General features: G+C 72.0%; 42 protein-coding genes, 3 tRNA genes, 1 other RNA gene and 1 pseudogene (2 of these 47 running past the window's edge). 32 read left to right on the plus strand and 15 right to left on the minus strand.

Translation table 11 applies throughout. The features are described 5' to 3' along the window. Positions 1-92, plus strand: partial view of a helicase HerA-like domain-containing protein gene (locus tag ACQXVK_RS11830; protein ID WP_430853663.1) — the end only. The gene continues 1,924 nt to the left of window position 1, outside the view; 92 of the gene's 2,016 nt are visible here — the last part of the coding sequence; its start codon lies off the left edge, out of view; it ends in the stop codon at positions 90-92. A gap of 25 nt (positions 93-117) precedes the next feature. On the opposite strand, the gene ACQXVK_RS11835 is transcribed toward ACQXVK_RS11830, so the two are convergent. Next, the gene (locus ACQXVK_RS11835) at positions 118-759 is read right to left on the minus strand and encodes a hypothetical protein (RefSeq protein ID WP_430853664.1); all 642 of its coding nucleotides are present in this window, start codon (positions 757-759) and stop codon (positions 118-120) included. Positions 760-1,105: 346 nt separating this feature from the next. Then, positions 1,106-1,193 (minus strand) — tRNA-Ser (locus tag ACQXVK_RS11840). A gap of 122 nt (positions 1,194-1,315) precedes the next feature. On the opposite strand from ACQXVK_RS11840, the gene pta reads away from it, so the two are divergent. Together pta and ACQXVK_RS11850 are read left to right on the plus strand one after the other, a co-directional pair. After that, the gene (gene pta, locus ACQXVK_RS11845; RefSeq protein ID WP_022906305.1) at positions 1,316-3,424 is read left to right on the plus strand and encodes a phosphate acetyltransferase; all 2,109 of its coding nucleotides are present in this window, start codon (positions 1,316-1,318) and stop codon (positions 3,422-3,424) included. Positions 3,425-3,474: 50 nt separating this feature from the next. After that, positions 3,475-4,671, plus strand: a complete 1,197-nt coding sequence (locus tag ACQXVK_RS11850; protein WP_022906304.1) for an acetate/propionate family kinase — start codon at positions 3,475-3,477, stop codon at positions 4,669-4,671. An 896-nt stretch (positions 4,672-5,567) separates the two neighbouring features. On the opposite strand, the gene ACQXVK_RS11855 is transcribed toward ACQXVK_RS11850, so the two are convergent. Next, on the minus strand, positions 5,568-6,242 hold the full coding sequence (locus ACQXVK_RS11855) for an SDR family oxidoreductase (RefSeq protein ID WP_430853665.1): 675 nt from the start codon (positions 6,240-6,242) through the stop codon (positions 5,568-5,570). Between the two features lie 37 nt (positions 6,243-6,279). Here ACQXVK_RS11855 and ffs point away from each other — a divergent pair. The 14 genes from ffs (at position 6,280) to ACQXVK_RS11925 (ending at position 28,285) form a co-directional block, all read left to right on the plus strand. Beyond that, positions 6,280-6,376, plus strand: an RNA gene (gene ffs, locus ACQXVK_RS11860) — signal recognition particle sRNA small type. A gap of 418 nt (positions 6,377-6,794) precedes the next feature. Then, a complete protein-coding gene (locus tag ACQXVK_RS11865) occupies positions 6,795-13,718 on the plus strand; it encodes a choice-of-anchor G family protein (RefSeq protein WP_430853666.1) in 6,924 nt (2,307 codons plus the stop codon). After that, the gene (locus ACQXVK_RS11870) at positions 13,673-14,134 is read left to right on the plus strand and encodes an Ig-like domain-containing protein (RefSeq protein ID WP_430853667.1); all 462 of its coding nucleotides are present in this window, start codon (positions 13,673-13,675) and stop codon (positions 14,132-14,134) included. The genes ACQXVK_RS11865 and ACQXVK_RS11870 overlap by 46 nt, the downstream gene beginning before the upstream one ends. 153 nt (positions 14,135-14,287) lie before the next feature. Continuing rightward, on the plus strand, positions 14,288-17,134 hold the full coding sequence (locus tag ACQXVK_RS11875; RefSeq protein WP_430853668.1) for a DNA polymerase III subunit gamma and tau: 2,847 nt from the start codon (positions 14,288-14,290) through the stop codon (positions 17,132-17,134). Then, positions 17,134-17,733 carry a recombination mediator RecR gene (gene recR / locus ACQXVK_RS11880; RefSeq protein ID WP_022908014.1) on the plus strand — a complete coding sequence of 200 codons (600 nt, stop codon included), beginning with the start codon at positions 17,134-17,136 and terminating at the stop codon, positions 17,731-17,733. Before ACQXVK_RS11875 ends, recR begins: the two co-directional genes overlap by 1 nt. 131 nt (positions 17,734-17,864) lie before the next feature. Then, a complete protein-coding gene (locus tag ACQXVK_RS11885; protein WP_022908015.1) occupies positions 17,865-19,127 on the plus strand; it encodes an aspartate kinase in 1,263 nt (420 codons plus the stop codon). Between the two features lie 17 nt (positions 19,128-19,144). Beyond that, positions 19,145-20,197 carry an aspartate-semialdehyde dehydrogenase gene (locus tag ACQXVK_RS11890; protein WP_022908016.1) on the plus strand — a complete coding sequence of 351 codons (1,053 nt, stop codon included), beginning with the start codon at positions 19,145-19,147 and terminating at the stop codon, positions 20,195-20,197. A 94-nt stretch (positions 20,198-20,291) separates the two neighbouring features. Next, on the plus strand, positions 20,292-21,779 hold the full coding sequence (locus ACQXVK_RS11895) for a malate:quinone oxidoreductase (protein WP_031263020.1): 1,488 nt from the start codon (positions 20,292-20,294) through the stop codon (positions 21,777-21,779). A gap of 46 nt (positions 21,780-21,825) precedes the next feature. After that, the gene (locus ACQXVK_RS11900) at positions 21,826-23,133 is read left to right on the plus strand and encodes an Rv2578c family radical SAM protein (protein WP_430853669.1); all 1,308 of its coding nucleotides are present in this window, start codon (positions 21,826-21,828) and stop codon (positions 23,131-23,133) included. Positions 23,134-23,302: 169 nt separating this feature from the next. Beyond that, positions 23,303-24,529 (plus strand): sensor histidine kinase, encoded by a 1,227-nt coding sequence (locus ACQXVK_RS11905; RefSeq protein WP_430853670.1) that lies wholly within the window; start codon positions 23,303-23,305, stop codon positions 24,527-24,529. Next, positions 24,526-25,782, plus strand: a complete 1,257-nt coding sequence (locus ACQXVK_RS11910) for a hypothetical protein (protein ID WP_430853671.1) — start codon at positions 24,526-24,528, stop codon at positions 25,780-25,782. Before ACQXVK_RS11905 ends, ACQXVK_RS11910 begins: the two co-directional genes overlap by 4 nt. Continuing rightward, positions 25,769-26,470, plus strand: a complete 702-nt coding sequence (locus ACQXVK_RS11915; protein ID WP_022908021.1) for a response regulator transcription factor — start codon at positions 25,769-25,771, stop codon at positions 26,468-26,470. The genes ACQXVK_RS11910 and ACQXVK_RS11915 overlap by 14 nt, the downstream gene beginning before the upstream one ends. Further along, positions 26,470-27,096 carry a thymidine kinase gene (locus ACQXVK_RS11920; protein ID WP_430853672.1) on the plus strand — a complete coding sequence of 209 codons (627 nt, stop codon included), beginning with the start codon at positions 26,470-26,472 and terminating at the stop codon, positions 27,094-27,096. Before ACQXVK_RS11915 ends, ACQXVK_RS11920 begins: the two co-directional genes overlap by 1 nt. Before the next feature lie 139 nt (positions 27,097-27,235). Further along, a complete protein-coding gene (locus ACQXVK_RS11925) occupies positions 27,236-28,285 on the plus strand; it encodes an LLM class flavin-dependent oxidoreductase (protein WP_430853673.1) in 1,050 nt (349 codons plus the stop codon). A gap of 57 nt (positions 28,286-28,342) precedes the next feature. On the opposite strand, the gene ACQXVK_RS11930 is transcribed toward ACQXVK_RS11925, so the two are convergent. The 5 genes from ACQXVK_RS11930 to ACQXVK_RS11950 all read right to left on the minus strand — a co-directional run bounded on the left by ACQXVK_RS11930 (position 28,343) and on the right by ACQXVK_RS11950 (position 33,902). Then, positions 28,343-28,948 carry a response regulator gene (locus ACQXVK_RS11930; protein ID WP_430853674.1) on the minus strand — a complete coding sequence of 202 codons (606 nt, stop codon included), beginning with the start codon at positions 28,946-28,948 and terminating at the stop codon, positions 28,343-28,345. Continuing rightward, entirely contained in the window at positions 28,945-30,087 is a 1,143-nt protein-coding gene (locus tag ACQXVK_RS11935) for a sensor histidine kinase (RefSeq protein ID WP_430853675.1), read from the minus strand. Before ACQXVK_RS11935 ends, ACQXVK_RS11930 begins: the two co-directional genes overlap by 4 nt. A gap of 132 nt (positions 30,088-30,219) precedes the next feature. After that, positions 30,220-30,293: transfer RNA gene (locus ACQXVK_RS11940), tRNA-Pro, on the minus strand. A 94-nt stretch (positions 30,294-30,387) separates the two neighbouring features. Next, positions 30,388-31,344 carry a metallophosphoesterase gene (locus ACQXVK_RS11945; protein ID WP_430853676.1) on the minus strand — a complete coding sequence of 319 codons (957 nt, stop codon included), beginning with the start codon at positions 31,342-31,344 and terminating at the stop codon, positions 30,388-30,390. Next, on the minus strand, positions 31,341-33,902 hold the full coding sequence (locus tag ACQXVK_RS11950) for a transglycosylase domain-containing protein (protein WP_402268356.1): 2,562 nt from the start codon (positions 33,900-33,902) through the stop codon (positions 31,341-31,343). Before ACQXVK_RS11950 ends, ACQXVK_RS11945 begins: the two co-directional genes overlap by 4 nt. A 50-nt stretch (positions 33,903-33,952) precedes the next feature. On the opposite strand from ACQXVK_RS11950, the gene ACQXVK_RS11955 reads away from it, so the two are divergent. Continuing rightward, a complete protein-coding gene (locus tag ACQXVK_RS11955; RefSeq protein ID WP_022907077.1) occupies positions 33,953-34,111 on the plus strand; it encodes a hypothetical protein in 159 nt (52 codons plus the stop codon). Next, positions 34,108-34,569, plus strand: coding sequence for a RidA family protein (locus ACQXVK_RS11960; RefSeq protein WP_022907078.1), 462 nt, complete (start codon positions 34,108-34,110; stop codon positions 34,567-34,569). Before ACQXVK_RS11955 ends, ACQXVK_RS11960 begins: the two co-directional genes overlap by 4 nt. A 78-nt stretch (positions 34,570-34,647) precedes the next feature. Here ACQXVK_RS11960 and acs read toward each other — a convergent pair whose 3' ends face one another. Further along, complete coding sequence (gene acs, locus ACQXVK_RS11965) at positions 34,648-36,630, minus strand: acetate--CoA ligase (RefSeq protein WP_430853677.1); 1,983 nt, start codon at positions 36,628-36,630, stop codon at positions 34,648-34,650. Positions 36,631-37,302: 672 nt separating this feature from the next. Here acs and ACQXVK_RS11970 point away from each other — a divergent pair. The 10 genes from ACQXVK_RS11970 (at position 37,303) to ACQXVK_RS12015 (ending at position 46,717) form a co-directional block, all read left to right on the plus strand. Beyond that, positions 37,303-38,301 carry a TadA family conjugal transfer-associated ATPase gene (locus ACQXVK_RS11970; RefSeq protein WP_022907080.1) on the plus strand — a complete coding sequence of 333 codons (999 nt, stop codon included), beginning with the start codon at positions 37,303-37,305 and terminating at the stop codon, positions 38,299-38,301. Further along, positions 38,298-39,179 carry a type II secretion system F family protein gene (locus ACQXVK_RS11975; RefSeq protein WP_022907081.1) on the plus strand — a complete coding sequence of 294 codons (882 nt, stop codon included), beginning with the start codon at positions 38,298-38,300 and terminating at the stop codon, positions 39,177-39,179. Before ACQXVK_RS11970 ends, ACQXVK_RS11975 begins: the two co-directional genes overlap by 4 nt. A gap of 83 nt (positions 39,180-39,262) precedes the next feature. Continuing rightward, a complete protein-coding gene (locus ACQXVK_RS11980; RefSeq protein ID WP_430853678.1) occupies positions 39,263-39,487 on the plus strand; it encodes a DUF4244 domain-containing protein in 225 nt (74 codons plus the stop codon). 31 nt (positions 39,488-39,518) lie between these two features. Further along, positions 39,519-39,824 (plus strand): hypothetical protein, encoded by a 306-nt coding sequence (locus ACQXVK_RS11985; protein WP_049973497.1) that lies wholly within the window; start codon positions 39,519-39,521, stop codon positions 39,822-39,824. A 440-nt stretch (positions 39,825-40,264) separates the two neighbouring features. Beyond that, the gene (gene topA / locus ACQXVK_RS11990) at positions 40,265-43,060 is read left to right on the plus strand and encodes a type I DNA topoisomerase (RefSeq protein ID WP_430853779.1); all 2,796 of its coding nucleotides are present in this window, start codon (positions 40,265-40,267) and stop codon (positions 43,058-43,060) included. Further along, complete coding sequence (gene tmk, locus ACQXVK_RS11995; protein WP_430853679.1) at positions 43,057-43,692, plus strand: dTMP kinase; 636 nt, start codon at positions 43,057-43,059, stop codon at positions 43,690-43,692. Before topA ends, tmk begins: the two co-directional genes overlap by 4 nt. Positions 43,693-43,717: 25 nt before the next feature. Beyond that, on the plus strand, positions 43,718-44,860 hold the full coding sequence (locus ACQXVK_RS12000) for a DNA polymerase III subunit delta' (RefSeq protein ID WP_416394766.1): 1,143 nt from the start codon (positions 43,718-43,720) through the stop codon (positions 44,858-44,860). A 252-nt stretch (positions 44,861-45,112) separates the two neighbouring features. Then, complete coding sequence (locus ACQXVK_RS12005; RefSeq protein WP_430853680.1) at positions 45,113-45,769, plus strand: TetR/AcrR family transcriptional regulator; 657 nt, start codon at positions 45,113-45,115, stop codon at positions 45,767-45,769. Positions 45,770-45,813: 44 nt separating this feature from the next. Continuing rightward, a tRNA-Thr gene (locus ACQXVK_RS12010) sits at positions 45,814-45,886 on the plus strand. A gap of 315 nt (positions 45,887-46,201) precedes the next feature. After that, positions 46,202-46,717, plus strand: a complete 516-nt coding sequence (locus tag ACQXVK_RS12015) for a hypothetical protein (protein ID WP_430853681.1) — start codon at positions 46,202-46,204, stop codon at positions 46,715-46,717. 395 nt (positions 46,718-47,112) lie between these two features. Here the strand turns inward: ACQXVK_RS12015 and ACQXVK_RS12020 are convergent, their stop codons facing one another. Next, positions 47,113-48,792 (minus strand): HAD family acid phosphatase, encoded by a 1,680-nt coding sequence (locus ACQXVK_RS12020; protein WP_430853682.1) that lies wholly within the window; start codon positions 48,790-48,792, stop codon positions 47,113-47,115. A 169-nt stretch (positions 48,793-48,961) separates the two neighbouring features. On the opposite strand from ACQXVK_RS12020, the gene ACQXVK_RS12025 reads away from it, so the two are divergent. The 3 genes from ACQXVK_RS12025 to ACQXVK_RS12035 all read left to right on the plus strand — a co-directional run bounded on the left by ACQXVK_RS12025 (position 48,962) and on the right by ACQXVK_RS12035 (position 52,159). Then, a complete protein-coding gene (locus ACQXVK_RS12025; protein WP_416394772.1) occupies positions 48,962-49,960 on the plus strand; it encodes a Gfo/Idh/MocA family protein in 999 nt (332 codons plus the stop codon). 61 nt (positions 49,961-50,021) lie between these two features. Next, positions 50,022-51,515 (plus strand): D-alanyl-D-alanine carboxypeptidase/D-alanyl-D-alanine endopeptidase, encoded by a 1,494-nt coding sequence (gene dacB, locus ACQXVK_RS12030; protein ID WP_430853683.1) that lies wholly within the window; start codon positions 50,022-50,024, stop codon positions 51,513-51,515. Between the two features lie 23 nt (positions 51,516-51,538). Then, complete coding sequence (locus ACQXVK_RS12035; RefSeq protein WP_430853684.1) at positions 51,539-52,159, plus strand: isochorismatase family protein; 621 nt, start codon at positions 51,539-51,541, stop codon at positions 52,157-52,159. A 106-nt stretch (positions 52,160-52,265) separates the two neighbouring features. On the opposite strand, the gene ACQXVK_RS12040 is transcribed toward ACQXVK_RS12035, so the two are convergent. From ACQXVK_RS12040 to ribD, 5 genes and pseudogenes are all read right to left on the minus strand, one after another. Then, positions 52,266-54,110: an ABC transporter ATP-binding protein gene (locus tag ACQXVK_RS12040; protein WP_430853685.1), complete on the minus strand. Its 1,845-nt coding sequence runs from the start codon at positions 54,108-54,110 to the stop codon at positions 52,266-52,268. A 7-nt stretch (positions 54,111-54,117) separates the two neighbouring features. Continuing rightward, complete coding sequence (locus tag ACQXVK_RS12045) at positions 54,118-54,333, minus strand: hypothetical protein (protein ID WP_022907338.1); 216 nt, start codon at positions 54,331-54,333, stop codon at positions 54,118-54,120. Between the two features lie 290 nt (positions 54,334-54,623). Then, positions 54,624-56,036, minus strand: coding sequence for an MFS transporter (locus tag ACQXVK_RS12050; protein ID WP_416394780.1), 1,413 nt, complete (start codon positions 56,034-56,036; stop codon positions 54,624-54,626). A 214-nt stretch (positions 56,037-56,250) separates the two neighbouring features. Further along, positions 56,251-56,895 (minus strand): annotated as a pseudogene (ribA, locus tag ACQXVK_RS12055) (GTP cyclohydrolase II); the annotation flags it as partial. An 11-nt stretch (positions 56,896-56,906) separates the two neighbouring features. Further along, positions 56,907-57,671: the 3' portion of a bifunctional diaminohydroxyphosphoribosylaminopyrimidine deaminase/5-amino-6-(5-phosphoribosylamino)uracil reductase RibD gene (gene ribD, locus ACQXVK_RS12060; protein ID WP_022907342.1), read on the minus strand. It continues 288 nt past the right edge of the window; the window shows 765 of its 1,053 coding nt (coding positions 289-1,053); its start codon lies beyond the right edge, outside the window; the stop codon is at positions 56,907-56,909.

The following is a 57,671-nucleotide window of genomic DNA, read 5'->3' on the forward strand; positions in this document are numbered from 1 at the left end:
CGCTGTCGGACCTGCTCGGGTCCGGGCTGGGCAGGACGATCGCGAAGGAGGTCGTGCAGGGGATCTTCTCGACCCTGCGCCGTCGTCGCTGAGCGAGCGCGGCGTGCTCGTGCCGGGTCAGCCGACCAGGTTCGTCGTCTCGAGCACCAGCAGCGTCGCGACGGCGAGCACCGCGACGACGCCCACGACCACGTAGGCCCCGCGCCGCTCGTACCAGGAGCGGCTGGCCGGGTAGCGCCGGACGAACGCGCGGATCGACATCGGGCGGGTCTCGTCGGTGACCTGGACGCCCAGGGCTTCCACGACGCTGTCGATGCCGGCGTCGCCCCAGGTGTCGGCACGCAGGCGGAACAGGTGGGCGCCGTCGGCGTCGAGCGCGACGAGCTCACGGGTCGTCCGTTCCACCGCGCTGCCGTAGGTCGTGGCGAGGACCAGGCTGTGGACGCGCTCGCGGGGCACCCGACGGTTCGGGGTGAGGACGCCCCGCACCGTGACGGCCACCGGGTCGAGATCGATGAACGCGGTGCCGAGACGCACGAAGACGACGGCCACGACGGCCGCGAGCAGGATGATCGCGGTCGCGACGACGGGCCAGAGCGGCATCGGCAGGGAGACCCAGACGAGGGCGACGGCGAGGGGGACGGCGGAGAACACGACGCTCAGGATCGTCGAGCGCACGAGGGACCGTCGCGGCCGGAGGATCACGTCGTACACGGTCGCGCTCGGCCGAGCAGCTGCCGGTGCCGTCAGGTCCCCCACGTGGACTCCTCGTCCCTCGGGTGCCCGGGCAGCGTGCGACGCCCGCCCGGAGAGCGACACCCCTGCCGCTCCGTGCACCGTGGTCGACCCGTCCCGGGGTCGTCCGTCCGAGCAGTCTAGGCGACCGACGGGTACCGAGGACAGCCCGTTCCACCCCTCGGCATCGTTTCGGGGCCAGACCTTGGCGAACGGGGTGCAGGGTGGTCCGCCGGGTGGGGGACCGACCCGGCCGTGCAACGAACCGGGTGGGGGACCGACCCGGCCGTGCAACGAACCGGGTGGGGGACCGACCCGGCCCTGCAACGAACAGAGCGCGTGACCCGGGGGGCACGCGCTCTGTTCGCACTGGCGGAGAATGGGGGATTCGAACCCCCGAGGGCTTGCACCCAACACGCTTTCCAAGCGTGCGCCATAGGCCACTAGGCGAATTCTCCTGACGCTGTCTTCCGACGGCGACACCCAATGGTACAGGTTCCCGGGAGTGCTCACGACCGCGTGTCGAGCGGACCGGGATCCTCCCAGATGTCGTGCCGTGTGCGCCGACTACCCTGGACGCGTGTCGACCCGCATCTACATCACGTCAGCAGAAGGACACACGGGCAAGAGCACCGTCGCCCTCGGTGTCCTCGAGACCCTCGCACGCTCGGTGGGACGGGTCGGCGTGTTCCGGCCGGTCGCGCGCTCGGTCGACGTGCCCGACTACGTGCTCGAGCTCCTCCTGCAGCACACCGCGGTCGGCATCTCCTACGACGACGCGGTCGGCGTCACCTACGACGACGTGCACGCCGACCCGGAGGCCGCGCTCGCCACGATCGTCACCCGCTTCGCCCAGGTCGAGCGGCAGTGCGACGCGGTCGTGGTGCTCGGGTCGGACTACACCGACGTGGGGAGCCCCACCGAGCTGTCGTTCAACGCGAAGGTCGCCGCGAACCTCGGCGCCCCGGTGCTGCTCGTCCTCGGCGGCCGCGACGCCGCCGAGCGCGGTGCCCGCACCCCGGAGGACATGGCCCAGGTCGCCGACGTCACGACGAGCGAGCTCCGGGCCGCGCACGCGCAGCTGTTCGGCATCGTCGTCAACCGTGCCGACCCGGACGCGCTGGCCGCGGTCGTGTCGAGCGTCCAGCACGCGGTCGCGGACCACCACCCCGACCTGCCGGTGTGGGCGATCCCGGAGGACCGCGTCCTCGTCGCCCCGACCGTCCGTGCCCTGCTCGAGGCCACCGGCGCGACCCTGGTGCGCGGCGACGAGGCGCTGCTCGACCGCGAGGCGCTCGGCACCGTCGTCGCGGGCATGAGCATGGAGAACGTCCTGCCGCGCCTGATCGAGGGCGGCATCGTCGTCGTCCCCGGTGACCGCAACGACGTCCTCATCGCCACGCTCCTCGCGAACGAGTCCGAGACCTTCCCGAGCCTCGCCGGCGTGATCCTCAACGGCGGGTTCGAGACCGCGCCGCAGATCTCCCGCCTGCTCGAGGGCCTGTCGAGCTCGCTCCCGATCGCGCAGAACGACCTCGGCACCTACGACACCGCGCTCCGGATCACCCAGACCCGGGGCCGTCTCGCCGCCGACTCGCCGCGGAAGGCCGACCTGGCCCTCGCGCTGTTCGAGCAGCACGTCGACGCCGACGCCCTGCGAGACCGGCTGCAGCTCACCCCCTCCGGCGTCGTCACGCCGCTCATGTTCGAGCACGGACTGCTCGACCGAGCCCGCGCGTACGGCAAGCGCATCGTCCTGCCGGAGGGCGAGGACGACCGGATCCTCCGCGCGGCCTCGACGCTGCTGCAGCGCCAGGTGTGCGACCTCACGATCCTCGGCGACCCCGCCGCGATCCGCACCCGCGCGACCGAGCTCGGCCTCGACCTCGACGCCGCGCAGCTGGTGTCCCCGTTCGACCCCGAGCTCCGCGAACGCTTCGCCGAGGAGTACACCCGGCTCCGCGCGCACAAGGGCATGTCGATCGAGCTCGCCCGCGACACCGTGACCGACGTCTCGTACTTCGGCACGATGATGGTGCAGCTCGGCCTCGCCGACGGCATGGTCTCCGGCGCGAAGCACACCACGGCGCACACGATCCGGCCGTCCTTCGAGATCATCAAGACCCGCCCGGACACCTCGATCGTGTCGAGCGTCTTCCTGATGGCCCTCGCCGACCGGGTCCTCGTCTACGGCGACTGCGCGGTCATCCCGGACCCCACGAGTGAGCAGCTCGCGGACATCGCGATCTCGTCGGCCGAGACCGCGACGCAGTTCGGCATCGACCCGCGCGTGGCGATGCTCAGCTACTCGACGGGCGACAGCGGCTCGGGGGCGGACGTCGACAAGGTCCGCGCCGGCACCGCGTTCGTCCGTGAGCGCCGACCCGACCTGCTCGTCGAGGGGCCGATCCAGTACGACGCCGCAGCCGACCCGACGGTCGCGTCGACGAAGATGCCCGACTCGCCCGTCGCCGGCCGCGCGACCGTCTTCATCTTCCCCGACCTCAACACGGGCAACAACACGTACAAGGCCGTGCAGCGCTCGGCCGGCGCCGTGGCCATCGGCCCGGTGCTGCAGGGCCTGCGCAAGCCGATCAACGACCTCTCCCGCGGTGCGCTCGTCGGCGACATCGTGAACACCGTCGCGATCACCGCGATCCAGGCCGGCACCGCGTCCGACGCGGCCTGACCCGTGGTGGCCGCACCGCGCCTCCAGTCCGACAAGAAAGTGACCCACCAGTGACCGCAGCGCTCGTCGTGAACTCGGGTTCGAGTTCGTTCAAGTACCAGCTCATCGAGCTCGAGGGGGAGCGGACGCTCGCCTCCGGACTCGTGGAGCGCATCGGCGAGACGACGGGGGCGTGGAAGCACACGAACGCCCTCACCGGCGAGTCATCGTCCAGCGACTCGGCCGAGGTCCCCGACCACGCCGCCGGGTTCCAGGCCATGATCGACGCCTTCGCGAAGGTCGGGCCGTCGTTCGACGAGCACCCGCCGGCCGTCGTCGGCCACCGCGTCGTGCACGGCGGCACCACCTTCGACCGCGCCACCGTGGTCACCGACGACGTCGAACGACAGATCGAGGAGCTCTCGAGCCTCGCGCCGCTGCACAACCCGGCGAACCTCGAGGGGATCCGGGCCGCGAAGCAGGTCTTCGCCGACGTGCCCCAGGTCGCCGTGTTCGACACCGCGTTCCACCAGACGATGCCGCCGCACGCGTACACGTACGCGATCCCCGCGGACCTCGCGGCGAAGTACGGGATCCGGCGCTACGGCATGCACGGGACGAGCCACAAGTACGTGTCCGAGCAGGCCGCCGAGTTCCTCGGCCGTCCCCTCGCCGAGCTCAAGACGATCGTGCTGCACCTCGGCAACGGGGCGTCCGCCGCGGCGATCGACGGCGGCCGGTCGATCGAGACCTCCATGGGGCTCACCCCGCTCGAGGGCCTCGTGATGGGCACTCGGTCCGGTGACCTCGACCCGGCCGTGCTCATCCACCTCCACCGCGAGGCCGGGCTGTCCTTCGAGGACCTCGACACCATGCTCAACAAGCAGTCCGGACTGCTCGGGCTGACCGGCAACGGCGACATGCGCGACGTGCAGGACGCGGCGCTCCGGGGCGACGAGGAGGCCGAGGCGGCGCTCGCCGTGTACCGGCACCGGATCCGTCGCTACGTCGGGGCCTACACGGCGCAGCTCGGCGGGCTCGACGCGGTCGTGTTCACCGCGGGCGTGGGCGAGAACAACGCGTTGCTGCGTCGGCGCGTGCTGGCCGGGCTCGAGCACCTCGGCATCGAGATCGACGCGGACCGCAACGAGTTGGCCTCGCGCGAGGCGCGGCTCATCTCGACGGACGCGTCGCGGGTCGCGGTGCTCGTGGTGCCGACGAACGAGGAACTGGAGATCGCCCGGCAGTCGGCCGCGGTGGCGCTGTAGGGGGCCGGGCGGCGGCGGGGGCGCGGTCCGCTGGGCTTCGGTGCGGGTGCGTTGGCGCGGGTGCCGGCGTCCGTGGCTGGGTCCGCACGGTGCGGATTTCGTCGGCTGGTGCTGGGTTGGTGGCTGGGTGCGCGCTTGTAGCGCGGCACGGTGCGGTCAAAGTCGCGCGGGGTGATGAGGTGCGCACGGTGCGGCCGGGTAGGCCCGTCCACGTTCCTCGCACGGGGTGGCGAGGTGGGCACGGTGCGGACGGGAGGCGCGGGGCGGGCTGGTGCCGCGCCTCCCGTCCGCCGGGTGGTGCCGCGCACTGCACGGTGCGGTGTTCGTCGGCTGGTGCTGGGTTGGTGGCTGGGTGCGCGCTTGCAGCGCGGCACGGTGCGGTCAAGCTCGCACGGGGTGACGAGGTGCGCACGGTGCGGCCGGGTTGGTCAGTCCGCCTTCCTCGCACGGGGTGACGAGGTGCGCACGGTGCGGACGGGAGGCGCGGGGCGGCCTGGCGCCGCGCCTCCCGTCCGCCGGGTGGTGCCGCGCACTGCACGGTGCGGCTTCCGCCGGCTGGTGCTGGGTTGGTGGCTGGGTGCGCGCTCGTAGCGCGGCACGGTGCGGTCAAAGTCGCACGGGATGGCGAGGTGCGCACGGTGCGGACGGGAGGCGCGGGGCGGGCTGGCGCCGCGCCTCCCGTCCGGCGGGTGGTGCCGCGCACTGCACGGTGCGGTGTTCGTCGGCTGGTGCTGGGTTGGTGGCTGGGTGCGCGCTTGTAGCGCGGCACGGTGCGGTCAAAGTCGCACGGGGTGACGAGGTGCGCACGGTGCGGCCGGGTAGGCCCGTCCGCTTTCCTCGCACAGGATGGCGAGGTGGGCACGGTGCGGCCACGGGCCGGGACCCCGCTGCGGCGCTCAGCGGAGCGACGCGACCGCCGCGGGGATCGGTGTGTCGCCGCTCGTGACCTCGAACTGGACCCCGACCGCGGTGTCGTCGACAAGGGCGTGGAGCACGACCGCTGCGACGTCGGCACGGGGGATCGATCCACGGGGGACCGTGCGGCCGACGTCGACCGTGCCCTGCGGCGGCGTGTCGAGCAGGCCTCCCGGTCGGACGATCGTCCAGCGGAGGCTCCGGGCACGGATGTTCGCGTCGGCCTCGGCCTTGGCGCGCAGGTAGACCTGGAAGACGTCGTCCTCCGATGCGGCCGGGACCACCGCGCGCTGCGGGTCGTACGCGTCCGCACCCATCGCCGAGATCATGACGTAGCGCCGGATCCCAGCCCGCTCGGCGGCATCGGCAAGCAGGATCGCCCCGTCCCGGTCGACCGTCAGCTTCCGCTCCGCCCCGCTGCCCGGGCCGGCGCCGGCGGCGAACACCACCGCGTCGACGCCGCGGAGCCGGAGCCCGAGGTCGTCGTCGTCCATCTGCTCGAGGTCCGCGATGATCGCCCGCGCGCCCTGCTGCTCCACGTCCGTGACGTGGGCGGGGTTGCGGACGATGGCGACGGCGTCGTGGCCGGCGTCGGTGATCTGGCGGGCGAGGAGGAGGGCGATCTGGCCGTGGCCCCCGGCGATGGCGATCTTCATGTGTCCGATCATGCCCGTCGCGTCCGGTAGACTTCTCGGCGGCTCCTCACGTGACGCCATCCAGGCCAACTCCCCCAGGGCGGAAACGCAGCAAGGGTAACCGGGCTCTGGCGGGTGCGTGAGGAGTCTTTTCTGTTTCCTGCCCGGGTGCGTGCGGTGTCGCTTCCGTTCCCGGGTCGGTCGGCCGGACAACGTCCGCACGCCGGGTGTCCGTTTCGTAACGGGCTGCGGACAGCACCCTGATCGTGTGCAAAGATCACCCTCAGGAACTCCCAACCAGGGTTCCTGACCCTCCACCGCCTCACCAGCGGAGGAGTTTTCCGGATCAGGTGGCGAGCGTGCTCGCCAGGAAAAGAGACACGCATGCGCAGGCACGTGTCGCTGCGGGGTACCCGTGTACCCACGACGGCGGGCGACTGGACACGACGGATCTTCGGTGCTGGCGGCCGAGCTCGACGACGAGCATCGGACGATCGGCGTCTCCTCCTGCGCGGCGGCGTCGTCGCCACGGTGACGGCGCTCGTCGCCGCCACCGTGGCGATTCAACCCGCGGTGGCTGCACCGACCGACGTCTCCGAGGCCGAGGGGCTGCTCCTCAGCGGGTCCGGCATCGTGAACGTCGACGGCATCGCCCAGCTCGGCGGTGCCTACTCCGCTCGCGGTGCGACCACGGGCGGCGGCACCACGAACCAGCCGCTCAACGTCGAGGCCCTGAACACCGTCGGGGTCGACCTCGGGAACGACATCGACCTGCTCGGGTCGAACGGCATCCTCACCCTCGGGGTGAACGGCCAGTACGCGACGACCTCGGCGAACGGCGCCACGGCGTCCTCGGGCCTCCTCACCAACGACGGCGGCATCGGCGTCGGCACCGGGATCGGCACGGGTGCCTCGACGCTGAACCTCAACCCGCTGTTCAGCCGCGTCGGCGCTGACGCGACCGTGCTCTCGAACGCGCAGCTGCGTGTCGGAGCGCTCGCCTCGACCCTGACCGCGACGCGTGGCACGACGGTGAGCACCACGAGCGACTACCGGATCGCCGGGGCCGACCTCACGCTGACGAGTCCGGCCGTGCAGGGACTGACGATGTCGCTCCGTGACCAGCTGCGCACCGTCTCCGGTCAGGTGAACGGGGTCTTCGGTACCGGGGGAGCCCTGCAGGGCACCACCGGGACGGTGACCACCCAGATCCAGACGCTGCTGCGCCAGGCGCTGCTCGGCACGGTGACCGTCAGCGGGACGACGATCACGTCGAACGTGAACCTCAACCTCGACGACACCCTCACCCAGGTCCTCCAGCAACCGCTGACGGACGGCGCCGTGACGATCGTCCCGGCGACCGGGACCATCACGGTCGACCTCGACGAGCTCACGGCGCTCAACGGCCAGCCGGCGAACACCCCGGTGCTGACGACCGCCGCGGTGGACTCGATCAACCAGAGCATCACCACGATCCTCGGTACACAGCTGCCGACCACGCTGCAGACGGCGGTCGTGAACACGATCAACTCCACCGGCGTCCGGGTGGACATCGCGACGAACGCCACCGTGCTCGGACAGCCGTCCGCTGCGATCGGTCTCCGGATCGACACGACGCTCGGCGCGCTCGCCGGCACCGCGACCGCGACCCCCACGGTCACCACGTCGGGCAGTGTCGCCGGACTGCCGCTGCCCCTCGGCACCGTGCTCGCGCCGGTCGTGAGCGGAACCGTCGTCCCGGCGCTGCAGGGTGCGCTCCGGCCCGTCATCGGCGGGGCGGCCCTCGCACAGCTCGGCACCACGCTGGCGAACACGACCACCGCCGTGGCGACGGCGCTGTCCCCGGTCGTCCTCCTCCTCCGCCAGGTCATCGACCTGACCGTCAACGCGCAGGACACCACGACCGGGTTCCGCGACGGCCGCGGCTCCGACCCGGGCGCCCGGAGCGTGCACGCCCTGCGGCTGTCGATCCTCCCCGGGGCGAACGTCGCGACCGTCGACCTCGCCACGTCCACCGTCCGCGCCACGGCGTTCGTCGCGCCGACGATCACGACCCCGACCGCGAACCAGGTCTTCAGCGTGCCGACGGCGTCCTCCACCCGCACCGTCGCCGTGAGCGGCACCGGCGAGCCTGGCGCCACGATCGCGGTGGACCTCGGGAGCGGCCGGACCGCCACCGCGACCGTCGCGGCGAACGGGGCGTGGACCACCTCGGTGGCGAACGTGCCGACCGGCTCCTGGACGGCCACCGCGACGCAGACGGTCGGTGGTGCGGCTGCAGGCTCGGCGACGCAGTCGTTCTCGGTCGTGGCGCAGCAGGCGCTCACGATCACCGCGCCGACGGCGGGGCAGACCTTCACGACCACGGGCAGCACCGCGCCGGTGACCCTGACCGGCACCGCCACCGCCAACGCCCGCATCGACATCGACCTCGGCGGCGGCCTCAGCGCCACCGGGACCGCCGCCGTGAGTGGTGCCTGGAGCATCACGGTGCCGGACGTCCCGATCGGCGAGCCGACCGCGAGCGTCACGCAGACCGTCGGGGACAGCACCTCGGCACCGGTGACCCGTGCATTCCGCGTGGTCGCGGCTGCCGGACTGACCGTCGACACCCCGACCGCGGACCAGGACTTCCCGCTCGCCGGGGACGCCCGGGACGTGCCGTTCTCCGGTTCGGCGCAGCCCGGCGCCCGGGTCGACGTCGACCTCGGTGGCGGCCGCACGGCGACGACGACCGCGAACGCCGGTGGGACCTGGTCGACCGCGGTGGCGGACGTCCCGGCGGGGGAGTACTCCGCCCGGGTGACGCAGACCGTCGGTGCGTCCACGAGCACCCCGGTGACGCGTGACTTCACCGTCACGGCGGCGGCTCCGTTGCGCATCACCGCCCCCGAGGACGGCAGCACCATCACCGTCGCCGACCCGACGTCGACGACGCCCGTCACGGTGTCCGGCACCGCGGCGCCGAACGCGCAGGTCTCCGTCGGCATCGGCGGGTCCTTCACCGCGACGGTGACCGCGGACGGCGACGGCGACTGGGAGACGACGTTCCAGGGCGTCCCGGTCAGCGACCGCACGGCGACCGCGCGGCAGACCGTCGGCGGGACGACCTCGGGTCCGGTGGCGTCCGACTTCACCGTGGCCGCCGGCGCTCCGATCGCTATCACCGCGCCGGTACCCGGCGCCACCGTGACCGTGCTCGACGCCGACAGCACCACCGACCTCGTCGTCACCGGCACCGCCCAGCCCGGAGCCGACGTGGCGATCTCGCTCGGCGGGGGGCTGACCGCCACCGCGGCCGCGAACGGCGCCGGGGACTGGACCGCCACGGTCCGGGACGTCCCGGTCGGCCGGTGGACGATCCAGGCGACCCAGACCGTGAACGGCACCACCTCGCCGACGGTCCGTCGGGTCGTGACGGTCGTCGCGGGGGCCGCGCTCGCCGTCACCTCGCCCGCCCAGGGCAGCACGACCGCCGTCGCGACCGAGAGCTCGACGATCGACGTGGCCGTGTCCGGGACCGCGCAGCCGGGAGCCGACGTCGCCGTCGTCCTCGACGGGACGGGCGACCCGGTCACGACCACGGCGGGCACCGACGGGTCGTGGTCGGTGACCCTGCAGGCGGTCGGCACCGGCGACCACACCGCGAGCGTCACCCAGACGGTCGGCGGGAAGACCTCCACGGCCATCGACCGGGACTTCGCGATCGTGGTCGGCGACGACCTCGTGATCGCGTCCCCGACCGCCGCGCAGGAGATCCCCGCGGGGACGAGCGGCCAGATCGGCGTCGTCGTGCGCGGCACGGCCGAACCGGGAGCGAGCGTGCGTGTCACGGTCGACGGGGGCGACCCAGTCGACGTGGTCGCCGACGGCGCCGGCAACTGGTCGACCGACCCGACGGAGCTCGGCATCGGCGACCACACCGTCACCGCCGTGCAGACCGTGAACGAGACGACCGGCCCCACCGTCACCCGCGACTTCACGGTCGTGCCGGGGACGGCCGTCGCGATCGACTCGCCGGCGGTCGGCTCGCGCTTCGTCGTGGTCGACGGGGACGCCACGGCCACCGTGGCGATCTCCGGGACCTCGGAGCCGAACGCGGACATCACCGTCTCGCTCGGCCCGGACACCCGGTTCACCACCACGGCCGACGGCGCCGGGGCGTGGAGCGTCGACGCGACCGGTCTCGCACCCACCGGCACCTACACGGTGAACGCGAGCCAGAGCGTCGAGGGCGTGGTCACCGCTGCGATCCCGACCACCTTCCTGGTCGTCACGGCAGCGCCGCTCGCGATCACGGCGCCGACCACGACACCGATCACGGTCGCGGGCGACGCCGTCCGCCGTGACGTCACCGTGTCGGGTACCGGCCAGCTCGGAGCCACCGTGACCGCCGGTACCGACGGCGAGGACGACCAACAGACGACGGTCGCCCCGGACGGCACCTGGTCGGTGACCTTCGCCGACCTCGGCGTCGGCGAGCACCCGGTCTCGGTGACGCAGACCCTCGCCGGCACGGTCTCCTCCCCGGCGACCTCCGCACCGGTCACGCGCACGGTCACGATCGAGGCCGCCGACGCCGTGCGGGTGACGACGCCGGCCGACGGAGCCGTCCTGCTCGTGCCGGACGCCGGCGCGACGCGCGACGTCACCGTCACCGGGACGGCGGAGCCGAACGCTCTGGTCACCGTGCGACTCGGCGCCGACGTGGCCAGCACCACCGCGGACGGAGACGGCGCGTGGACCGTGACGTTCGGCGGTGTCGGTGTCGGTGACCCGACGCTCACCGCGAGCCAGACCGTGGGCGGGACCAGCGCCTCCAGTCCCGCGCAGACCGTCTCCGTGCGCGCCGGGACCGCGCTCACCCTGACGACGCCCACGGACGGCACCGTCCTGACGGTCGCCGACGCGGCCGGTACGGCCGACGTCCTGGCGGCCGGACGGGCACAGGGCGGCGCCACCGTCACGGTGACCCTGTCGAACGGTGACTCCGACGAGGTGACCGCCGCTGCCGACGGCGCCTGGGAGACGACGTTCGCGGACGTCCCGGTCGGCGACCACACGGTCCGCGCGACGCAGGTCGTCGGCGGGCAGACGTCGGCACCCGTCACCGCGGCGGTGTCGGTCCGCGCCGGTGCGCCGCTCACGGTGACGACTCCGGCCGGGGCCGCCTCCGTGACGGTCGCCGACGACGACGCGACGACCGACGTGCGGTTCGCCGGCACCGGCCAGCCCGGGGCGACCGTCACGGTCGACCTCGGTGCGGGCGGGACGGCGACCGCGCGGGTCGACGACGGCGGGAAGTGGTCGACGACGGTCGAGGACGTGCCCACCGGGTCGTACCGGGCCGACGTCACGCAGGCCGTGAACGGGACGACGAGCGCGGCGGTCACCCGCCCGGTGTCCGTCGTCGCCGCGGCCGCCCTGACCATCCGCCAGCCCGGTGACGACCCGATCACCGTCGCGGACGCCGACGCCACCACCACGGTGACGATCGCCGGCGACGCCCAGCCGGGCGCCACCGTCACGGTCACGGTCGACGACGGCGACCCGGTCGAGGTGACGGCGGGCGGGGACGGCTCGTGGAGCGTCGACGTGCCGGACCTCGGCGTCGGGACGCACGACGTGAGCGTCACGCAGACGGTCGACGGGTCCACGTCCACGACCCCCGTCGAGACGACGTTCGCGATCGTGGCCGGCGCTCCGGTCGTGATCGACGAGCCGACGGCCGGCCAGCAGTACGCCGTCGCCGGCGAGGGCGCGACCACCACGGTCGACGTCAGCGGCACGGCGGAGCCCGGTGCGACCGTCGTGGTCGACCTCGGCGGCGGACGCAGCGAGGCCACCACCGCGGACGCGGACGGGACGTGGAGTGTCTCGGTCCCGGACGTGCCCGCCGGGACCCCGGAGGTCAGCGTCACGCAGCGGATCGGCGACACCGTCTCCGCCCCGGTGACCGTCGGGATCCGGGTGCTCGTCGCGGACCCCATCACGATCGCCACCCCGGCGGACGGGTCGACCGTCCGTGTCGCGCAGCAGGACTCGGTCGCGACGGTGACGGCGAACGGTGCCGCCCAGCCGCGGTCCACCGTGCGGGTCACGATCGACGGCGGCGATCCGCAGACCGTGACGGCGACCGCCGCCGGCACGTGGTCGCTCGACCTCGAGGGACTCGCCACCGGGCAGCACACGGTCCGGGCGACCCAGACGGTCGACGGGTCGACCTCGGCGCCGGTCGTGACGACCTTCACGATCGCTGCCGGCGCCGCGCTGACTGTCGACACCCCGGCCGACGGCGACACCGTCACCGTGCCGGCCGGCACCACGAGCGCGACCGTCCCGGTCAGCGGTCAGGGGCAGCCGGGCGGGACCGTGCGGATCGTCACCGACGACGGTGACCCCGTCGAGGTCCCGGTGGGCACGGACGGCCGGTGGTCGACCGAGTTGACGGGGCTCGACGCCGGAGACCACACGATCGTCGTCACGCAGGTCGTGAACGGCACCACGTCGTCGCCGGTCCAGCGTGACCTGACGGTCGAGGTCGCCGCGGTCGACGCGATCGTCGTGACCTCGCCGGCGAACGGGACCGCGTTCCGCGTGCTCGGCGGCACCACGGACGTCCGTGTCACCGGCGTCTCGGCGCCGAACGCGGCGGTCTCGGTCCGGATCGACGGCGGCACCCCGGTCACGACGACGGCGAACGGCGACGGCGAGTGGGCCGTGACCGTGCCGTCGGTCGGCACCGGGCCGCACTCGATCGCCGCCTCGCAGACCGTCGGCGGGACGACGACGGACGCGCCCGAGGTCGGGTTCTCCGTCGCCGCAGCGGCTCCGATCAGGGTCACGAGCCCGCAGGACGGCCAGGTCGTCCCGATCACCGGGGCGACGACGTCCATCGTGGTGAGCGGCACCGCGGAGCCGAGGGCCACGGTGACCGTCGGCATCGACGGCCGGACGGCGACGACCACCGCCGGTGGCGACGGCTCCTGGACCGTCACCGTCACCCGGGTCCCGCCGGGCACCCACACCGTGTCGGCCACCGAGACCGTCGGCGGTCGCACCTCCGACCCGGTGACCAGCACCGTGCGGGTCGTGGTCGCGCAGCCGACCGACGTCACCATCACCAGCCCGACACCCGGCCAGCTCCTCCCGGCGACGGGCACCGGCGACACCGCCGCCTTCACGGTGACGGGGCACGCCACGCCGGGCGCGCTCGTCACGGTGCGCCTGTCGAACGGACAGATGCGCACGACGACCGCCGACGCAGACGGTGACTGGAGCGTCACCTTCGACCGCGTGCCCGAGGGCGCGTGGACCCTGGAGGCGTCGCAGACCGTGAACGGCACGACGACGGTCTCGCAGCCGGTGCCGATCGTGGTGGACGCCGTCGAGCCGCTCGCGGTCACGTCCCCACGCCGGGTGCGCACCAGACGGCCTCGGCCGTCGGCTCCGTGGACTGGCGCGTCACCGGGACCGCCGAACCGGGGGCCACGGTGACCGTCGTCGCCGACGACGGCACGCCGGTGACGACCACGGCGGACGAGGACGGCGCCTGGTCGGTCGTGCTGCGCCTCGCGGTGGGAGCGCACACCATCCGCGTGACCCAGACCGTCGCGGGTGCGACGTCGGCCGCGCAGTCGGTCGCGGTGGTGGTCGACGCGGCCGTGCCGGGCGATCCGGGGACGCCGGGGAACCCCGGCACGCCGGGGACGCCAGGTGCGCCCAGGACCCCTGGAGCCGGGGCGGTCGGGAACGGGAACGGGACCGCCGGTGGGTCCGGGTCCGGTGGGCTCGCGTTCACCGGTGCCGAGGTCGGGCCCCTCGCCGGGGCGGCCGGCGGCCTGGTGGTCCTCGGGTTCCTCCTGCTGGGGCTGTCACGCCTCGCCCGCGGCATCCGCCGCCGACGCGTCTGACACCACCCGCACCACCCGCACCATCCGCACCGCGCCTCGCGTTCCGTCGTCCTGACGGACGGGAGGCGCGGTGCGTCACGTGCGCCCTCCCCACTTCCCACAGGTGGTCCGGTCCGACCATCGGGTGTCGGCCGTCCCGGCTACCCTTGGGGCGTGGTCACCGCCCTGTATCGCCGTTACCGGCCCGAGAACTTCGCCGAGCTGATCGGACAGTCGCAGGTCACCGATCCCCTCCGGACGGCCCTGCGCACCAACCGGGTCAACCACGCCTACCTGTTCAGCGGGCCGCGCGGTTGCGGCAAGACGACGTCCGCTCGCATCCTCGCGCGCTGCCTGAACTGCGCGGAAGGTCCGACCGACACCCCGTGCGGCGTCTGCCCGAGCTGCGTCGAACTGGCGCGCGGCGGCGGGGGGTCGCTCGACGTGATCGAGATCGACGCCGCCAGCCACAACGGTGTCGACGACGCGCGGGACCTCCGTGACCGCGCCGTGTTCGCCCCGGCGCGCGACCGCTACAAGATCTTCATCCTCGACGAGGCGCACATGGTGACGCCGCAGGGCTTCAACGCGCTGCTCAAGCTGGTCGAGGAGCCGCCGGAGCACGTGAAGTTCATCTTCGCCACGACCGAGCCCGAGAAGGTCATCGGCACCATCCGGTCGCGCACCCACCACTACCCGTTCCGGCTCGTCCCGCCGGCCGCGATGCTCGAGTACGTCGAGCAGCTCTGCCAGCAGGAGTCGGTCTCGGTCGCACCGGGTGTCCTGCCGCTCGTCGTCCGCGCGGGCGGCGGATCCGTCCGCGACACCCTGTCGTTGCTCGACCAGCTCATGGCCGGCAGTGAGGACGGGGCGATCGCGTACGAGCGAGCCGTCGCGCTCCTCGGCTACACCGACGCCGCACTGCTCGACGACGTCGTCGACGCGCTCGCCGTGGCCGACCCGGCGTCCGCCTTCGCCGCGATCGACCGCGTGGTCCAGACCGGTCAGGACCCCCGTCGCTTCGTCGAGGACCTGCTCGAGCGCCTCCGCGACCTCATCGTGGTGGCCGCGACCAACGAGAGCGCGGCTGCCGTCCTGCGTGGCGTCTCGCCGGAAGAGCTCGACACGATGACCCGGCAGGCCGGCGTCTTCGGTGCGACCGGGCTGTCGCGCGCGGCGGACATCGCGAACCGGGCGCTGACCGAGATGACCGGTGCGACCTCGCCGCGACTCCACCTCGAGCTGATGACCGCCAGGATGCTCGTGCCCGAGGCCGACGACACCCAGCGCGGTGCACTCGCCCGGGTCGAGCGACTCGAACGACGCATCGGCGTCGGCGATGCCGGTGGGCACCAGGCCGGACCGGAGTCGCTCCCGGCGGCGGGTTCGACCTCCGCCCAGGCGCCCGGTGCTCCGGCCGCTGCACCCGCTCCGCGCGCGGCACAGGCTCCCGCGACACCCGCTGCGGCGCCCGTCCAGGCTCCGGCCGCGGCGACGCCTGCTCCGGTCGACGCCGGACCGGCCGCGGCCCCTGCCGCCGACCCCGGCGCCACCGCTCGGGACGCGACCGCCTCGTGGGCAGCCGCGGTGCCGAGTGCGCCCGAGGCGCCCGTGGACGAACCCGCACCCGCGCCGGCTGCCGGCGTGACCCCGACTCCTGCCGCAGGGACCGCGAACGCGTCCTCGACGGGTCAGGGCACCGTCGCCGGCGACGAACCGGCCGTGCGTCCCATCGGCGCCGTCGGGTTCCAGCAGCTCCGCGACTCCTGGCCGCAGATCGTCGAGCACGTCCAGCACCAGAAGCGTTCGGCGTGGTCCGTCGTCGTCACGGCGCAGGTCACGGCGCTGCGGGACGACGTCCTCACCCTCACGTTCCCGAGTCACCAGGACGTCGCCTCGTTCAAGGAGATGTCCGACCCGAGCACCAGCGTCAGCGAGCTCCTCCGCGCCGCGATCGTCGACGTGCTCGGCCTGCGCGTGAAGTTCGTCGCACGCGGTCCGGGGGGGCCCGGCCAGCAGCGTCCGCCGCAGCAGCCCGGCGCCCAGCCGCCGCAGGGCATCGGGCAGCGGACGACGCCGACCGCCGGTCCGGTGTCCGACGCCGGAGCCACCGCGACCCCGAGCCCCGCGCCGACATCGAGCCCTGCGCCGTCCAGCCCCGCGCCGGCGCCGCACGACGCTGCGGAGGCCCGACCCGACGCAGCGCCGTCCCGGCAGGGCGACCGGTCGACCAGCCCGGAACCGACCTCGGCTCGTCCGGACGCAGCCACCGCGCGACCGGCGCAGGCCCAGGGTCAGACCCCGGCGCCCGTTGCGGCCGAGGCGCCGCGAGACGCCGATCCGCGCCCGACGCAGTCCCGTCCCGCCGCGTCCCCGGAGCCGTCCGGCGCGCCGGTCACCGAGTGGGCCGTCGCGACCATCCCCGCTGCCGACCCGACCGCGGGTGGCGAGCCCTCGTGGTCGGCGCCGTTCGGCACGACCGACACCGGCGAGCCGGTCGCCCCCGTGCAGACCGTGTCCGACCCGCGCGCGGACGCTGCCCTCGCGGCACAGCTCCGCCCGGCGTCCGCGCTCGGTGCCGCCCCACAGCAGCGCGCCGCACAGCACGACGCCGCACAGCCGAACGCCGCGACTCAGGGCGCGGCACCCCAGGCGCCGGCGACGCCGGACGTGGCTGGGCAGGCTGCCGCGGCACCGGACACCGCGCCTCCCGCGGGCGGCCCGGTCGGCGCCCCGGACGTCCCGGTGGACGACTACCCGCTCGACGACGACCTGTACGGCGACGGCGAGCCCTACCCCGATGCGCCCCCGGCCCCGCAGAACGCTCCGCAGCAGAACGCTCCGCAGCAGAGCGCGCCGCAGCAGAGCGCGCCGCGCCAGTCGGCGCCGCAGCGCCCAGCCGCACCGGCACCCCAGGTCCGGCGGACGCCCGTCGCGGGTCGCTACGGCGAGGCCGTCGTCCGTGAGATCCTGAACGCTCAGTTCATCGAGGAGACCTCCCTCCACGAGGAAGGCGCCTGATGTACGACGGCATCGTGCAGGACCTCATCGACGAGTTCGGTCGCCTCCCCGGCATCGGACCGAAGTCGGCGCAGCGCATCGCGTTCCACATCCTCCAGACCGAGTCGTTCGACCCGAGCCGGCTCTCCGAGCTGCTGGCGGACGTCAAGGAGCGGGTCCGCTTCTGCGAGATCTGCGGCAACGTCACCGAGAACGTGCAGTGCAGCATCTGCCGCGACCCGCGTCGGTCCCCGGCCGTCATCTGCGTCGTGGAAGAGGCGAAGGACGTCGCCGCGATCGAGCGCACCCGCGAGTTCCGTGGGCTGTACCACGTGCTCGGCGGCGCCATCAGCCCGATCGACGGCATCGGCCCGGACGACCTGCGGATCCAGCAGCTCATGACGCGACTCGCGGACGGCACCGTCGACGAGGTCATCATCGCCACTGACCCCAACCTCGAGGGCGAGGCCACGGCGACGTACCTCAGCCGGTTGCTCGTGCCGATGGGCATCCGCACGACGCGGCTCGCGTCCGGTCTGCCGGTCGGCGGCGACCTCGAGTACGCCGACGAGGTCACCCTCGGCCGCGCGTTCGAGGGCCGTCGGGTCGTCGGCGGCTGACCGACCGGGCCGGACGGGCGCGCAGGATCGTTGCGTCTGCACCGGCTCCGACGCAACATCCTCGAAACACCGACTACCATCATGAGACCGCGTGACAGTCGCGGAACCGTCGTCCCCGGGAGTACCAACCAGTGGCCTTGATCGTGCAGAAGTTCGGTGGATCGTCCGTCGCGGACGCCGAGAGCATCAAGCGCGTGGCGAAGCGGATCGTCCAGACGAAGAAGGCCGGCAACGACGTCGTCGTGGCCGTCTCCGCGATGGGCGACACCACCGACGAGCTCGTCGACCTCGCGCACTCCGTGACGCCCATCCCCGCCGGCCGTGAGCTCGACATGCTCCTCACCGCGGGGGAGCGCATCTCGATGGCGCTCCTGGCGATGGCGATCAAGAGCCTCGGTGTCGAAGCGTCCTCGTACACGGGCAGCCAGGCGGGCATGCTCACGGACGCCCAGCACGGCAAGGCACGCATCGTCGACGTCACCCCGAAGCGCGTGCGCGAGGCGCTCGACGCCGGGCACGTCGCGATCGTCGCGGGGTTCCAGGGCTTCAACCGCACGACGGGTGAGATCACGACGCTGGGCCGCGGCGGCTCCGACACGACGGCGGTCGCCCTCGCCGCCGCGCTCGAGGCCGACATCTGCGAGATCTACACCGACGTCGACGGCATCTTCACCGCCGATCCCCGCGTGGTGTCCAAGGCCAAGAAGGTCGACCGCATCACCAGCGAGGAGATGCTCGAGCTCGCGGCCTCCGGTGCCAAGGTCCTCTACATCCGTGCCGTCGAGTACGCCCGTCGGCACGGCGTCACCCTGCACGTCCGCTCCTCCTTCAGCAACGCCGAGGGAACCATCGTCTACAACCCTGCAGAGGGGGAAACCGTGGAAGAACCGATTATCACCGGCATCGCCGGAGACCTCTCCGAGGGCAAGATCACCGTGGTCGGCGTGCCCGACACCCCGGGCAAGGCCGCCGAGATCTTCACGATCGTCGCCCGTGCCGGCGCGAACATCGACATGATCGTGCAGAACGTGTCGGCGTCGAACGGCCGCACCGACATCTCCTTCACGCTCCCGAAGGACCAGGGCCAGAGCGTCCTGACCGCCCTGGGCGTGGCGAAGTCCGACATCGGCTTCGAGGGCATCCAGTACGACGACCAGATCGGCAAGCTCGCCCTGGTCGGTGCGGGCATGCGCACGAACGCGGGCGTATCGGCCGCGCTGTTCCGTGCCCTGCACGAGGCGTCGATCAACATCGAGATGATCTCCACCTCGGAGATCCGCATCTCGGTCGTGACCCGAGCCGACACCCTCAACGAGGCGATGCGCGTGGTGCACAACGCGTTCGGTCTCGACGCCGACTCCGAGGCCGTCGTCTACGCCGGCACCGGCCGCTGACCCGTCAGGAGCACCGCATGAGCACCCTCACCGTCGCCGTCGTCGGCGCCACCGGCCAGGTCGGCGCCGTGATGCGCCGTCTGCTCGAGGAGCGCGCGTTCCCGGCCGACCAGGTCCGGTTCTTCGCGAGCGCTCGGTCCGCCGGCACCACCCTGCCCTTCCGCGGGGGCGAGATCGTCGTCGAGGACTCCGAGACCGCCGACCCGTCGGGCATCGACATCGCGCTGTTCTCGGCCGGTGCGACCGCCTCGCGTGCCCTCGCGCCGAAGTTCGCCGCCGCGGGTGCGCTCGTCGTCGACAACTCCAGCGCCTGGCGCATGGACCCGGACGTCCCGCTCGTCGTGAGCGAGGTGAACCCGCACGCCATCGACGACGCGCCGAAGGGCATCATCGCGAACCCGAACTGCACGACGATGGCGATCATGCCGGTCCTCAAGGTGCTCGACACCGAGGCCGGTCTGCGCCGCCTCGTGGCCACCACCTACCAGGCGGTCTCGGGCTCCGGGCTCGCCGGCGTCGAAGAGCTGCTCGGCCAGGCGCGTGCGGCCCTCGAACAGGACACCGCCGCACTCACGCACGACGGATCCGCCGTGACGTTCCCCGAGCCGGTCAAGTACGTCCGCCCGATCGCCTTCGACGTCGTCCCGCTCGCGGGCAGCATCGTCGACGACGGGCTGGGTGAGACCGACGAGGAGAAGAAGCTCCGCAACGAGAGCCGCAAGATCCTCGAGCTCCCGGACCTCCTCGTCGCGGGGACCTGCGTACGCGTGCCGGTCTTCACCGGGCACTCCATCTCGGTCAACGCCGAGTTCGACCGGCCGCTGTCGCCGGAGCGAGCGACGGAGCTCCTCGCCGCCGCACCGGGTGTCGAGCTCGCCGAGGTGCCGACGCCGTTGCAGGCCGCCGGACAGGACCCGTCCTTCGTCGGTCGCATCCGTGCGGACCAGTCCGCTCCCGAGGGCCACGGGCTCGCGCTCTTCGTCAGCAACGACAACCTGCGCAAGGGCGCCGCGCTGAACGCGGTGCAGATCGCCGAGACGATCGTCGCGCGCCGCACGGTCGCCGCGTAACCCGACGCGATCCAGGAGGCGCGGTGCCGGACCGGCACCGCGCCTCCCGGCGTTCTCGGCTCGGCTTGTCAGCCGACGCCGGTAGGATCGTCTGGTGGCAGTGAAGCAGGTGGACCCCATCGACGTCGTCCTGGTCGGGGGAGGGATCATGAGCGCCACCCTCGGCGCGATCATCCACCGGCTCGAACCCACCTGGCGGATCCGCGTCTACGAGCGCCTCGGCACCGTCGCGCAGGAGAGCTCGAACCCGTGGAACAACGCCGGGACGGGGCACTCCGCGCTCTGCGAGCTGAACTACACGCCTGAACTCGCCGACGGTCGCGTCGACATCAGCAAGGCCGTGACCGTCAACGAGCAGTTCCAGGTCTCGCGCCAGTTCTGGGCGCACCTCGTCGAGACCGGTGACCTGCCGGAACCGTCGAACTTCATCAACCCCACGCCGCACATCTCGTTCGTCTGGGGCGCCGACAACGTCGAGTACATGCGCAAGCGGTACGAGGCGATGAAGGACCACCCGCTCTTCGCCGGGCTCGAGTTCTCCGACGACCCGCAGCAGATCCGCCAGTGGGCACCGGCGCTCATCCCCGGTCGCAAGAAGGACCAGCCGATCGCGGCGACGTACTCGGCCGCCGGGTCCGACGTCGACTTCGGTTCACTCACCCGCCAGCTCTTCGACCAGCTCGAGATCGACGGCGTCGAGTTCGAGCCCTCGCACCAGGTCACGAAGTTGACCCGTTCGACGGTCAGCGAGGGCTGGGTGCTCGACGTCCGCAACGAGATCGGTCGGTCGACGCAGCGGATCGCGGCGAAGTTCGTCTTCGTCGGAGCCGGTGGCGGCGCCCTGCACCTGCTGCAGAAGTCCGGCATCCCCGAGATCCGCGGCTACGGCGGGTTCCCGGTGTCCGGCGAGTTCCTCCGCACGGACGACCCCGAGGTCGTGCAGAAGCACGCGGCGAAGGTCTACGGCAAGGCCAGCGTCGGTGCCCCGCCGATGTCGGTGCCGCACCTCGACACCCGGATCGTGGACGGCAACTCCTCGCTCATGTTCGGGCCGTACGCCGGGTTCAGCCCGAAGTTCCTCAAGCAGGGCTCGCTGTTCGACCTGGTGAAGTCGATCCGTCCGCACAACCTGCGGCCGATGCTGAGCGTGGCCTTCTCGAACTTCGACCTCGTCCGGTACCTCGTCGGGCAGCTGCTCGCCTCGAAGCAGACGAAGTTCGACGCCCTCCGCGACTTCATGCCGAGCGCCGAGCCGGAGAACTGGCACCGGATCACCGCCGGGCAGCGCGTGCAGGTCATCAAGCCGGACAAGGACAAGGGCGGGGTGCTGCAGTTCGGCACCGAGGTGATCACCTCGGCCGACGGCTCGATCGCGGGGCTGCTCGGCGCGAGCCCGGGCGCCTCCACGGCCGTGCCGATCATGCTCGGCATGCTCCGGAAGTGCTTCCCCGACCGCTGGGACCGCTGGGAAGCCGCGGTGCGCGTGATGGTGCCGACCTACGGGCAGGACCTCGGATCCGACCCGGAGCTCGCGGACGCGACGCTCGAGCGCACGGCGAGGGTGCTCGGACTCCACCACTGACGTCCACCGGCTTGCGGGTCGTTCGAACATGTGTTCGAATGGCGACATGCGGTGGAGTGGTCAGGCGATCGATGCCACGCGGAGCGATGCGCTCCCCGGGCTCGAGTCGAACAGTGGGCTCGTCCGGAGTGTGACCACGCCGGAGTTCGCCGGTGTCACCTTCCACGAAGTGCTCGCCAAGAGCGCACTCAACCGCGTCCCTGCGGCGGCCGGCAGCGGCACGTACGGCTGGACGATCAACCCCTACCGCGGGTGCAGCCACGCCTGCGTGTACTGCTTCGCCCGCCCGACGCACACCTACCTCGAGTTCGACGGGGGAGCGGACTTCGACCAGCAGATCGTCGTGAAGACGAACGTGGCCGACGTCCTCCGTCGTGAGCTGCGGAAGCCCAGCTGGGACCGCCACCCCGTCGCGCTCGGCACCAACACCGACCCGTACCAGCGCGCCGAGGGCAAGTACCGCCTGATGCCGGGCGTGATCCGCGCCCTCGCCGAGTCCGGCACACCCTTCAGCATCCTGACGAAGGGCACCCTGCTGCGGCGGGACGTCCCGCTGCTGGTCGAGGCCGCACGCTCGGTGCCGGTCGACCTCGCGATGTCGATCGCGGTGTACGACGACGAACTCCAGCAGCAGGTCGAGCCCGGCACGCCGACGACGGCCGCGCGTCTGGCGACGGTCCGGGCGATCCGCGACGCCGGCCTGACGTGCTCGGTGTTCCTCATGCCGGTGCTGCCGTACATCACCGACACCCGTGCGCACCTCGACGACGCGATCGGTCGAGCAGCGGCGGCCGGCGCGTCGAGCGTCATGTACTCGGCGCTCCACCTGCGCCCAGGGGTGAAGCCGTGGTGGTCCGCGTGGCTGCACCGCACCCGGCCGGACCTCGTGGAGCGCTATCGCTCCATGTACCTCGACAACACGTACGCGCCGAAGGACTACCGACGCTGGCTCGCCGAGCGGGTCCGGCCGATCCTGCGGGCGCACGGCATGGGGCTCGGCACGGTCGACCCGACGACCGGCTCGATGGGGTTCTCGAACCGGCTGGTCAACGCGGGCGCAGCGCCCACGACACCGGCGGGCGCAGTCCCGGGGGCAGGGCTCGCGACGCCGGCGGGCGCAGGCTCGGGGGCAGCGCCCACGACGCCGGCGGGCGCAGGCTCGGGGGCAGGGCTCGCGACCCCGGCGGGCGCACGTCCGGGAACAGCACCGGCGACGGCGGCGGGCGCGGTCTCCGGACCGTCGCCGTTCGAGGAGCAGTCCCGACCGACCACCTCACCGTTGAAGCGCGCGGACCCGGGCTTCGACCAGCGCCTCGCACCACGGGTGGAACCGGCGCTGCCGACGCTCTTCTGACCGGGTCGGGTGGCGGCGGCGCGCTTCCGCGTTCGGGGGACACCGGGAACCTCCGTGTGCCGGTATCATCGAGCGGGTCGCCGATCGCTCCGACAATCGGGGTACACGATCGCGCCAACGGTGGTTGGATCGTGGGCGGCGTTCCCCTCGTCCGGAAGGACCCCCACCCGTGCTCGGCATCCCCACGCACCTCGCTCCGCGAGTCAACGCGTGGTCGACCGTGCGCGCCTTCCACGCCGCCGCCGTCGGCTCGCTCGCCGCCGCGGCGATCGCCCTGGTGCTCTACCGTCTGGCCGAGCCGGACGTCCGGGTGGTCAGCGCCGTCCTGGCCCTGGTCCCGATGCTCGGCATGATCGCCGTCCACGTGCAGTTCGGCACCTGGCGCTCGGCGATCGCCTTCCTCGCGGTCGGCGGGGTGTGCGCGTGGTGGTTCGCCGTCGTCGTGCAGCGGGAGGTCCCAACGGGGTGGGTCGCCTCGTACCTGCTGTCCCTGGCGATCATCCCGCTCGTGCTCGTCGGCGGTGCCGGCGCGGTCGCGGGTCGGGTGGCCCTGTGGTCGATCGCCGGGTTCGTCGTCGGTCGGGTCGCGACGTCGATCGCGGTCGCGCAGGCGGGCGGTCCGGCACACCCCCTCGTGCTTGCTTGGGTGACCCTCGCGTTCGTCATCGCCCTCGTGCTCGTCACGAGCCGGAACACCGGCCGGTCCCGACGCGTGCAGCCCGAGCTCCTCCGCTCCGCGCGCGAGGAGCACGTCTCGGCGTACCGCGCCGGGGTCGAGGCCGAGGCGTCGGCCATCCTGCACGACACGGTCCTCAACCACCTCGGCGCCATCGCCCTGGCGCCGGACGGTCCGATGGACCCGAACCTCGCCCGCACGGTCGAGGCGGACGTCGAGATGCTCACCGGCAAGGAGTGGCTCGCCCCGAGCGCACGCCCGGCCCGTCCGGAACCGGGCGCCGCGGTCCGGGCGTTCGAGCAGATGATCGACGAGCACCGTTCACTCGGACTCGACGTGACGGTGACCGGCGATCCGGCAGCGCTCGTGCGCCTCGAGCAGGCCGCGATGACCGCGGTGCTCCGTGCGGTCGGACAGTGCCTGGCGAACGTCCGGAAGCACGCCGGCACCGACGCGGCCGAGGTGAGCGTGTTCGACGACGGCGTCGCGTGCACGCTGATGGTCGTCGACGACGGGCGTGGCTTCGACGAGTCCGCCACCAGCCCGGACCGGATGGGTCTGCGGGGCTCCGTCCGCGAGCGCATCGGTCGTGTCGGCGGCGACGTGCAGGTGTGGTCGTCGCCGGGCTCGGGCACGAGCGTGATGATGTCGGTGCCCTACGGGGTCGTCACGGGGACGACCCCGGTGACGCCGAACGCCGGCACCGAGGTGACCCGATGACGCGCCCGGCACCGGAGCGGGACACCGCCCGCACCGCGCAGCAGCGGGACACCGCCCGCACCGCGCAGCAGTACGACCCGCTCGGCGCCATGGGGTCTCGTCCGCTGGCGATCGTCCTCGGCGCCTCGGGTGTGCTCTGGGCGCTGCTCGCCTCCGTCTTCGACCGTGACGTCGTCGGCAGCCCCACGCTGAGCGCCCTCACCGTGCTGCTGCTCGCGGCCTCCGGCACCGTGGTGTTCGTCGCGTCGAGTCCGTTCCGCGCACCCTTCCCACGGTGGGCGTTCGCGGTGCACGTGCTGCTCCTCGCGGCGGCGACGGTCACGAGCATCGCCGCGCAGTGGGGTCCGGACCGGAACGCCCTGAACGACTTCATGTCCCTGCTCTGCGCGACCGGGATCGTGATGACGGCCCCGTACCGGCCGTGGTCGGACCTGGCCGTCGGCGGGCTCGTGCTCGCGGTCGTGACCGGTGCCTCGTGGGGCGTCGCCGCGTCCGTGTTTCCCGCCGACGTGCCGACCGGCGTCGCCGCGTTCCTGGCTGCGGCGCCGACGCTCGTGCTCACCGCCGCCTCGGTCGCGTTCGCGTGGACGTTCGCGGGGCTCGCCGAGCGGGTGCAGATCCGCGCCGGCTCGTACTCGGTCGAGCGGGCGGAGCGCGACGGCATCGACGCCGCCGTGCAGCAGGACCGCACGACGATCCTCACGCGGGACGTCGCCCCCTTCTTCGCCGAGCTCCGCACGAAGGCGGTCATCACCGACGCCGACCGCGCCCAAGCCCGGATGATCGCCGACGGCATCCGTCGTGCGATGGTCGCCGACGCGGACCGCACCTGGTTCGAGCAGGCCGTCCGGTCCGAGGGCGGCCCGGATGCCGTCGTCGACGACCCGGACGGACTCATCGCGACCCTCGACGCCGACCAGCGCACCGTCGTCCGGACGTTCCTGCGAGCCGCGCTGCGTGCGGCCACGGTCGACCCGGCGGGCTTCCGGGCGACGATCCGGCGCACGGGGTCGGACGACGCCGATCCGGACGCTGCCGGGACCCGCGGCGAGGGCCCACCGACGGGCACCACGCACCCGCCGACGGCGGGCACCGTGTCCGTCGCCATCGACCTCGCCGTCGACGATTCGGACGTCGGCATCCACCGCACCTTCGACCCCTACTTCGCGGTCCTCCGCGTGACGTTCCCCGATCTGGACGTCGCGGTCCGACCCTCCGCCCTCGCACTAAGGTTCTCGTATGACCAGCACTGACCCGAGCCGGATCACGGAGGGCACGCCCGCCCTGCCGAACCCGGGGACACGACGCGTGCGGCTGGCGATCCTCGACGACCACGAGGTGCTGTTGGACAGCCTGTCGAGCTGGATCGCGGTGAACGCGTTCGACTTCGACCTCGCGCTGACGGCCCACACGTGGCTCGAGATGGTGCACAGCGAGAACTTCCCGACGGACCTGGTGTTCCTGGACTTCCAGCTCAAGGAGCCCGTCTCGATCGAGGCCCGCGTGCGCACCTGCCGTGCTGCCGGCGCGAAGGTCATCGTCCTGTCCAGCGTCGACAGCCGTGAGTCCCGCGATCGTGCGCTCGCCGCGGGCGCCGCGGCCTTCCTGTCGAAGTCGCTGCCGATGCGCGAGGTCATGGACGTCGCACGCGAGATCATGGGCGTCGCCCGCGACACCCCGCCGCAGCGCGACTGGCGTCCACTGCCCACCGGTGCGAACGCGCACCAGCGGCCGAAGCTCAGCCACGGCGAAGAGGAAGCCCTGCGCCTGTACGTGTCGGGCTACTCGACGAACGAGGTCGCCGCGCAGATGAACGTGCAGTACGAGACCGCGAAGACCTACCTGCGTCGCGTGCGTGAGAAGTACAGCAAGGTCGGTCGGCCCGCGTCGAAGAAGTCCGACCTCATCCGTCGGGCGGCCGAGGACGGGTTCCTCGCGTAGTGGCGAAGCTCTACTTCCGGTACGGCGCCATGAACAGTGGCAAGAGCACGGGGCTCCTGCAGGCGGCGTACAACTACGAGGAACGCGGTCACCGGGTGATGCTCGCGAAGCCGTCCGTCGACACCAAGGGCGATCGTGAGATCGTGTCGCGCCTCGGGGTGACCCGGACGGTCGACATCGTGTTCTCACCGGAGGCGGACGTCCGACGGGCCGTCACCGAGGCCGGTGCGACCGATCCCGAGTCCGCCCGGCTCGACGGCATGGTCCGGCCGGTCAGCTGCGTGCTCGTCGACGAGGCGCAGTTCCTCACGCCCCGCCAGGTCGACGACCTGCTGCGCATCGCCGTCCTCGACGAGGTGCCCGTCATCACGTACGGCATCCGCACCGACTTCCGCACCGAGGCGTTCCCCGGCAGCGCTCGCCTGCTCGAGGTGGCGCACTCCCTCGAGGAGCTGAAGACCATCTGCCGCTGCGGCCGCAAGGCGGTCTTCAACGCGCGCAAGGTCGACGGACGCTTCGTCTTCGACGGGTCGCAGGTCGCGATCGACGGCGTCGACGTCACCTACGAGTCCCTGTGCGCCAACTGCTACCTGACCGAGTCCGGTGGGCGCCTGGACGGCGCCTGACGGGTCCGTCCGCGCGGGCGGGTCGCGTGCCGTGGACCGGGCCGTCCGGCGGTCTGGAGGCGCGGTGCGGGCCCGCACCGCGCCTCCAGACCCGCACGTGGTGCGGAATGCGCGTCGCGCCGCTGACGTTGGCGACTGCATGAGCGACGCATCCGTGCACCTGTCCGTCCTCGACCTGGCGACCCGCGAGTACGGCCAGTCCAACACCGAAGCCCTGCAGGGCTCCATCGACATGGCGGTGCGCGCCGAGCAGCTCGGCTACGAGCGCTTCTGGGTCGCCGAGCACCACGGCATGCCGGGCATCACGTCGTCCGCGCCGGCGGTGCTGCTGAGCGCCGTGGGGGCCGCGACCTCCACGATCCGGATCGGCTCCGGCGGCGTGATGCTGCCGAACCACGCGCCCCTCGTCGTCGCCGAGCAGTTCGGCACGCTCCGGGCGCTGTACGGCGACCGGGTCGACCTCGGCCTCGGGCGTGCCCCGGGGACCGACGGCGCGACGGCGATGGCCCTGCGCCGCACCGACCGGCTCGACGTGGACGACTTCCCGGAGCGTCTGGCCGACCTCATCGGCTTCTTCACCGGCATGGACGAGTCGAACCCGCTGTCCCGCATCCGTGCGGTGCCGGGCTACGGCGACGTGCCGGAGTTCTGGCTGCTCGGGTCCTCCGGGTACAGCGCGCAGGTCGCGGGGGCCCTGGGTGTCTCGTTCGCCTTCGCACACCACTTCGCGTCGGACAACACCGAGGCAGCGCTCGCGCTGTACCGGGATTCGTTCCGGCCGTCGCGCTTCCGCTCGGAGCCGAACGCCCTGATCGGCGTGCAGGTCGTCACCGACGAGGACCCGGCGGTGATCGAGGAGCAGAGTGCGCCGGGCATGATCTCGTTCATCCGCATGCGGCAGGGCGCGAAGCCCGAGCCGGTGTCGTTGGAGGAGGCACGCGCGTACGAGTTCTCCGACCTCGAGCGTCGGTTCATCCAGGCGCGGACCGAGCGACAGGCGTACGGCTCCGCCGACGCGGTCGCGGCGAAGATCAACGCCCTCGTCGCCTCGACCGGGGCGAACGGCGTGATCGTCGCGCCGGGTGCCGCGCAGGCGCGGTACCGGCACCAGGCACTCGAGGTCGTGGCCCGGCTGCACGCGGAGGGGCGACTCGTGGCGGCGGGGGAGCCGGCGGTCACGTCGGCTTAGCGCCGTCGGCACCGCCACGCGTCGTCCCGCGAGGGCTCTGCGCCGGTCGGACGCTGCTCAGTCGACCAGGCCGAGGCGTCGCGCGGCCGTGATCGCGGCGACCCGGGAACCGACCTCGAGCTTCCGGAAGACGTTGTAGATGTGACGCTTGACCGTGCCGACGGCGATGCCGAGGTCCGCCGCGATCTCGGCGTTCGTGTGCGCGCGCATGACGAGCCGGAGGACCTCGAGCTCACGGTCGCTCAGCAGCGGGTCGGTGGGAGGGGTCGGCCGTGCCGAGGACCGTCCGGCCGCCGCGCGGACGATCCGATCGACCAGTTCGCCGCTCGGGGTCGTCTTGGTCACGAAGTCGGCGGCCCCGGCCGTGAGGAGCGTGCGGCGGAGGACCGCGTCACGGTGCATCGTCAGCACCACGATCGCGATGTCCGGACGCGTCCGGCGCAGCGAGGCGATCGTGGTGCGTGCCGGTGGGCCGTCGAGTTCGACGTCGAGCAGGAGCACGTCGACCGCGGCGGCCTCCGCCGAGTCGAGGACGTCGGACGGTCGCGCGCCGTGCGTCACGACCCGGATCTGCGGGCGGGCGCCGAGGATCGCGGCGAGTCCCTCGCGGAAGAGGTGGTGGTCGTCGACGAGCGCGACGTGCACCACGTCGGTCGCCGTCACAGGGCACCGATCGGGACGGAGAGCTCGACGGTGGTCCCCGCGCCGGGGCGGCTCGTGACGGTGCACCGGGCGCCGATGACCGCGGCGCGCTCGAGCATCGTCCGACGCCCGAGCCGTCCCCTGCGCTCCTCGGTGTCGTCGAAGCCCGGTCCGTCGTCCGAGACGGTGACCGTGAGGGTACGCGGCGACCAGGCGAACGTGACGGTGGCGGTCGAGTCCGGGGCGTGCTTGCGCCAGTTCGTCAGTGCCTCGAGCAGGATCGTCAGGGCCTCCTCGGACTTCCAGCTCGGCATCGGGACCGGCGTCCCTGTGGAGGTGATCGAGACCGCCGCGTCCTCCGGGAACAGGTCGGTCAGGTGGCGGGCCAGTGCGTCGTCGAGCCGGTCGTCGCCCACGCGGGCCCGCAGCGCCACGGCGAGGTCCTGCAGCTCGCCGAGGGCCCCGCGGAGGAGCTTCGCCGCGTCCTCCAGCTGGGCGTGCCGATCGGCCGTGCCGGCGTCCGCGCCGCCGCCGCGGGCTGCCGTGCCATGTGCTGCGCTGGCGTCTGCTGCGGTGGTGTCTGCCGCGGAGCCGGTGGCTGCGCTGGCGTCTGCTGCGGTGTCGGGTGCCGTCTCCGCGAGCAGGGCGAGGTCGACGCGCTGCACGCCGGCGAGGATCGAGTGCGCGATCCGGTCGTGGAGGTCCCGGGCGATCTGCGCCCGTGAGTCCATGTGCGCGCTGCTGGCGCGCTGACGGAGCGCCTCGGTGTACGCGATGGCCCCGGCGGGGAACCGGTTCCAGATCCCGGCGTGGAGCGCGCGGGCAGCGCGGAGGGCATCGGGGGTCTCGACCGCCCCGACCTCGTCGACGAACACCGGCAGGTAGGCGTCGAAGAGCATCTCCGCCGCGAGCATCGCACCGGCGGGGTGCAGGGACTGCTCGGCGTGCAGGGCACCCGTGGCGAGGTGGTCGGGGTCGAGGAACGCGTCGCTCACGATGCCGGAACCAGCGCCGACGGCGTAGCGGGCGTGGGCCTCGCCGATCATCGACGTCACGTTGTCCGCGAGGCTCTCGGCCATCACCGGGTCTTCGGCCAGCTCCGGGAACTGTGCTCCGAGCTGGTCGACCACGGCGGCGAGCTGGTCCGTCGAGTACTGCATGGCACGACCACGCTACCCGAACGAGGACCGGACACGACGTCGACGGGCATGCCTGGGTGGGACTGCAGCAGCAAAGCAGAAGGCCCTGGTTCCGGAGAACCAGGGCCTTCTTCGTACTGTCTCAACACAGTGTCGGGGTGACAGGATTTGAACCTGCGACCTCCTCGTCCCGAACGAGGCGCGCTACCAAGCTGCGCCACACCCCGTGGTGTGGTCGCTCCGTACCGGAGCAACCCGAGAAGTCTATCCGATGATCGGGGGTGGTCGTGACCATCCGGCGAACTCCCGGGCGCGTCGTCCTCAGTCGGTGCGGGCGGTGAGGGTGACGACCACGGCTTCCGGACGGCACGCGAACCGGACGGGCGCGTAGATCGACGTCCCGATGCCGGCGGAGACCTCGAGCCACGACCAGTGCCCACGGTGCTGCCACTTGTGCAGTCCGCTGACGTACCGGCGGGGGAGGTCGGAGTTGGTGACGAGCGCGCCGACGCCCGGCACCTGCACCTGTCCGCCGTGGGTGTGGCCCGCGAAGATCACGTCGGCACCCTGGGTGACGAACGCGTCCAGCACCCGGCGGTACGGCGCGTGGGTGATGCCGATGGCCACGGGGGAGGGGCCGTCCTCGTCCTCGGACCAGGGCACGTCCCCGCGCATCTCGTCGACGTTCGTCGGCAGCAGGTCGAGCCGATCCCAGTCGCGGTGCGCGTCGGAGGTGCCGAACAGCTCGAACCGCGAACCACGCAGTTCGACGGCGTGCGCGTGGTCGTTCACGTCGAGCCACCCGAGCGACTCGAAGAACGCCGTCTGACGATCGATGTCGAGTTCGACCGGTCGGCTGCCGTGGTGGTGGGCGCTCGGACCGGTGAAGTACTTGAACGGGTTGCGCGGCGTCGGTGCGTAGAAGTCGTTCGAGCCGTACGCGAACGCCCCGGGGACACCGCGGAAGGGCTCGAGCGCGTACTCCACCGCGGCGTTGGCCGTGGCGTGCCCGAGGTTGTCGCCGGTGTTCACGACGAAGTCCGGCTCGACGAGGCTCAGGTCGCGGAGCCACTGCTGCTTGTCGGCCTGCCAGGGCGCCATGTGGATGTCCGACAGGTGCAGGACCGTGACGTCGCGCGAGCCGGCCGGCAGCACCGGGACGGTCTCCCAGCGGATGCCGAACCGCCGTCGCTCGACGAGCGTGCCCCATGCCGCCGAGGCGGCACCGATGGCCGCGCCGGCTGCGGCGATGCCGAGCGCGGCGCGACCGCGGCTCACTTGCAGTCCTTGGGCGCCTTGCCGTTCTTGTCGCCGTACAGGGTCAGCGTCACCGCGGAGTCTTTACTGGCCGCGGCGTGCACACCCGGGTCGACCGTCGCGACACGGCACTCCTTGTCACCGCCGCCCTTGACGTACTCCTTCGAGATCGTCACGTTGGTGAACCCGAGCTGGTTGAGCTTCGACCGGGCCGTGTCGAGCGGTGCACCGGCGATCGCCGGCATCACGATCTGCGAGCCGTCGGACGTGTACACGGTGACGCTCGAGCCGTTCGAGAGCAGCGAGTTGGCCGAGGGCGACGTGGAGGAGACGGTGCCGGCCTTCGCGGAGCCGGGCTGCGCGCCACCGTCCACGTAGGTGAACCCGGCGCCCGTGATCGCGGCCTTGGCCTCGGCAGCGGTCTTGCCGGTCACGTCCGGGACGGCCTTCGCGTTGCCGCGCAGGGCGGACGACGACGGGTCCGTGAAGGGGCCTGCCGGGTACAGGGCGTTCATCGGGGTCTGCGCCTGTCGCCAGACGCCCGCACGGGCACTGGCGTAGGTGCCGTTGACACCGTTGCTGTAGTGACGGAGGTTGTTCTTGCCACCGTCGGTGTTGCCCTGCCAGTAGGCCGTGGCGACCCGCGAGCTCGAACCGACGAGCCAGATCTGGTCGGCGTCGTCGGTGGTGCCCGTCTTGCCGAACAGCTGGGTGCCGTCGTAGGTCTGGGCGCCGACCGCGGTACCGCCGGAGATCGTGCCCTTCATCGCGTAGACGGCCGTCTGTGCGACGGAGGGCTCGAGCACCTGCTTGCAGGTCTTCGGCTGGCCGCCCAGGCTCTTGCCCTCGGCGTTGGTGACGTTGTCGATCGCGATGGGCTCGCAGAAGGTGCCGTTGTTGGCGACGCCGGCGTACGCGGCGGCCATCGTCAGCGGTGCGATGTTGTTCGTGCCGAGGATCGACGACGGGTACGAGTTGAGCTCGGTCTTGTCGTCGCCCGAGTGCACGCCGAGGTCCTCGGCGGTCTGCTTGATGTCGCAGAGGTCGAGCTTGGCGGCCATCGACGCGAACGCCGCGTTCACGGACAGGGCGGTGGCGCGGGCGACCGTGTAGTTGCCGTTCTCGCCCGCCGAGTCGTTCTTCGGGGCCCAGTTGCCGTAGGTGGGCTCACCACAGTGCTGCCACACGGAGGTGTTGTGCGGGGTGCCGTTCACGGTCTCGTTCAGGCCGTGGCCCGCCTTCAACCACTCGAGGAGCGTGAAGAGCTTGTACGTCGAGCCGACCTGGAAGCCGATGCCGCCGCCGTACTTCTTGTCGACGCTGTAGTTGATCGACGTCGACGTCGGCGGGGACTGCAGCGACTGGTCGTAGTCCTTGTTCTGGGCCATCGTCAGGATGCGGCCGGTGTTCACCTCGACCGAGTCGAGTGCGGCGCCGAGCTTGAAGTTCGTCTCGGCCTTGTTGTCGTAGGTGTTGAGCACCTGCTTCTGCTGCGCGTTGGCGTCGATGTCGAGCGTCGTCTGGATCTTGTAGCCGCCGTTGCGCCACGCGGTGTCGCGTTCCTTCTGGGTGGCCCCCAGCTGCGACATCTCCTTGACGACCTGGACCGCGTAGTCGCAGAAGAACTGCGAGCCGTCGCCGACCGAGGCCTTGCAGCCCTGGGACGGCTGCGTCAGGTGGACGTAGTCCTTCGGGTTCGACTTGACGGCCTCGTCGTACTCGGCCTTCGTCAGGTGCTTCTGCGCGTACATCGACTTGAGGATGACGTTGCGGCGCGCGACGTTGGCGTCGTAGTACTTCGGGTTCGACAGGTTGCGCGTGTTCGGGGACTGCACGATCGCGAGGATCGAGGCGGCCTCGGCCGGGGTGAGGTCGGTCGCGCTCTTGTTGTAGTAGTGCTGCGCCGCGGCCTGCACGCCGTAGGTCTGGTCGCCGAAGTACGCGATGTTGAGGTACCCGGTGAGGATCTCCTTGTGGGTGTACTTCTTCGCGAGGCCGATCGCGAGCTTCATCTCCTCGAGCTTGCGGGGGATGGTCTGCTCGACGGCGTCGTTGTAAGCCTTCAGACGCTCTTCCGGCGTGGTGAGCTCGAGCGCCTGGTTCATCTTGATGTTGCGGACGAGCTGCATGGTCAGCGTCGACCCACCGCCCGACTCGCCGAGGCCGCCGGCGAGGGATCCCACGCCCGCGCGGACGAGCGAGGTCATGTCGACGCCGCCGTGCTCGTAGAAGCGCTTGTCCTCGCCGTCGATGGCCGCGTTCTTCAGCTGGTCGCTGATCTGGTCGAACTGCAGCTCCTGACGGTTCTGGTCGTAGACCGTCGCGAAGTGCACGCTCTTGCCGCCCTGGTACGCGTACAGCTCGTTGCGCTGCGGGAGGTCACCGATCTCGATGTACTCCGGCAGGGACTCGAACACGCCGATCGTCGACGTCGTCGTGACACCGGCGACCGCGATGGCCGGGGTGACGCCGATCGTGACGAGCAGACCGGCGAGCACGCTGAAACCGACGAATCCGACGAAGGCGCCGACTGCTGAGACGGGCTTGGTCCGCGAGGCAGACGTCTTCTGGGCAGACATAGGATGCAGCCTAAACGACACCGCCGACTGAAAGGCTGGCAAGGATCTCCATGACTCGCTGGGAATACCTCACGACCCCGTTGATCATCCACAACACCACCGCCATCCTGAACAACTTCGGCGACGAGGGGTGGGAACTCGTCCAGGTCGTCACCGGCCCCGAAGGCGGCCTCGTCGCGTACCTGAAGCGCCCGAAGGCGGACGCGTGAGCGTCGCGGACCGGCTCGCCGAGCTCGGCCTGACGCTCCCCGCCGTCGCGGCGCCCGTGGCCGCCTACGTCCCCGCGGTCGTCAGCGGTGACCACGTCTACACCGCGGGGCAGCTGCCCTTCGTGGACGGCGCGCTGCCGGTGACCGGCAAGGTCGGTGCGACGGTGGACGCCGAGACCGCGACCGCCCAGGCGCGCGTCGCCGCGCTCAACGCCCTCGCGGCCGTCGAGTCGGTCGCCGGCTCGCTCGACCGGGTCGCCCGTGTCGTGAAGGTCACAGTGTTCGTCGCGTCCGATCCGTCCTTCACCGGACAGCCGGGCGTCGCGAACGGCGCGTCGACCCTCGTCGGCGACGTGTTCGGGGACGCCGGCGTGCACGCGCGGAGCGCGGTGGGCGTCGCGGTCCTCCCGCTGGACGCGCCGGTCGAGGTCGAACTGGTCGTGGAGCTGACGTCCTGACGGACCGTCGGCACCACGACGGACGCGAGCCGCGCCTCCTGGCAGACCAGCCTGGAGGCGCGGCTCGCGTCGTCCCCGCTACATGAGTTCCGCGATGGTCGCCATGATCGTCGGGTCGGCGAGCGTCGTCGTGTCGCCGATGCGGCGACCCTCGGCCGCGTCGCGCAGCAGGCGGCGCATGATCTTGCCGGACCGTGTCTTCGGCAGTTCGGGCACGATGACGACCTGACGCGGCTTCGCGATCGCACCGATCCGCTTTCCGACCCAGTCGCGGAGCTCCTTCGCGGCGGCGTCGCGGTCGACGTCGGCCGCTGCCTCGGCGGTGAGGATGACGTAGGCGACGACGGCCTGCCCGGTGGTCTCGTCGGCGGCACCGACGACGGCCGCCTCGGCGACGCCCTCGTGGCCGACCAGGGCGGACTCGATCTCGGCCGTGGACAGCCGGTGGCCGGAGACGTTCATCACGTCGTCGACGCGTCCCTGGATCCAGATGTCGCCCTGGCCGTCGAGCCGAGCGCCGTCGCCGGCGAAGTAGCGACCGGGGAACCGCGACCAGTACGTCTCGACGAAGCGGTCCGGGTCGCCCCAGATGCCGCGCGCCATCGACGGCCACGGCTCGGTGATGGTGAGGTAGCCGCTCTCGCCCGGGTCGGCGCGGTTGCCGTCGTCGTCGACGATCTCGGCGACGATGCCGGGCAGCGGCGTCTGGGCGGCACCGGGCTTGAGCTTCGTGACGCCGGGCAGGGCGGAGATCATGATCGCCCCCGTCTCGGTCTGCCACCACGTGTCGACGATGGGCGTGCGGTCGTGGCCGATCACCTGGCGGTACCACTGCCACGCCTCGGGGTTGATCGGCTCGCCGACGCTGCCGAGCAGCCGGAGCGTCTCGAGGCTGCGGGCCTCGGGGACCTGGCGGCCGGCCTTCATCGCCGCGCGCACCGCCGTCGGCGCCGTGTAGAGGACCGTCACGCCGTAGGAGTCGACGAGGTCCCACCAGCGGCCGGGCTTCGGCTCGTCGGGCGTGCCCTCGTAGAGGACCTGCGTGACACCGTTCGCGAGGGGGCCGTAGACGACGTAGGAGTGCCCGGTGATCCATCCGATGTCGGCCGTGCACCAGTAGACGTCCTTCTCGGGGTGCATGTCGAACACGTTCTTGTGCGTGTACGCGGCCTGGGTGAGGTACCCGCCGGAGGTGTGCACGATGCCCTTGGGCTTCCCGGTCGTGCCCGAGGTGTACAGGATGAAGAGGGGCGTCTCGGCCGGGAACGCCTCGGCGGTGTGCTCCGGAGCGGCCTTCGCGACCTCGTCGTGCCACCAGAGGTCACGGTCGTTCCAGGCGATGTCGTTGCCGCCGCGCTTGACGACGAGGACGTGCTCCACGCTGTCGGTGCCCTCGCCCTCGAGTGCTTCGTCGACGGCGGGCTTGAGCGGTGAGACCGCACCACGGCGCCAGCCGCCGTCCGCCGTGACGACGAGCTTCGCCCCGGCGTCCTCGATGCGGGCACGGAGGCTCTCGGCGCTGAACCCGCCGAACACCACCGAGTGGACCGCACCGATGCGGGCGACGGCGAGCATCGTGACGACGGCCTCGGGGATGAGCGGGAGGTAGACGACGACCCGGTCGCCCTGCCCGACGCCCAGGTCGGTGAGCATGTTGGCGGCGCGCTGCACCTCGGCGGTGAGCTCCCCGTAGGTGATCCGACGGGTGTCGCCGGGTGCGCCCTCGAAGTGGATGGCGACCCGGTCCCCGTGGCCGGCGCGGACGTGCCGGTCGAGGCAGTTCTCGGCGACGTTGAGCGTGCCGTCGGCGAACCACTTCGCGAACGGCGCGCCGGACCAGTCGAGGGTCTGGGTGAACGGCGTGCGCCAGTCGAGGAGCCCCCGTGCCTGGTCGGCCCAGAACGCTTCGCGGTCGGCCGCGGCTGCCTCGTGCAGGTCCTCGTGCGCGACGGCGTCGGCGACGAACTCCGGCGACGGGGGGAACGTGCCGTGGTCACCGGCGTCGGGGCCGTCGCCGTTGGCTCCGTCGTAGCGGGGGTCGGTCTGGGTCGGAGCGGACATCGAGGTCCTTTCGCGTCGTTGCGGCAGGGGTGCAGTCGGAGACTACCCCGCGTCCAGGGCCGCGGTGAGCGGTCCGTCCCGGCGCGGTTCCGCGGGGCAGAAGGGACGGGACGGGGTCCTCGTGCGTGGTCCCGTGGCCGGTCGTGTCGAGCCGGGCCGTGACGTGTTCGCTCACGGCGTGCAGGCGGCACGCCCGGAAGTCGTCCCGGGGGTTGCTCCTGGCGGCCGATCATGGGGTACAGTAGATCCCGCTGGACTCGTTTCCGGCGGCAACGGTTCGGATTCCCCCCAATCCACCGATGTCCAGGCGGCACCTGTTCCCCCCAACCGGTGCCGCCTCTTCTCGTTTCCGGGCGAGTTCGTTCGCCGGACGCTTCGTCCGCCGGCACGCACTCGACGTCGATCCGCACGGGGACGCCGAAGAGTGGACAGACCTGTCCATGCTCTTGCATCGATCCGATCCGGCTCCGTGGGGCGGCCGCTCCGTCGCACCGGGCAGGCTGGGAGCGATCCCGGGCCGTTCGACGGTCGACGGTCCGTCGGGACACCGACTGGGGTACGGGTTTGCGTACCGGGGGACAAATCGGTCCGTTGCTCGTCACCCGCGCAATCCTCCACAGCGGGGATGGTGGATGCGGACCCGACGGGTGCTGCTCCCTACTGTCTGGTCGCATGCACCGACACCGTGCCGACCCCCCGTTCCTGCCCGGCACCACACGACCGCGTCGACGCCGCGACGTCCTTGCGGCCGAGTTCGAGGAGCTCGCCGCCCTCGTCGACGACGCCGGCGTCACCGACGTCCTCGTCGTCGGCGGTCGCGGGACCTGGGTCGACCGTGGCACCGGACTCGGACGGGCCGGACCGGTCCTGCCCGAGGCGCGCGTCCGGGAACTCGCGACCGAGCTCGTGGCACGCGGCGGACGGCACGTCGACGAGACCACGCCGTGCGTCGACGTCCGCCACGGCGACGGGATCCGGGTGCACGTCGTGCTCGCGCCCGTCTCGGTGACCGGCACCGCGATCTCGATCCGACTGCCCGCAGCCGACCGACCGACCCTCGCGTCGCTCGAGGCGCTCGGGGCCTTCCGACGGATCCCGCGGTCGGTCGTCGAGCGTGCGGTCGACGAGCGCCGCAACGTGCTCGTGACCGGGGCGACGGGGAGCGGCAAGACGACCCTGCTCGCGGCGATGCTCTCGGCCGTCCCGCCCGACGAGCGGATCGTCACCGTCGAGGACGTCGCCGAACTCCGGATCGACCACCCGCACGTCGTCGCGCTCGAGGCCAGACAGGCGAACGCCGAGGGGGCCGGCGCCCTCGGGCTCGACCGGCTCGTCCGCGAGGCACTGCGCATGCGGCCCGACCGGATCGTCGTCGGGGAGTGCCGGGGTGCCGAGGTCCGCGAGCTCCTCTCCGCGCTGAACACCGGTCACGACGGGGGAGCGGGGACGGTGCACGCCAACGGGATCGCCGACGTCGCGGCACGGCTCGAGGCGCTCGGCACGCTGGCCGGGCTCGGGCCGGAAGCGCTCGCTCGGCAGGCGGTGAGCGCGCTCGACCTGGTGCTCCACGTCGAGCGCCACGGCGGGCAGCGTCGGCTCGCGGCCGTCGGGGCGGTCCGGATCGGTCCGGACGGGAGGCTCGTGGTGCGTCCCGTGGATCGGTCACGGTGAGCCGCGGGCCGGTGACGGTCCGCCGGTGGGCCGCCGCGCGGTCGGGTAGCCGCGGCGAGCGAGCCGACGGCGCCGCCGCGGCCAGGACCCTCGACCGCGTCGCCACCCTCGTCGCCGCGGGGGTCCCGCCGGCCCGCGCGTGGGCGCTGGTGGGCGGGTTCCCCGACGACGGCGGTCCCGGGTGGGAGGACGTCGCCGCCGTCCTCCGCGTCGCCGAACGGACCGGCGCTCCGTCGGCGGGCACCGTCCGCGCGCTCGCCGCGGCCCTCCGGCGCTCGGCGGCGTCCGACCGTGCCGTCCTCGTCGCCCTCGCCGGGCCGCGCGCGAGCGCCCGGGTCGTGCTCGCGCTGCCCCTGCTCGGCCTCGTCCTCGGGTCGACGTGGGGGTCCGGCGCCGTCCGGGTGCTCGTCGCGTCCCCGATCGGGTGGACCTGCCTGCTCCTCGCCGCGGTGCTCGTCGGGCTCGGTCGGACCTGGAGCGCACGCCTGGTCCGCGCCGCGACCCCCGACGGACACCTGCCGGGCGTGCTGCTCGACGCCTGGGCGGTCGCCGTGTCCGGCGGCGGCTCGTGGGCGGAGGGCGGTGCGGCCGTCCGGGCCGCGTTCGCCGACCGACCGTGGCGGGCGTCGGACGGTGACCACCTCCGGGACGTCCTCGCGCTGGCCCAGCGCGCCGGGGTGCCCGCGGCGACGCTCCTCCGCGCCGCGGCCGAGGACGTCCGTGACGACGCCGCAGCCGCGGGGCTCGCCGCGGCCGAGCGTCTCGCGGTCCGGCTCGTCCTGCCGCTCGGCGTGTGCGTCCTGCCCGCCTTCGTCCTCGTCGGGGTCGTACCGGTGGTGGCGGGCGTCCTCTCCTCCACCGTCGTCGACGTGGGGTGATCCTCCACAGATCCGGTGGCCGGCCCGGTGTCGAGCCCCGGACGCAGCGAGGCTGACAGCACGGCAACAGGAAGGACGACCCCATGACCGACACCCCGACCACCCAGCACCAGCACCAGCACGACCACCAGCTCCGCGGCAGCCGGCTCCGGCGACGGCTCGACGACGACCGCGGATCCGCCACGGCCGAGTACGCCGTCGTGATCCTCGCGGCGGTGGCGTTCGCCGGCGTGCTCGTCGCGGTGATGCGCTCCGGCGAGGTCCAGAGCCTCCTCACGGAACTCGTCCGTGGTGCGCTCTCCCTCTGACCGCCGTCGGCCGGACGGGGAACGCGGCTCGGTGAGCGTCGAGTTCGCGGTCGTGCTCCCCGTCGTCGCGCTGGTCCTGACCTCGCTCGTCGCGGCCGTGCTCGTCGTGGACGCCGTCGGTCGTCTCGAGGTCGCTGCGGCCACCGCGGCACGGGCGTACGGCCGCGGTGACGACGATGCCGGCCTGGCGGCGGTCGCGCAGCTCGCGCCCGGAGCCGACGTCACGGTGCACCGCGGCGACGGCGTGGTCTGCGTCCGGGCCGAACGGGGAGCGACGGGCCCGTTCGCAGCCGTCCCGCTCGGCGCCACCGGGTGCGCGGCCGAGGCCGGCCGGTGACCGAGCGCGGGTCCGCGACGGTGGTGGTGGCGGTGGTCGTCGGCGTGACGCTCCTCGTGGTGACCGCAGCGCTCGCCGCGGCGGGTCTCCGCGTCGCCGGCGTCCGCGCCCAGGCCGCCGCGGACGCCTCGGCGCTCGCGGCCGCGGCGGCCGTCGTCGGGCTCGTCCCCGGCGAACCGTGCGGGGTCGCAGCACGCGTCGCAGCGCGGAACGAGGCGACGCTCGACACCTGCGTGACCGCCGCTGCCGCCGCCCGCGTCCGCGTCCTGGTCGGCGGCGGACCGTTCGCCGTGGGCGCAGTCGCCGTCGCCGGTCCGGCGGACGACCAGCCCGAACACTATGTGTATGGTGTGCCTGTCGGCCCCCGGTCATCGGTGCCCCGGTCGACCCGGACGCGCTCGTCGTCCAGGGCCGACGCGCACCATCGATCAAGGAGACACGTGCCAGGCACGAAGAAGCTCGTCATCGTCGAGAGCCCCGCGAAGGCCAAGACGATCGCGCAATACCTCGGTGACGGATACGAGGTCCAGGCGTCCGTCGGACACATCCGGGACCTCGTCGAGCCCAAGAACCTCCCGGCCGAGCTCAAGAAGGGCTCGCTCGGCAAGTTCTCGGTGGACGTCGACAACGGCTTCGAGCCCTACTACGTCGTCTCGGACGCGAAGAAGAAGACGGTCTCCGAGCTGAAGCGTGCCCTCAAGGAAGCCGACGAGCTCTACCTCGCAACTGATGAGGATCGCGAGGGCGAGGCCATCGCGTGGCACCTGCTCCAGGTGCTGAAGCCCAAGGTGCCCGTCAAGCGCATGGTGTTCCACGAGATCACGAAGGAGGCGATCCAGCGCGCGCAGGAAGCCACCCGTGAGCTCGACACCGCCCTCGTCGACGCCCAGGAGACCCGTCGCATCCTCGACCGTCTCTACGGCTACGAGGTCTCGCCCGTGCTCTGGCGCAAGATCGGTCCGGGGCTCTCCGCGGGCCGGGTGCAGTCCGCCGCCACGCGTCTCGTCGTGGACCGCGAACGCGAGCGCCTCGCGTTCGTCGCCGCCAACTACTGGGACCTCAGTGCACGCTTCGAGAAGGAGGGCGACGCCGCCTTCACCGCTCGACTCGCCCGTGTCCAGGGGACCCGTGTCGCCTCCGGTCGTGACTTCGACGACCGCGGTGAGCTGAAGGGCGAGGCCGTCCGCCTCGACGAAGCCGCCGCCGCCGCGCTCACGACCGTCATCGAACGCGCCGGTGACGCCACCGTGCGCAGCGTCGAGTCGAAGCCCTACACCCGCCGTCCTGCCGCGCCGTTCACGACGTCGACCATGCAGCAGGAGGCGGCGCGCAAGCTCCGTCTGTCGCCGCGGCAGACCGCTCGTGCCGCGCAGACGCTGTACGAGAACGGGTACATCACCTACATCCGTACCGACTCGGTCAACCTGTCGAAGCAGGCGCTCGACGCCGCGCGCAAGCAGGCTGCCGACCTCTACGGCGCGGCGACCGTGCCGGACAAGCCGCGCGTCTACGCGAGCAAGAGCAAGAACGCGCAGGAAGCGCACGAGGCGATCCGTCCGGCGGGCGACACCTTCCGGACCCCGTCCCAGCTCGAGGGCACCCTGACCGGTGTCGAGTGGCGTCTCTACGACCTCATCTGGAAGCGCACGATCGCTTCGCAGATGGCGGACGCGAAGGGCTCCACGGCGTCGATCGTCCTCGGCATCTCCTCCACCGAGTCGGTCGAGGGCATCCCGTCGACGGCGAACGGCACCGACGCCGAGTTCACGGCGTCCGGCACCGTCATCACCTTCCGCGGGTTCCTCAACGCCTACGAGGAAGGCAAGGACGAGGACCGCCACGAGTCGTCGGACCGCTCGGGCAACGACGTCGCCCTGCCCGACGTCAAGGAAGGCGAGCACCTCACCGTCGACGACGTCCTCGCCAAGGGGCACGACACCACGCCGCCGCCCCGCTACACCGAGGCGAGCCTCATCAAGACCCTCGAGGACCTCGACATCGGTCGTCCGTCGACGTTCCCGACGATCAGCCCGACGATCATCGACCGCGGCTACGTGTCCCTCCGAGGGACCCAGCTCGTGCCGAACTGGATCGCGTTCAGCGTGGTCCGGCTGCTCGAGGACTACTTCGGTGACCTCGTGCAGTACCAGTTCACGGCCGACATGGAAGCCGACCTCGACCGGATCGCGAACGGCGACGCCGACCGCGTCGACTGGCTCAAGGAGTTCTACTTCGGCGGCGGCGACCACCGCGGCCTCCGGACGGTCATCGACAACCTCGGCGAGATCGACGCGCGCGAGATCAACTCGGTCGAGCTCGCACCGGGACTCACCCTGCGCATCGGTCGGTACGGCCCCTACATCGAGGTGCCGGGCGACGACCCCGAGAAGCCCCGTCGCGTCAACGTGCCCGAGGACCTCGCGCCCGACGAGCTCACCGCCGAGAAGGCACGCGAGCTCGTGGACGCGCCGGTGCTCGGCGACCGCGTGGTCGGCATCAACCCCGAGACCGGCAAGGAGGTCCTCGCGAAGGACGGCCGGTTCGGTCCGTACGTGACCGAGCGCACCCCGGAGCCCGAGGCCGCGGTCGACCCCGCGACCGGCGAGGTCCTCGACGCGCAGGCCGCACCGGCCGCCGCCGAGGCGGAGCCGGCGGCGAAGACCACCGCGAAGGGTGCCGCCGCGAAGAAGGCGCCGGCGAAGAAGACCACGAAGAAGGCCGCCGCCCCGAAGGAGCGCACCGCGTCGCTCTTCAAGTCGATGGACCCGCAGACGGTCGACCTCGAGACCGCGCTCAAGCTCCTTGACCTACCCCGGGTCGTCGGCAAGGACCCGGAGTCCGGCGACGACATCACCGCGCAGAACGGCCGCTACGGCCCCTACCTCAAGAAGGGCACGGACACCCGGACGCTGCCCTCCGAGGACGCGATCTTCGATGTCGACCTGCCCGGCGCGCTCGAGCTCTTCGCACAGCCGAAGTACGGCGGCCGCCGTGCCGCGAGTGCCGCGCTCAAGGAGTTCGACGCCGACCCGGTGTCCGGCAAGCCGATCAAGATGAAGGACGGCCGGTTCGGTCCGTACGTCACCGACGGCGAGACCAACGCGACGATCCCGCGCGGCGAGGACGTCGAGGCGGTCGACCACGCGCGTGCCGTGCAGCTCATCGCCGACAAGCGCGCCAAGGGCCCGGTGAAGAAGAAGGCACCGGCGCGGAAGCCTGCGGCCAAGAAGAAGTGACCGGCCGGTTCATCACGCTCGAGGGCGGCGACGGTGCGGGCAAGACGACGCAGGCGGAGCTGCTGACCGACTGGCTCGAGGAGCACGGTCGGACCGTGGTGCGCACGCGCGAGCCCGGCGGGACGGACCTCGGCACCCGGATCCGCGAGATCGTCCTGCACGAGCGGGGTCACGTCGCGCCCCGGGCCGAGGCGCTCCTCTACGCGGCCGACCGGGCGCACCACGTCGAGACGCTCGTGCGTCCCGCGATCGCGCGTGGCGACGTCGTGCTGCAGGACCGGTACATCGACTCGTCGGTGGCGTACCAGGGCGTGGCCCGCGGCCTCGGTGCCGAGCACATCCGCTCGGTGTCCGACTGGGCCGCCGGCGGGCTCGCGCCGGATCGCACGATCCTGCTCGACCTCGACGTCACCCTCGGACGTGCGCGCGTCGCTGCGGCGCGCGGGGACACCTTCGACCGGCTCGAGTCCGAGGCCGAGGCGTTCCACGAGACGGTCCGCCGGGCCTTCCTCGACATGGCCGCCGCCGAGCCCGAGCGCTTCCTCGTCGTCGACGCCGCACTGCCCGCGGCGGACGTCCAGCGTATGATCCGAGCAGCGGTCGCCCCGCTGGTCGGGATCGTCGAGGGATGACGGTGGCGACTGGCAGGATGATCCCGTGAGCGTGTGGGACGGCCTGACCGGGCAAGAGGAAGCGGTCGCGTCGCTCCGCAACGCGGCCGAGTCGCCCGACGGCACCGGCGGCATGACGCACTCGTGGCTCATCACCGGGCCACCCGGGTCCGGTCGGTCGAACGTGGCGTCCGCCTTCGCCGCCGCCCTCGTCGGCAACGGCCCGGACGACGACCACACCCTCCAGCAGATCACCGCGAAGACCCATCCCGACGTCTCGGTCCTGACCACGCAGCGGGTCATCATCACCATCGACGAGATCCGGCAGCTGGTGACCTCGTCGCACTACTCGCCCTCGGTCGGGCGGTACCGCGTGGTGATCATCGAGGACGCCGACCGCATGACGGAACGCACCTCGAACCTGCTGCTCAAGGCGCTCGAGGAACCGCCGGAGCGCACCGTGTGGATCCTCTGCGCCCCGAGCGAGGCCGACCTCCTGCCCACCATCCGGTCACGCGTGCGCTCGGTCCGCCTGCGCGTGCCGGGCATCGAGTCCGTCGCCGACCTCATCGTCGCCCGCACCGGTGTCGACCGTGCGCTCGCGATGGACGCCGCACGCCAGGCGCAGAGCCACATCGGGATGGCGCAGCGTCTCGCCACGAGCGAGGACGCCCGCGACCGTCGGCGTCGGACCCTGACGACGGTGCTCGGGGTCCGGACGGTCGGTGACGCCGTGATGGCTGCCGCCGACCTGCTCGCCGTCGCCGACGAGGACGCCAAGGCGATCACGCAGCAGCGCGACTCCGAGGAACGCGACGCCGCACTCCGGTCGCTCGGGATCGAGCCGGGCGGCACGATCCCGCCGGCCCTCCGCTCGCAGCTGCGGCTGCTGGAAGAGGACCAGAAGCGTCGTGCCACACGGAGCCTCCGGGACGGCCTGGACCGCATCCTCGTCGACGTCTCGTCGCTGTACCGCGACCTGCTGCTGCTCGGGCTCGGGGCACCCGCGGAACCGGTGAACCTCGCGATGCGGGAACACCTCGACCACGCACTGCAGTCGGTGACGCCGGCCGCTGCGCTCGAGGTGCTCGACGCGATCGCCCTCGCCCGGCAGCGGATCGCCGCGAACGTGGCGGCGTTGCTGGCGCTCGAGGCGCTGCTCGTCACGATCGCCCGCGCGAGCCGTTGACCCACGCCAGCACCTGACCCGCGCGAGCCGCGCGAGCCGCGCGAGCCGCGCGAGCCGCCCCAGCGGGTCGAGCCGCTGACCGGCGCCACCCGTGTCCCCGCGCCCGCCGCGGGAACCGCCGACCTGCGGGACCCGGCCACCCACCAGGGGCAGGCCGACGCGTGCAGCTGCACCGCGCCTCCAGTCCGTCCCGAACCGCACCCTGTGACGTTCCCCATCCGTCCGCACCTCCCCGCATGGGACAATCACGGCATGTCCGACGCAGAACCCGGCCTGCGCGAGCGGAAGCGCCGCGCCACCCGACTCGCGATCCAGCAGGCCGCGCTCCGCATCGCGATCGAGGAAGGCCTCCCCGCGGTGACCGTCGACGAGATCTCGCGCCGTGCCGACGTCTCGCCGCGGACGTTCTTCAACTACTTCCCGAACAAGGAGGGCGCGCTCCTCGGCGACGATCCGACGCTGCCGGACGACGCAACCCTCGCGGACTTCGTGGCCGGCGGGCCGACGGGAGACCTGCTGGCCGACCTCGGCGCGTTGCTCGTGCACTCGACCCGCGAACTCATCGAGGAGCGCGGGCTGATCGAGGAGCGGCAGCAGGTGCTGCGGGCAGCTCCCGAGCTCTTCAGCAGGCGGATGGAGTCCATGAAGGAGTTCCAGGGGGCGATCGAAGGCGCGATCGTGGCGCGGTTCGCGGCGGCGGCAGGCGAGGCGCCTGGTGCCGCGGTGGACGCCGCGGGCACGCCCCCGGAGCGCCGCCGTCGGGCGCGCCTGGCATCCCTCGTGGCGTTGGCCACGCTCCGTCACGCGTGGTGGGAGTGGTCGGACGCTGAGTCGGAGACGCACCTCGTCGACGAGCTCGAACGGTCCTTCGCCGACCTCGACGCGCTCGTTTCGCGTTCGCTCGTCTGAACCTGTATAGTCGTGTCCCGTGCCGCTCCGGCAACGGAGCGTCCGCCGCCTTAGCTCAGTCGGCAGAGCGATTCACTCGTAATGAATAGGTCGTCGGTTCGATTCCGACAGGCGGCTCCCGCAAAAGCCCTGATCCCATTTCTCCTCTGGAGAATGTGATCAGGGCTTTTTCGTTGGATCAATGTGCACAGCGGAGAACACCCGCTGACCCTCCGACTCTCTGGCCCTCCGGTGGAACGTCAGCCAGGTGGACGAACACCACTGCCCAGCTGGCCAGTGTCCCGCAATGGGCCGACCACTCATCGGTGGCCAGATGGTGGGCCCACATGATTCCGCCGAGGGATGTGGTGAGCCGTTCTTCGAAGGAACCTTGAGTTCTCGCGAGGGGCGAGGAGACCGGCCTGATTCGGCCGTCACGAGGGGATGTTCACCATGTTCGAACTGTTTCGTCACGCAGGGCGTCGCCGGATTGCCGTCGTTCTGGCAGTCGGCGCACTGGCACTCGGCCCGGTCGTTGCCGCGAGCCCGGCACAGGCAGCTTCTACGAGATGCAACCCCGTTGCGAAGCACTACACAGTGACTGAAGCGAGCGTCAAGTACTCCGTCGGGACCATCACCATCAACACGAACAACTGCCGATCGGGCTCCAAGATGACGTCGTCATCTGCTTCGATGAAGTGGGATCCGTCGCCGTTGGGCGCGGGTGCCGGATGGCGCTTCGACAACAACACCACGTCGCGCCGGGGCACCGATGCGCAGATGGCGGGTTGGGTGTCCACCGCCGTGATGAAGCTCTGTGCCCCAACTCAGGTGTCGCCGATCTGCTCCTTCGGCGAGACCTTCCAAGTGACTTACACTGGGTACACCGACAACTTCGTCGGCCCGCAGGTGCAGCCGGCATTCAAATGCACCAACTCGTACTGCAAGCTCCACTTCAAGAAGGCGTAGCTCATGAGTCGACGACGCACCCGGCCGGTCAGGCAGTGGCTGCCACTCCTCGCGCTCGTTGTCGGCCTGATTGCAAGCGCCATCGGTGAGCGAGCCGGGCAGCCCAACTCGTGGCTGTGGTTCGGCGGAGGTGTCGTCGTCGCCGTCATCTGGGCTCTGCTCGTGCGCCGTCGACCTCGCACCTAGCAACCTCGCGAAGGGTCCTCCGGCACTGCGGTGCCGGAGGACCCTTCGTCGTCACGAGCGGAGTGACAGCAACTGGTGGCGCTGCCGGTGACTGCTGGCCTGACAGCAGTTCATCTCGCCGCTGATCGATCTCGAACTCGATGCCGGTCCGAGATCCAGCTCGAGATCACACCGGGCGCCCGGCCACGGCCAGGCGCCCGGGGTGCGTGTCACGGCAGGTAGTACGTCGGGTTCGGCAGCTTCACGCTCCGGTCCGCCGACCCACCGAGCAGGTCGCTGTACTGGTCACCGAAGTTCGCCACGACGTCGTACCGGCCGCCCGACCGCGACTCGATGTGCGCACGCGTCTGCGACTTGTACTCGACGGTGGTGCACTTGGCCGCGGCGCAGGTGATGTAGGACGGCTGCTGCGAGGCGCCGACGCCGGTCCACTTCGTGTAGTACGTCTGCGTGCCGCGTTGCGTCGCCTGGAACTGCGGGTATCCGACCTTCTGCAGGTTCTCGATCGTGGCGGTCTTCTGGTCGTCGTTACGCCCGGTGAGCCCGATGATCGTGCAGCCGGAGCGCTGGGCGACGGACACGAGCGAGGTCATCGACGGGGTCGCGGGGAAGCGCTCGTCCTGCACCCACTCGTCCTGCAGTGCGGGGTCGAACACGAAGTGCATGTCGGCGACCTCCATGTCGTAGGTCCACAGCGTCGTGTCGTCGGCGTCGAGCACGATGGCCGGGTTGCGGTGGAGCTTCCGGCCGACGGCGCACTGTGCGGCGACGACGGGGGCCTGCTTCGCCACGATGGAGCGCATCTCGCGGATGTAGGGGGAGTCGGTGCGGTTCGCGAGTCCGGTGCCGGGGTCGCCGTAGTACGTCGCGATGGTCTTCTTGACGGAGTCGATGTTCGGGATGCCCTCACCGCTCTGGGTGGCGCCCGAGGAGCCGTCGGCGGCCATCGTGAAGTGCGTGCGGGGCGTCAGGCGCGGCTCGGAGACGCCGGGCAGGTCGGCCGAGGGCAGGTAGTAGGTCGGGTTCGGCAGCTTCACGGAGCGGTCGGCGTACCCGCCCTGCAGGTCGCTCCACTGGTCGCCGATGTTCAGGGTGATGTCGTAGCCGAGGTCCTGCTCGATGTGCTTCCGGGTCAGTGCCTTGTACTCGACGGTGGTGCACTTGGCGGTGGCGCAGGTGATGTACGACGGCTGCTGGGACGCGCCGACCCCGGTCCACTTCGTGAAGAAGCGGTCGTTCGTGAAGGCGGTGTAGCCGACCTTCGACAGGTTCTGGACGGTGGCGGCCTTCTGGTCGTCGTTCCGACCGGTCAGCCCGAAGATCGTGAAGCCGAGCGCCTGTGCCCGGTTCACGAACCCGACCATCGACGGCGTGGCCGGGAAGCGCTCGTCCTGCACCCACTCGTCCTGCAGTGCGGGGTCGAACACGAAGTGCATGTCGGCGACCTCCATGTCGTAGGTCCACAGCGTCGTGTCGTCGGCGTCGAGGACGATCGCGGGCTTCTCGCCGCGTCGGACCGCGGCGTCGTGGATGCGCCGCAGCTGGGCGCTCTGGCGGTCCACGATGGAGCGCATCTCGCGGATGTACGGCGAGTCCGTGCGGTTCGCGATCCCGGTGCCGGGGTCGCCGTAGTAGGTGGCGATGGTCTTCTTGACCGAGTCGATGTTCGGGATGCCCTCGCCGCCCTGGGTCGCGCCGGACGACCCGTCGGCCGCCATCGTGAACTGCGTGCGCGGCTGCAGTCCGGCGTCGGCCGAGTGCCCTGGTGGTGTCCACCCGTGTCCCGGCGACCCCCAGCCGTGTGCGGCTGCCGGCGTGACGCCGACGAGGGTCGAGGTGAGGACGATCGCCGCGCTCGTGGCGACGGCGGACAGGACGGATCGGCGCATGGCGGAGACCTGATCGCTTTCTGCTGGTGGGGCGGTCGTCGGACGCGACCGCTGCACCCCCGTTCGGGGGTGCAGCAGCACGCTAGCTGGCAATCGGCCGTGCGGTCCATACCAATGTGCTGCGGGTGGACAGCGGTGTGCCGTTCGGGCGTCCTGGTAGACAGGTGGCATGACGGTTCGCTGGGGAGTCATCGGTACGGGCGGCATCGCACGGTCCTTCGTGGGCGACTGCACGGCGGCGGGGATCGAGTTCGTCGCGGTCGGCAGTCGGACGGCCGCGGGTGCCGAGGCATTCGCGGCCGAGTTCGCGATCCCGCGGGCACACGGTTCCTACGAGGACCTCGTCGCGGACGACGAGGTGGACGCCGTCTACGTCGCGACCCCGCACTCGCGGCACGCGGCGGACGCCCTGCTCGCCATCGAGGCCGGCAAGCACGTCCTCGTCGAGAAGGCCTTCACGATCACGGCGGACGAGGCGAGGCGCGTCGTCGACGCCGCCCGGCGCGCCGACGTCGCCGTGATGGAGGCGATGTGGACGCGCTTCCTCCCGCAGATGGCGATGATCCGCGAGCTGGTCTCCGAGGGGCGGATCGGCCGGGTCCGACTCGTCGAGGCCACCCACCACCAGGCGCTGCCGTCCGACCCGGCACACCGCCTGAACGACCCGGAGCTCGGCGGCGGGGCCCTGCTCGACCTCGGCATCTACCCGGTGTCGTTCGCCGTGGACGTCCTCGGTGTCCCGACGTCGGTCGTCGCTGCCGGCACCCTCAGCGACCAGGGCGTCGACACCCAGATGGGCCTCGTCCTGACGCACGAGGGCGGCACGCAGTCGATGCTCCACTTCGGTCTCGATCTCGCGAGCCCGAACACGGCCTCGATCATCGGCGAGGACGGTCGCATCGACCTCGACTCGACGTGGTTCACCCCGACGACGTGGCGGCTCCGCGACCGCGACGGCCGTGTGGTCGAGGAGTTCGACGGCCGCGAGGAGCTCGCCGGCTACGCGCACGAGGCGCGCGCCTTCGAGTCCATGGTCGAGTCCGGCACCCACGAAGGCGGCCCGATGGACCCCGAGGAGACCATCGCGATCATGGCCCTCATGGACGAGGCGCGCCGCCAGGTCGGCGTCCGGTACCGAGCCGACGGCGCCCGCGCGAGGGCCCGCTGATCGCCGCGGTCCCAGAAGAGGGCCTGGAGGCTCCTGCCGCAGTTCCGTAGGATCGTTCGCGATGTCCGAGCAGCAGCCCTCACCGCGCGGCGTCGCGGATCGCCTCCGCGCCGCGCGCACCGCCGTCTGCGCCTCGTTCGCACGACGCCCGGTCCCGTGGATCGCGGGCGGCCTCGCGACCGTGCTCGTGCTCGGTTCCGGCGGCGCCGTGGCGGTGGCGGCGGCGACCATGCCGACGCCCGAGACCACGACGGCCGCGACGGCGACACCGTCGACGTCGAGCAGCGCCACGCCGACGACGACCGCACCCACACCGACACCGACGCCGAGCGGCCGGACGGTGCCGGACGACGCCGCCGGTCCGTCCGCACTCCGGACCTGCACCATCACGACCGCCGCCTCGGCGAGCGGCCTCGGCGCGTTCGAGGGGTACGTGATGAACGCGAAGACGGGTGACGTGCTGTTCTCCCGGAACGGAGACAAGGCCGCGCAGACGGGCAGCGTCATGAAGACCCTGACCACGGCGACCGCCCTGGCCGTCCTCGGGGGCGACCACCGCATCCCGACCACCGTGACGAAGGAGTCCGGCGGCGCGATCGCCCTCGTCGGCCACGGCGACGCGACCCTGTCCGCCGGCGGTGCCACGGTCTACCCGGGGGCGCCGACGCTCGCGCAGCTCGCCCAGCAGGTCAAGGCGAAGCTCGGCAGCACCCCGGTCACGACGATCGTCGCAGACGGCACCTACTGGAGCGCCGCCGACGCCTGGGACCCGACGTGGCCGGTCAGCGAACGGACGATCGGGTACCAGCCCGAGGTCACCGCGCTCATGGTGGACGGGGACCGGGCGAACCCCGGGGCCCAGACCTCGCCGCGCTCCACGGACCCCATCGGCCGTGCCGGGGCGCTGTTCAAGACGGCCCTCGCGAACGCCGGGGTCGCCGGTGCCGCGAACGCCCAGGTCGTGCAGCGCGCGACGACCAGCTCGGACACGATCGCCACGGTCTCGTCGCAGCCGGTGTCGACGCTCATCGGTCAGATGATCCCGAACTCGGACAACACGCTGGCCGAGATGCTCGCGCGGATCTCGTCGAAGGAGTCCGGCGCGAACGGGTCCGCCGCGTCGCTGACGTCCGTGTACCAGGCGGCGCTGGGGACGTACGGCGTCGACCCGTCCGGCATCGTCATCAAGGACGGCTCGGGGGAGAGCGCCGCGAACGCCGTGTCGCCGAACTTCGTCGCCCACCTCATGGTGCAGGTGGCGGCCGGCGCGAAGGGACTGGGGACGCTCGCGAACGCCCTGCCCGTGTCGGGGCAGTCGGGCACGCTGGCGAGCCGCTTCACCGGCGCGAACGCCGTCGCCCGCGGCAAGGTGCACGCGAAGACCGGCTGGATCGACAGCGCGAACACGCTGGGCGGCTACATCGACGCCGCTGACGGCACCCGTCTGACCTTCGCGTTCTACGCCATCGGGTCGTCACGGGCGGCGGCGCTGCCGGCGCTCGACGCGGTGACCGCGGCGACGTACTCGTGCGGGAGCCGGCTCACCGGGTCCTGAGCCCGCGGGTGTTGGATGGTCACATGTCCAGGGCACTCCTCGTCGTCGACGTCCAGAACGACTTCACCGAGGGCGGTGCCCTCGGGGTGACCGGCGGGGACGACCTCGCGCGGCGCATCACCGCCTTCCTCGGCCGGCACGCCGACGAGTACGACCTCATCGTGGGGTCCCGTGACTGGCACCACGGCGACGACGACAACGGCGGGCACTTCGCCGGTCCCGAGGGCCCGGACTACGAGACGACCTGGCCGGTCCACTGCGTCGCCGGGACGCCGGGGGCCGAGTACCACCCGCGACTCGACACCACGGTGATCGACGTCCACGTCCTCAAGGGGCAGGGGACGCCGGACTACTCGGCATTCCAGGCGTGCACCGAGGACGGCACCGGGTTGCCGGAGGTCCTCGCCGAGCACCGGGTCGTCACCGTCGACGTCGTCGGCATCGCCACCGACCACTGCGTCCGGGCGACGGCGCTCGACGCCCGTGCTGCCGGGTACGACGTCGCGGTGTACGACGACCTGGTCGTCGGTGTGGACGACGTCCGGAGCGCCCGGGCGCTCGACGAGGTCCGTGCCGCCGGCGGGCACGTCGACCACAGCGACATGGACGAGGGGCTCGCGAACCCCGGGGGAGCGGTCCTCTGACCACCGGGACCGACCCGCGCGCCGCCTGAGCCGCACGACCCCGGCCTCGGCTGCGGCCCGGCCCGGCCCGGCCCCGGCCCCGGCCGGGCCCGCCGCGCCGACCGACTCAGACGAGCAGCTGGTGCTTGGCGAGGTCGCGGTAGAGCGGCGTGGACTCGACGAGCTCGGAGTGGGTCCCGACCCCGACGACCCGGCCGTGCTCGAGCACGACGATCACGTCGGAGTCGACGACCGTCGACAGCCGGTGCGCGATGACGAGCAGCGTGCGGTCCTCGGCGACGGCGTCGATCGCGAGGCGCATCTTCTGCTCGTTGACGCCGTCGAGCGACGAGGTCGACTCGTCGAGCAGCAGGATCGGGGGAGCGGCGAGGAGCGCCCGGGCGATCGCGAGTCGCTGCCGCTCGCCGCCGGAGAGCATCACGCCGTCCTCGCCGACCTGGGCGTCGAGGCCGCGGGGGTCGCGGTGCAGCACCTCGCCGAGGTTGACCGCCTCGAGCACCCGGACGCAGTCGTCCTCGGTGGCGTCCGGCGAGCCGAGCAGCAGGTTCGCGCGGATCGTGCCGGCGAGCACGGGCGCGTCCTGCTCGACGTAGCCGATCTGGGCGCGGAGCTCGGCGCGGTCGAGCCCGCGCACATCGACGCCGCCGAGTCGGATCACGCCGTCGGTCGGGTCGTAGAACCGCTCGATGAGGGCGAGCGTGGTCGACTTGCCGGCGCCGGACGGCCCGACGAGCGCGACGCGCGCCCCGCGCGGCACCCGGAAGGACACGTCGTGGAGCACCACGTCGTCGACGGGGCTGTCGTCGGCGGGGCGATCCGCGCCTCCGGGACCGGCGGCGGGTGCGGCGCCGTCGGCGCCCGACGCCTGAGCGGCGCGCGCGTACCGGAACGACACGTGTTCGAAGGCGATCGCGTCGTCGCTCTCGACGGCGGCGGCGACGCGCACCGCCTGGTCGTCCTGCGCCTCGGTCGGCAGGTGCAGGATCTCCTCGATGCGACCGAGGGCGCCGAGCGCCTGCGCGACGGCGACGGCCGCGCCCATGGCCTGCCCGAGCGGCATGATCATCATGAACAGCAGCAGGATGAAGGTGATCAGGGTCGCGATCGTGATCGTGCCCGCGGCGACCTGGGCGCCGCCGACGCCGAGGACGGCGATGAACGCCACCTGCATGACGATGCTCGCGACCGGGACGACGAACGCGGACATCTTCGCGATGTCGAGTCCGCGACGGTAGGCCTCGGTCGCGTGGCCGTCGACCTCGTCGACCTCGCGCTCCGTGGCGCCGGCGGCACGGATCGTCCGGACGGCGCCGATGCCGCGCTCGACCGCCGCGGTGAGGTCGCCGACCTTCTCCTGCGCACGCTTCGACGCGATCCGGATGCGACGGCTCAGGCCACCGACGACGACGATCGCGACGAGCACGATGACCACCGTGATGCCGAGGAGCAGGGGGTCGATGATCGCCATCGCGATGATCGCGCCGAGGAACGTCAGCGCCCCACCGATCGACTCGATGAGCCCCTGCGTGAGCACGGCGCGCAGCAGGGTCGTGTCGCTGCCGACCCGCGAGACGAGGTCACCGGTCCGCCGGGTGTCGAACTCCGAGATGGGCAGGTTGAGGATGCGCGCGATGAGCTTGCGGCGGGTGGAGAGCACGACGCCCTCGCCCGCGCGCTGGAGCAGGAAGTGCTGCACGCCGTTGAGGAGCCCGGACACGACCACGAGCACGACCAGGAGCCACACGAGGGTGCTGAGCGTGTTGCCGCGCTGCACGGCGGTGACGACCTGGTTGACCAGGAGCGGCTGCGCGAGCGAGGCACCGGCACCGAGCACGCTCAGCACGATGATCACGACCATCGCGGGCTTGTTCTCGAACAGGTAGCTCAGCAGGCGGCCGAAGGTGGCGCGGGGACCGTCGGACTTCTTGGGTCGCGCGAAGGGGAGGCTCATCGTGTTCCTAGTTTCTGCCGTACTTCTTGTGCACTGCCTGTCGGCTGACGCCGAGCAGCGTCGCGATCTCCTGCCACGAGGCGCCGGCGTTCCGGGCTCGTCGGGCAGCGAGTTCCTCGGTCCGGTCGAGCTCACGGCGGAGCTCGCGCACACTGGCCAGGGCCGAGAACGGGTCGTCCCCGGCGGCGCCGGCGGCGAGGCTCGTGATGGTCGGTCGGTCCACGGACGTCAACCTACATTGACGCACCGACAGTGTCAATCTGGGTTGACGCGCCGGTCGGTGGCGCGGGTCGATGGCGGGCCGACCCGGAACGACATCACCGACGTCGTGCGACGTCGGTGATGTCGTTCCACAGCGCGCACGAGCGTGCGCGTCTGCAACGTGCGACACCGTCGACGTCGTACGACAGCGACATCGTCGCTCCGAGTCCGCGCCCGCCGGGCCGGAGCACAGACGGACGGGAGGCGCGGTGCCAGCTGGCACCGCGCCTCCCGTCTGCGGAGGTGGTCGAGTCAGGCGCGCGCGTCGACCGGTGCCGCGTCCGGTTCGCCCGCGGCGTCCGCCGCGTCGAGCGCCGCGCTCTTCGTCTCACGCACGAACAGGAGGGCGACGAGCGTCACCACCGCGGCGATCGTGAGGTACAGGCCGACGAGGAAGATGTCCCCGTCCGGCTGCCAGAGTGCCAGGGCGATGGTCGGCGCGAGCGACGCGCCGAGGATCGACGCGACGTTGTAGGCGATCGCCGAGCCGGTGTACCGGACGTTCGTCGGGAAGAGCTCCGGCAGCAGGGCGCCCATCGGACCGAACGTCAGGCCCATCAGCGACAGCCCGACGACGAGGAACGTGACCACCGTGATCGGACCGGTGGACGCGGCGAACCAGAGCTGGAACGTCAGGCCGAACAGCGCGATGCCGATCGTCGTCGGGATGAGGGTGCGGCGACGGCCGAACCGGTCGGCGAGGAAGCCGGCGACCGGCGTGAAGATGCCGAAGAACACCACGCCGATCATGAGCAGGGTGAGGAACTCGCCGCGGGAGTAGCCCAGGCCGATCTTCGGGACGAGCGGGCCGGCCTCGGCGCCCGTGGTGCCGTAGGACAGGGTGAACGTCGTCATGAAGTAGAAGAGGACGTAGGTCGCGACCATGCCGAAGGTGCCGATGATGACCGCGCGCCACGAGGTGCGGAAGACCCGGCCGAGCGGGATCTTCGCGACCGAACCGGACTCCTGGACGCCCCGGAACACCGTCGACTCGACGAGCTTGAACCGCACGTAGAGGCCCACGATGACGAGGACGGCGGAGAGCAGGAACGGGATCCGCCAGCCCCAGGCCTGGAACTCCGGGTTCGGGGTGCCGTCCGCGCCGGCCGGCATCGCCGCGTTGATCGCGATGAACAGGCCGTTGGCGAGCAGGAAGCCGATCGGCGCGCCGAGCTGCGGCATCGAGCCGAACACGCCGCGCTTGCCCTTCGGGGCGTTCTCGGTCGCGAGCAGTGCCGCGCCCGACCACTCGCCACCGAGGCCGACGCCCTGGGCGAAGCGCATCACGGCGAGCAGGACCGGCGCCCAGATGCCGATCGAGGCGAACGTCGGCAGGCAGCCGATCAGGAAGGTGGCGGTGCCCATCACCAGCAGGGACGCCACGAGGGTCGCCTTGCGGCCGACGCGGTCACCGAAGTGGCCGAAGATGATCGAGCCGATCGGACGGGCGAAGAACGCGAGGGCGAACGTCACGAACGAGGACAGCTGCGAGGCCGTCGGGTCCTCGTTCGGGAAGAAGAGGGTCGGGAAGACGAGGACCGCGGCGGTGGCGTAGACGTAGAAGTCGTAGAACTCGATGGACGTGCCGACGAGGCTGGCGATCACGACGCGGGAGCGCGGGTTGCCTGCGGTCTTCGGGGCTGCGGGTGCCGGTGCGGCGGACATGGGGTGAGTGGACTCCGAGAATGACGCTCGTGAGGAGCGCAGCGGTGTTCCGGACGGCGGACACCGGTCGGTTCGCGCAGGGTGGCGCGGACACCGATGGGGTGCGTTCGGTTCGAGGTGGTGGGACCGCTTGTGACGGAAGCCCCTATCGTACGACAGATGTCGTGCACCTGCGAATCCACCCAGGAGCACCCGAGTGCGGGCCGGACGCGCCTCAGGCGAGCGGGCTGCCCGCTTCGAGGTGCGCGGGGAGCTGGTGTCCCATGCGGTCGCGCTTCGTGTCGAGGTAGCCGGCGTTCTGCGCCGAGATGCCCACCACGAGCGGCACGAGTCCTTCCACAGTGATCCCGTGCTCCTCGAGCTGGCGACGCTTCTCGGGGTTGTTCGACAGGAGCCGGACACTCGTGATGCCGAGGTCGGCGAGGATGCCGGCGGCACCGCCGTACGCCCGGGAGTCGGCGGGGAGGCCGAGCGCGAGGTTGGCGTCGAGCGTGTCGAGGCCGTCCTCCTGCAGGCGGTATGCCTTGAGCTTGTTGATGAGCCCGATGCCGCGCCCCTCCTGCCCGCGCAGGTAGATCACGACGCCACCCTCGGCGGCGATCGTGTCGAGTGCGGCGTCGAGCTGCGGGCCGCACTCGCACTTGAGCGAACCGAACGCCTCGCCCGTCAGGCACTCGGAGTGCACGCGCACGAGCGCGCCGTCGACCGGCTTCGCGCCTGCGGGGTCGGTGGCGATGATGGCGACGTGTTCCGCACTGGTCACGAGATCGCGGTAGGCGCGCATCTCGAACGTCCCGTGCGTCGTGGGCACGTTGGTCGAGACCTCGTACTGGACCGGGCTCCCGGGGGTGGGGGAGGTGAGTGCATCGGTCATGGGGTGCTCCGGTCGTTCTGGGGCCCCGCGATCCCGGGCTCGGCCGTCGCCGGGCGGGATGCGCGGTGAGGTCGGGCTCGGACCAGCAGGTCGGGGCCGAGGCTGGTGGTCGATAGTACGTCCAACCTGCGACGCTCGCCGATGCTTCCCACACCGACGTCGTCGAGGGCGACACGCGGGCCGCCGAGCAGCACGGGCGCGAGGTAGACGAGGTACTCGTCGACGAGGCCCGCCGCGATGAGCGCCGACGCGACGGTCGGACCGCCCTCGACGAACACCGAGTGGACCCCGTGCGCGCGGAGGGCGCCGAGCGAGGCGGCGAGGTCGTGGCCGGGCATCGTCACGAGTGCCCGCGGGTGGCGGCGGACGGCGGCATCCGGGGGGACCGGGCGGTCGCCGAACACGACCGGGACCGGCTGGTCGGCGAGCAGCTCGCCCGCGTCGCCCCGGGCGGTCAGGCTCGGGTCGTCGGCGAGGACGGTGCCGGTGCCGACGAGGATCGCGTCGTGCGCTGCCCGCTGTTCGTGGACGTGCTGGCGTGCGGCGGCCCCGGTGATCCAGCGGCTCGTGCCGTCGGCTGCGGCGGCCCGGCCGTCGAGGCTCGACGCCCACTTGACGGTCACCCACGGGCGGCCGAGACGCACCGACAGGAGCCAGCGTTCGAGGAACTCCTCGACCTCGGCCGCGAGGACACCGGACAGGACGTCGACGCCGCCGGCGCGGAGGCGGTCGGCACCGCCGCGCGCTGCCGGACCGGGGTC

The organism is Curtobacterium sp. AB451, from assembly GCF_050585845.1.
GTDB lineage: Bacteria > Actinomycetota > Actinomycetes > Actinomycetales > Microbacteriaceae > Curtobacterium.

Coding starts and splice junctions, on each gene's coding strand:
- ACQXVK_RS11855 (WP_430853665.1), bottom strand. CDS start 6,242: ATGAAGATCGCCATCGCCGGGGGCCACGGCCAGATCGCCCTCCTCCTC.
- recR (WP_022908014.1), top strand. CDS start 17,134: ATGTACGACGGCATCGTGCAGGACCTCATCGACGAGTTCGGTCGCCTC.
- ACQXVK_RS11890 (WP_022908016.1), top strand. CDS start 19,145: ATGAGCACCCTCACCGTCGCCGTCGTCGGCGCCACCGGCCAGGTCGGC.
- ACQXVK_RS11900 (WP_430853669.1), top strand. CDS start 21,826: ATGCGGTGGAGTGGTCAGGCGATCGATGCCACGCGGAGCGATGCGCTC.
- ACQXVK_RS11910 (WP_430853671.1), top strand. CDS start 24,526: ATGACGCGCCCGGCACCGGAGCGGGACACCGCCCGCACCGCGCAGCAG.
- ACQXVK_RS11915 (WP_022908021.1), top strand. CDS start 25,769: ATGACCAGCACTGACCCGAGCCGGATCACGGAGGGCACGCCCGCCCTG.
- ACQXVK_RS11925 (WP_430853673.1), top strand. CDS start 27,236: ATGAGCGACGCATCCGTGCACCTGTCCGTCCTCGACCTGGCGACCCGC.
- ACQXVK_RS11935 (WP_430853675.1), bottom strand. CDS start 30,087: ATGCAGTACTCGACGGACCAGCTCGCCGCCGTGGTCGACCAGCTCGGA.
- ACQXVK_RS11950 (WP_402268356.1), bottom strand. CDS start 33,902: ATGTCTGCCCAGAAGACGTCTGCCTCGCGGACCAAGCCCGTCTCAGCA.
- ACQXVK_RS11955 (WP_022907077.1), top strand. CDS start 33,953: ATGACTCGCTGGGAATACCTCACGACCCCGTTGATCATCCACAACACC.
- acs (WP_430853677.1), bottom strand. CDS start 36,630: ATGTCCGCTCCGACCCAGACCGACCCCCGCTACGACGGAGCCAACGGC.
- ACQXVK_RS11970 (WP_022907080.1), top strand. CDS start 37,303: ATGCACCGACACCGTGCCGACCCCCCGTTCCTGCCCGGCACCACACGA.
- ACQXVK_RS11980 (WP_430853678.1), top strand. CDS start 39,263: ATGACCGACACCCCGACCACCCAGCACCAGCACCAGCACGACCACCAG.
- ACQXVK_RS12005 (WP_430853680.1), top strand. CDS start 45,113: ATGTCCGACGCAGAACCCGGCCTGCGCGAGCGGAAGCGCCGCGCCACC.
- ACQXVK_RS12015 (WP_430853681.1), top strand. CDS start 46,202: ATGTTCGAACTGTTTCGTCACGCAGGGCGTCGCCGGATTGCCGTCGTT.
- ACQXVK_RS12020 (WP_430853682.1), bottom strand. CDS start 48,792: ATGCGCCGATCCGTCCTGTCCGCCGTCGCCACGAGCGCGGCGATCGTC.
- ACQXVK_RS12025 (WP_416394772.1), top strand. CDS start 48,962: ATGACGGTTCGCTGGGGAGTCATCGGTACGGGCGGCATCGCACGGTCC.
- dacB (WP_430853683.1), top strand. CDS start 50,022: ATGTCCGAGCAGCAGCCCTCACCGCGCGGCGTCGCGGATCGCCTCCGC.
- ACQXVK_RS12035 (WP_430853684.1), top strand. CDS start 51,539: ATGTCCAGGGCACTCCTCGTCGTCGACGTCCAGAACGACTTCACCGAG.
- ACQXVK_RS12040 (WP_430853685.1), bottom strand. CDS start 54,110: ATGAGCCTCCCCTTCGCGCGACCCAAGAAGTCCGACGGTCCCCGCGCC.
- ACQXVK_RS12050 (WP_416394780.1), bottom strand. CDS start 56,036: ATGTCCGCCGCACCGGCACCCGCAGCCCCGAAGACCGCAGGCAACCCG.